General features: G+C 37.4%; 43 protein-coding genes, 1 other RNA gene and 2 pseudogenes. 24 read left to right on the forward strand and 22 right to left on the reverse strand.

Annotated features, from left to right (window positions below):
• Positions 1-210 precede the first annotated feature (210 nt).
• From rsmA to CCAL5182_RS08020, 4 genes are read left to right on the forward strand one after another with little or no spacing between them, the layout of a single operon-like run.
• On the forward strand, positions 211-1,068 hold the full coding sequence (rsmA, locus tag CCAL5182_RS08005) for a 16S rRNA (adenine(1518)-N(6)/adenine(1519)-N(6))-dimethyltransferase RsmA (protein ID WP_169972356.1): 858 nt from the start codon (positions 211-213) through the stop codon (positions 1,066-1,068).
• The gene (locus tag CCAL5182_RS08010) at positions 1,037-3,181 is read left to right on the forward strand and encodes a ribonuclease J (protein WP_442862145.1); all 2,145 of its coding nucleotides are present in this window, start codon (positions 1,037-1,039) and stop codon (positions 3,179-3,181) included. Before rsmA ends, CCAL5182_RS08010 begins: the two co-directional genes overlap by 32 nt.
• Before the next feature lie 10 nt (positions 3,182-3,191).
• On the forward strand, positions 3,192-4,151 hold the full coding sequence (locus tag CCAL5182_RS08015; RefSeq protein WP_170000544.1) for a KpsF/GutQ family sugar-phosphate isomerase: 960 nt from the start codon (positions 3,192-3,194) through the stop codon (positions 4,149-4,151).
• 8 nt (positions 4,152-4,159) lie between these two features.
• Positions 4,160-4,924 (forward strand): pseudouridine synthase, encoded by a 765-nt coding sequence (locus CCAL5182_RS08020; RefSeq protein WP_336610739.1) that lies wholly within the window; start codon positions 4,160-4,162, stop codon positions 4,922-4,924.
• A gap of 36 nt (positions 4,925-4,960) precedes the next feature.
• Here the strand turns inward: CCAL5182_RS08020 and CCAL5182_RS08025 are convergent, their stop codons facing one another.
• Together CCAL5182_RS08025 and CCAL5182_RS08030 are read right to left on the reverse strand one after the other, a co-directional pair.
• A complete protein-coding gene (locus CCAL5182_RS08025; RefSeq protein WP_336610713.1) occupies positions 4,961-6,244 on the reverse strand; it encodes a YbaK/EbsC family protein in 1,284 nt (427 codons plus the stop codon).
• A 55-nt stretch (positions 6,245-6,299) separates the two neighbouring features.
• Positions 6,300-6,740, reverse strand: coding sequence for a MarR family winged helix-turn-helix transcriptional regulator (locus CCAL5182_RS08030; protein ID WP_336610714.1), 441 nt, complete (start codon positions 6,738-6,740; stop codon positions 6,300-6,302).
• A gap of 123 nt (positions 6,741-6,863) precedes the next feature.
• Here CCAL5182_RS08030 and CCAL5182_RS08035 point away from each other — a divergent pair, with 123 nt between their 5' ends.
• From CCAL5182_RS08035 to rarD, 5 genes are all read left to right on the forward strand, one after another.
• Positions 6,864-7,283 carry a biotin/lipoyl-binding protein gene (locus CCAL5182_RS08035; RefSeq protein WP_169972352.1) on the forward strand — a complete coding sequence of 140 codons (420 nt, stop codon included), beginning with the start codon at positions 6,864-6,866 and terminating at the stop codon, positions 7,281-7,283.
• Positions 7,284-7,336: 53 nt separating this feature from the next.
• On the forward strand, positions 7,337-7,645 hold the full coding sequence (locus tag CCAL5182_RS09090; protein ID WP_442862146.1) for an efflux RND transporter periplasmic adaptor subunit: 309 nt from the start codon (positions 7,337-7,339) through the stop codon (positions 7,643-7,645).
• Between the two features lie 23 nt (positions 7,646-7,668).
• Entirely contained in the window at positions 7,669-7,995 is a 327-nt protein-coding gene (locus CCAL5182_RS08045) for a hypothetical protein (protein ID WP_336610716.1), read from the forward strand.
• Positions 7,992-8,405: an efflux RND transporter permease subunit gene (locus CCAL5182_RS08050; protein WP_336610717.1), complete on the forward strand. Its 414-nt coding sequence runs from the start codon at positions 7,992-7,994 to the stop codon at positions 8,403-8,405. Before CCAL5182_RS08045 ends, CCAL5182_RS08050 begins: the two co-directional genes overlap by 4 nt.
• An 89-nt stretch (positions 8,406-8,494) precedes the next feature.
• On the forward strand, positions 8,495-9,370 hold the full coding sequence (gene rarD, locus CCAL5182_RS08055; protein WP_336610718.1) for an EamA family transporter RarD: 876 nt from the start codon (positions 8,495-8,497) through the stop codon (positions 9,368-9,370).
• Positions 9,371-9,645: 275 nt separating this feature from the next.
• Here rarD and CCAL5182_RS08060 read toward each other — a convergent pair whose 3' ends face one another.
• The 9 genes from CCAL5182_RS08060 to CCAL5182_RS08100 all read right to left on the reverse strand — a co-directional run bounded on the left by CCAL5182_RS08060 (position 9,646) and on the right by CCAL5182_RS08100 (position 15,488).
• Entirely contained in the window at positions 9,646-10,647 is a 1,002-nt protein-coding gene (locus CCAL5182_RS08060) for an aldo/keto reductase (protein WP_336610719.1), read from the reverse strand.
• Between the two features lie 23 nt (positions 10,648-10,670).
• Positions 10,671-10,838: a hypothetical protein gene (locus CCAL5182_RS08065; RefSeq protein ID WP_336610720.1), complete on the reverse strand. Its 168-nt coding sequence runs from the start codon at positions 10,836-10,838 to the stop codon at positions 10,671-10,673.
• Positions 10,835-11,701, reverse strand: coding sequence for an aldo/keto reductase (locus tag CCAL5182_RS08070; RefSeq protein ID WP_336610721.1), 867 nt, complete (start codon positions 11,699-11,701; stop codon positions 10,835-10,837). The genes CCAL5182_RS08065 and CCAL5182_RS08070 overlap by 4 nt, the downstream gene beginning before the upstream one ends.
• 11 nt (positions 11,702-11,712) lie before the next feature.
• A complete protein-coding gene (locus CCAL5182_RS08075) occupies positions 11,713-12,549 on the reverse strand; it encodes a DUF3737 family protein (protein WP_336610722.1) in 837 nt (278 codons plus the stop codon).
• A gap of 77 nt (positions 12,550-12,626) precedes the next feature.
• The gene (locus CCAL5182_RS08080) at positions 12,627-13,640 is read right to left on the reverse strand and encodes an MBL fold metallo-hydrolase (RefSeq protein WP_336610723.1); all 1,014 of its coding nucleotides are present in this window, start codon (positions 13,638-13,640) and stop codon (positions 12,627-12,629) included.
• 239 nt (positions 13,641-13,879) lie between these two features.
• Entirely contained in the window at positions 13,880-14,161 is a 282-nt protein-coding gene (locus tag CCAL5182_RS08085; protein ID WP_336610724.1) for a hypothetical protein, read from the reverse strand.
• A gap of 10 nt (positions 14,162-14,171) precedes the next feature.
• Positions 14,172-14,300, reverse strand: coding sequence for a hypothetical protein (locus tag CCAL5182_RS08090; RefSeq protein ID WP_336610725.1), 129 nt, complete (start codon positions 14,298-14,300; stop codon positions 14,172-14,174).
• A gap of 28 nt (positions 14,301-14,328) precedes the next feature.
• Positions 14,329-14,568 carry a DUF2798 domain-containing protein gene (locus CCAL5182_RS08095; RefSeq protein WP_169938094.1) on the reverse strand — a complete coding sequence of 80 codons (240 nt, stop codon included), beginning with the start codon at positions 14,566-14,568 and terminating at the stop codon, positions 14,329-14,331.
• Between the two features lie 275 nt (positions 14,569-14,843).
• Complete coding sequence (locus CCAL5182_RS08100) at positions 14,844-15,488, reverse strand: ferritin family protein (protein WP_169938100.1); 645 nt, start codon at positions 15,486-15,488, stop codon at positions 14,844-14,846.
• A 438-nt stretch (positions 15,489-15,926) separates the two neighbouring features.
• Between CCAL5182_RS08100 and ung the strand changes: the two genes are divergently transcribed.
• From ung to CCAL5182_RS08140, 8 genes are all read left to right on the forward strand, one after another.
• Entirely contained in the window at positions 15,927-16,616 is a 690-nt protein-coding gene (ung, locus tag CCAL5182_RS08105; protein ID WP_169938102.1) for a uracil-DNA glycosylase, read from the forward strand.
• 8 nt (positions 16,617-16,624) lie between these two features.
• Positions 16,625-16,957, forward strand: coding sequence for a YnfA family protein (locus tag CCAL5182_RS08110; protein ID WP_169938104.1), 333 nt, complete (start codon positions 16,625-16,627; stop codon positions 16,955-16,957).
• Positions 16,958-16,964: 7 nt separating this feature from the next.
• A complete protein-coding gene (locus tag CCAL5182_RS08115; RefSeq protein WP_336610726.1) occupies positions 16,965-17,474 on the forward strand; it encodes a pyridoxamine 5'-phosphate oxidase family protein in 510 nt (169 codons plus the stop codon).
• A 2-nt stretch (positions 17,475-17,476) separates the two neighbouring features.
• Positions 17,477-17,950, forward strand: a complete 474-nt coding sequence (locus tag CCAL5182_RS08120) for a GNAT family N-acetyltransferase (RefSeq protein ID WP_336610727.1) — start codon at positions 17,477-17,479, stop codon at positions 17,948-17,950.
• A gap of 323 nt (positions 17,951-18,273) precedes the next feature.
• Positions 18,274-20,370 carry a ribonucleoside triphosphate reductase gene (locus CCAL5182_RS08125; RefSeq protein WP_336610728.1) on the forward strand — a complete coding sequence of 699 codons (2,097 nt, stop codon included), beginning with the start codon at positions 18,274-18,276 and terminating at the stop codon, positions 20,368-20,370.
• Positions 20,371-20,380: 10 nt separating this feature from the next.
• Positions 20,381-20,548: an anaerobic ribonucleoside-triphosphate reductase gene (nrdD, locus tag CCAL5182_RS08130; RefSeq protein ID WP_169938112.1), complete on the forward strand. Its 168-nt coding sequence runs from the start codon at positions 20,381-20,383 to the stop codon at positions 20,546-20,548.
• A 5-nt stretch (positions 20,549-20,553) separates the two neighbouring features.
• The gene (locus CCAL5182_RS08135; protein ID WP_169938114.1) at positions 20,554-21,243 is read left to right on the forward strand and encodes an anaerobic ribonucleoside-triphosphate reductase activating protein; all 690 of its coding nucleotides are present in this window, start codon (positions 20,554-20,556) and stop codon (positions 21,241-21,243) included.
• Positions 21,244-21,366: 123 nt separating this feature from the next.
• Complete coding sequence (locus CCAL5182_RS08140; RefSeq protein WP_336610729.1) at positions 21,367-22,512, forward strand: iron-containing alcohol dehydrogenase; 1,146 nt, start codon at positions 21,367-21,369, stop codon at positions 22,510-22,512.
• Between the two features lie 41 nt (positions 22,513-22,553).
• Here CCAL5182_RS08140 and CCAL5182_RS08145 read toward each other — a convergent pair whose 3' ends face one another.
• Positions 22,554-24,068 carry a SulP family inorganic anion transporter gene (locus tag CCAL5182_RS08145; RefSeq protein WP_336610730.1) on the reverse strand — a complete coding sequence of 505 codons (1,515 nt, stop codon included), beginning with the start codon at positions 24,066-24,068 and terminating at the stop codon, positions 22,554-22,556.
• Between the two features lie 189 nt (positions 24,069-24,257).
• On the opposite strand from CCAL5182_RS08145, the gene ffs reads away from it, so the two are divergent.
• An RNA gene (gene ffs, locus CCAL5182_RS08150) (signal recognition particle sRNA small type) lies at positions 24,258-24,355 on the forward strand.
• 3 nt (positions 24,356-24,358) lie between these two features.
• Here ffs and CCAL5182_RS08155 read toward each other — a convergent pair.
• The 5 genes and pseudogenes from CCAL5182_RS08155 to dnaA all read right to left on the reverse strand — a co-directional run.
• Positions 24,359-25,576 (reverse strand): annotated as a pseudogene (locus tag CCAL5182_RS08155) (HD domain-containing protein); the annotation flags it as partial.
• Positions 25,577-26,236 carry a preQ(1) synthase gene (gene queF, locus CCAL5182_RS08160; RefSeq protein ID WP_228026632.1) on the reverse strand — a complete coding sequence of 220 codons (660 nt, stop codon included), beginning with the start codon at positions 26,234-26,236 and terminating at the stop codon, positions 25,577-25,579.
• A gap of 107 nt (positions 26,237-26,343) precedes the next feature.
• The gene (gyrB, locus tag CCAL5182_RS08165) at positions 26,344-28,656 is read right to left on the reverse strand and encodes a DNA topoisomerase (ATP-hydrolyzing) subunit B (protein ID WP_170000514.1); all 2,313 of its coding nucleotides are present in this window, start codon (positions 28,654-28,656) and stop codon (positions 26,344-26,346) included.
• A gap of 13 nt (positions 28,657-28,669) precedes the next feature.
• Complete coding sequence (gene dnaN, locus CCAL5182_RS08170) at positions 28,670-29,737, reverse strand: DNA polymerase III subunit beta (protein ID WP_336610731.1); 1,068 nt, start codon at positions 29,735-29,737, stop codon at positions 28,670-28,672.
• 153 nt (positions 29,738-29,890) lie between these two features.
• The gene (gene dnaA, locus CCAL5182_RS08175) at positions 29,891-31,204 is read right to left on the reverse strand and encodes a chromosomal replication initiator protein DnaA (RefSeq protein WP_169938123.1); all 1,314 of its coding nucleotides are present in this window, start codon (positions 31,202-31,204) and stop codon (positions 29,891-29,893) included.
• A 124-nt stretch (positions 31,205-31,328) separates the two neighbouring features.
• Between dnaA and ruvC the strand changes: the two genes are divergently transcribed.
• The 3 genes from ruvC (at position 31,329) to CCAL5182_RS08190 (ending at position 33,072) form a co-directional block, all read left to right on the forward strand.
• Positions 31,329-31,799, forward strand: coding sequence for a crossover junction endodeoxyribonuclease RuvC (gene ruvC, locus CCAL5182_RS08180; protein ID WP_169972337.1), 471 nt, complete (start codon positions 31,329-31,331; stop codon positions 31,797-31,799).
• 45 nt (positions 31,800-31,844) lie between these two features.
• On the forward strand, positions 31,845-32,531 hold the full coding sequence (locus CCAL5182_RS08185) for an MOSC domain-containing protein (protein WP_170000517.1): 687 nt from the start codon (positions 31,845-31,847) through the stop codon (positions 32,529-32,531).
• A gap of 205 nt (positions 32,532-32,736) precedes the next feature.
• On the forward strand, positions 32,737-33,072 hold the full coding sequence (locus CCAL5182_RS08190; protein ID WP_336610732.1) for an NAD-binding protein: 336 nt from the start codon (positions 32,737-32,739) through the stop codon (positions 33,070-33,072).
• A gap of 65 nt (positions 33,073-33,137) precedes the next feature.
• Here CCAL5182_RS08190 and thyX read toward each other — a convergent pair whose 3' ends face one another.
• The 5 genes from thyX to CCAL5182_RS08215 form a co-directional block, all read right to left on the reverse strand.
• Positions 33,138-33,758: an FAD-dependent thymidylate synthase gene (gene thyX / locus CCAL5182_RS08195; protein ID WP_336610733.1), complete on the reverse strand. Its 621-nt coding sequence runs from the start codon at positions 33,756-33,758 to the stop codon at positions 33,138-33,140.
• A gap of 89 nt (positions 33,759-33,847) precedes the next feature.
• Complete coding sequence (gene aroC / locus CCAL5182_RS08200; protein ID WP_169938142.1) at positions 33,848-34,915, reverse strand: chorismate synthase; 1,068 nt, start codon at positions 34,913-34,915, stop codon at positions 33,848-33,850.
• 8 nt (positions 34,916-34,923) lie between these two features.
• The gene (rnc, locus tag CCAL5182_RS08205) at positions 34,924-35,595 is read right to left on the reverse strand and encodes a ribonuclease III (RefSeq protein WP_336610734.1); all 672 of its coding nucleotides are present in this window, start codon (positions 35,593-35,595) and stop codon (positions 34,924-34,926) included.
• 3 nt (positions 35,596-35,598) lie between these two features.
• The gene (gene rnhA, locus CCAL5182_RS08210; protein ID WP_169938146.1) at positions 35,599-36,027 is read right to left on the reverse strand and encodes a ribonuclease HI; all 429 of its coding nucleotides are present in this window, start codon (positions 36,025-36,027) and stop codon (positions 35,599-35,601) included.
• Positions 36,005-37,027 carry a hypothetical protein gene (locus tag CCAL5182_RS08215; RefSeq protein WP_169938147.1) on the reverse strand — a complete coding sequence of 341 codons (1,023 nt, stop codon included), beginning with the start codon at positions 37,025-37,027 and terminating at the stop codon, positions 36,005-36,007. The genes rnhA and CCAL5182_RS08215 overlap by 23 nt, the downstream gene beginning before the upstream one ends.
• A 59-nt stretch (positions 37,028-37,086) precedes the next feature.
• Between CCAL5182_RS08215 and dnaG the strand changes: the two genes are divergently transcribed.
• From dnaG to CCAL5182_RS08230, 3 genes and pseudogenes are all read left to right on the forward strand, one after another.
• Positions 37,087-38,742, forward strand: coding sequence for a DNA primase (dnaG, locus tag CCAL5182_RS08220; RefSeq protein ID WP_336610735.1), 1,656 nt, complete (start codon positions 37,087-37,089; stop codon positions 38,740-38,742).
• Complete coding sequence (locus CCAL5182_RS08225; RefSeq protein WP_336610736.1) at positions 38,739-39,731, forward strand: argininosuccinate synthase domain-containing protein; 993 nt, start codon at positions 38,739-38,741, stop codon at positions 39,729-39,731. The genes dnaG and CCAL5182_RS08225 overlap by 4 nt, the downstream gene beginning before the upstream one ends.
• A gap of 91 nt (positions 39,732-39,822) precedes the next feature.
• Positions 39,823-41,415: pseudogene (locus tag CCAL5182_RS08230) on the forward strand (hypothetical protein); the annotation flags it as partial.

Below are 41,415 nucleotides of genomic sequence, written 5' to 3' on the forward strand. Positions count from 1 at the left end.
ATATTACCTGTTTTTACGCTAAAATTTAAATTTTGATAGATTAATTTCTCGCCGTAAAAATGGGTTAAATTTTTAACTTCTATCGCATACATTTTGAAATCCTTTATTAAAATTATACTACCTAAATATTAAAACTAAGCCATTAAATACAACAAGTAATGTTGCTATAAGTATTTTTTGGTTATAATCGCCCGTTATTTAGGAAAAGTGATGATAAAAGCAAAAAAGAAATTTGGACAGAACTTTTTACAAGATCAAGGCGTTTTAAGCAAGATCATCAAAGCGATTCCCAACGAAACTACACCTAATTTTAATAAAAACGTAGTTGAGATTGGGCCTGGCTTGGGTGATTTGACCTTTTGGCTTTTAAATAGCGGCTTTTTGCTCACAAGCTATGAGATAGATGATGAGCTAGTGCCGATCTTGAATGAAAAATTTCAAAAAGAAGTCAAAGAGGGACGATTTAGACTGATAAACAAAGATGCGAATGAGGCGTGGCGAGAGCAACAAAGCCTAAGCGATAAACCATATATTTTAGTGGCAAATCTTCCATATTATGTTGCCACAAAGATGATATTGTCCGCCTTGCAAGACGAACTTTGCGTAGGCGTAATAGCCATGACACAAAAAGAAGTCGCACTTAAATTTGCCTGTAAGGGCGAAGATAGCGACTTTAGCGCTCTTGGAGTTTTAGCAAATTTAAACGGCTCTTGTGAGTTGTTGTTTGACGTAGCACCGGAGTGTTTTGAGCCAAAGCCAAAGGTTGTTTCATCAGTTTTGCAAATAACTAAAAGTCATGAACTTTTAGGAGAGTTTGGTTTATTTAAAAATTTAAGCGAGTATAAAAACTTTGGGGAATTTCTAAAGATTTGTTTTAGCGCCCCCAGAAAAACTCTACTTAAAAACCTAAGCTCAAGATTTGATAAAAATTTATTAAATCAACTCTTTTTAGAGATGAATTTAAATACAAATTTACGTCCTCACGAGTCAAATGTCGCCTTGTATTTAGAAATTTACAAACAAATAAAGGCAGATAATGAACGAAAACAACAACGAAGTAACGGGTAGCGGAAAAACAAATAAAAAACGACGCTTCCGTCCAAAAAACAAAAACAAACAAACTAACAGCGAAAGCACAGCATTAGTAGCTACTAACGGCTCACAAACTCAAAGCGTTATAGATAATTTCTTTGCAGCTCCGTTTGGTAACGAAGAGCAACATACCGAAAGTGCGCCATTGTCCAGTAAAAAACCACACAAACACACTAATAAAAAATCTCCAAAAGTTAGTAATGAAGCTAACAAAAATGTAAAAAAAGAGACTAACCAACCAGCCGCTAACACTAACAACGAGGTCGAAAAAACAGGTGAGAAAAAAGCTAGAAAGAAAAAGATCAAACGAAATTTACCTGCAAAACTAAGCGGTAACGAACCCTGGCAGCAAGACATAGCTTCTGCGATGCAAGCAAACGAAGCTGCACATGAATTAATACTTGAACCACTAAAATATCTAAACTCAAGCGACCACAAGATCCGCATAACCCCACTTGGCGGACTTGGCGAGATCGGCGGCAATATGACGATATTTGAAACCGAAACCTCGGCTATCATAGTAGATATCGGCATGAGTTTTCCAAATGAAGGTATGCACGGAGTTGATATCTTGATCCCGGACTTTGACTACGTAAGAAAGATAAAAGACAAGATCGCAGGCATTATCATCACTCACGCGCACGAAGATCATATCGGTGCTGTTCCTTATTTTTTTAAAGAGTTTAAATTTCCTATCTATGCCACTCCGCTTCCGCTTGGTATGATAAACAATAAATTTGAGGAACATGGTCTAAAAAGCGAACGCTCGCTATTTCGCTCTGTTGAAAAGCGAAAACCTTACATGATAGGTGAATTTGAGGTAGAATGGATACATATCACGCACTCTATCATTGACGCAAGCGCACTTGCCATAACAACAAAGGCAGGAACAATAATCCACACCGGCGACTTTAAGATAGATCACACTCCGATAGACGGCTATCCTAGCGACCTTGGACGCCTGGCTCACTACGGCGAAAGAGGTGTTTTATGTTTGATGAGCGACAGCACAAATAGCTATAGAGAAGGCTTTACAAAGAGCGAAAGCAGCGTCGGAAAGACATTTGACGCGATATTTGCCAAGTCAAAAGGACGTGTGATAATGAGCACATTTAGCTCTAACATCCACCGTGTTTATCAGGCTATAGAGTGGGGACTAAAATACAACCGTAAAGTTTGTGTCATCGGACGAAGCATGGAGCGAAATTTATTTACGGCGATGGAACTAGGTTATATCAAACTTGATCGCAAAATTTTTATCGACGCAAACGAAGTCGGTAAATATAAAGACGACGAGGTGCTTATCGTAACCACCGGAAGTCAAGGCGAAACTATGAGCGCACTTTACAGAATGGCAACCGACGAACACAAATACATAAAGATCAAACCGACAGATCAGATAATAATCAGCTCAAAGGCTATACCGGGCAATGAAGGTAGCGTATCGACAGTGCTAAATTTCTTAATCAAAAGCGGTGCAAAAGTTGCCTATCAAGACTTTAGTGAAATTCACGTCTCTGGACACGCCGCCCAAGAAGAGCAAAAGCTTATGGTTAGGCTAATAAAGCCTAAATTTTTCCTACCGGTACACGGCGAATACAACCACATAGCAAAGCACAAAGAGACTGCGATAAGCTGTGGGGTCGATGAGAAAAACATCTATCTAATGAGTGACGGCGATCAAATAGAAGTTTGTCAAAAATACATGAAACGTATCAAAACGGTAAAAATCGGCAAGGTATTTATAGACAATCAGATCAATAAACAAATCGCAGACGATGTTGTCATCGACAGACAAAACCTAGCAGAGTCGGGCGTAGTAATGATAATCGCACAAATTTCAAGCCATAACCAAAAGCTAATCGGCAAACCACGCGTTATTAGCTACGGACTTGTCGCAAACAAACAAGACGGAGAGTTTAGTCGCGAGATGCAAGAGGTTTTGGTGCAGTTTTTAACCAACGTAAAAGAAGAACTCTTAAAAGACAACAGAATGCTTGAAGGTCAAATTCGTCAAGTCTTAAGAAAGCACATCTTTAGAAAAGTTAAAAAATATCCAACAATCGTTCCGATAATTTATCTAATGTAAGGCATGAAATATGAACTTAATCGAAGTCGCAAAAGAAGTTTTACGAATAGAAGGCAATGAGCTTTTAAGACAGGCTGATAAGCTAGGTGCAGAGATAGAAAATGCCGTAAATTTGATCCATTCGATCAAGGGCAAGGTTATAATCACGGGTGTTGGCAAAAGCGGTCATATCGGCGCTAAGATCGCTGCGACCCTAGCAAGCACAGGCACGTCAAGCTTCTTTTTACATCCTACGGAGGCTATGCACGGCGATCTTGGCATGATAGGCAAGGATGATTTGGTTCTTGCGATTAGCTTTAGCGGAGAGAGTGACGAGCTAATTAAAATTTTACCCCATGTGAAAAGATTTGGCGTAAAGATCATAGGCATGACTAAAAATTTAGATAGTTCGCTTGGTAAATTTAGCGATGTTGTTTTAGCTCTTGATATCGTTAGCGAGGCATGTCCTTTAAATGCGGCTCCAACAACCTCAACGACGCTAACTCTGGCATTAGGAGACGCTTTAGCCGTTTGCTTAATGCAAAAAAGAAATTTTAAAGCAGAGGATTTTGCAAATTTCCACCCTGGTGGCTCTCTTGGCAAAAGACTTTTTGTTAAAGTTAAAGACGTCATGAAAACACAAAACCTACCTATCGTTAGCGAAGATGTTAGTATTAAAAACGCCATAGATACGATGACACACGGTAAGCTAGGCAACGTCTTGCTAACTAACAAAGACGGAGTGTTAGTTGCCATACTTAGTGATGGTGACCTTAGACGTGCGTTAATGGATGAAAATTTCAATATCAACGAACAAGCTATAAAATACGCCACTAAAAATCCAAAGGTGCTGGATAACGAAAATATCCTGGCTATCGATGCACTTAGCATCATCGAAGAGTATAAAATTCAACTTCTAGTCGTGTTAAACGGCGGCAAGATAGCCGGTGTTTTACATATACACGACCTAACCGGCTTAGGACTAAAATAATGGAAAAAATGCGTATAAACAAATTCATCTCACACAACACAAACTACTCTCGCCGTGAAGCCGATGAGCTTATCAAACAAGGCAAGGTAACGTTAAACAACCGCGTTGTTAGTGATATGAGTGTTAGCGTGGGCGAGGATGATAAGGTCAAAATAAACGGACGTTTTGTAAAACTCAAAAAAGACTTTACAATGATCGTTTACCACAAACAAAAAGGTGAGTTAGTAACTAAAAAAGACGACCGTGGACGAAAAACTATATATGATAATCTACCTCACGGGTTTTCAAAATTTGTTAGTATCGGACGCCTTGACTATGCTAGCGAGGGTTTGCTTTTACTAACAGACGCCCCGGCTATCGCAACTGCTTTGATGAATAGCGACATCGAGCGTGAATACTATCTAAAAGTAAAAGGCGAGATCACAGAAGAGGTTAAAACTGCGATGAGAGAGGGATTTTTCGCGGCTGACGCAAGCAAAGGAGCTCATACAAAAAGCAAGATAATCTCAATGCAATTTGCCCCATTTGTAGCCTTTGATATATTTGGAAGTAGTGGCGGATATACAAAGCTTCGCGTTATGATAAACGAGGGTAAAAACCGAGAGCTTCGACGTTTCTTTGGATATTTTGACCTTGAAGTTATGGACTTAAAACGCGTTAGTTTCGGACGTGTAGAGCTTGGAACTTTAAAAGAAGGTGAGTGGCGTTACTTTGCAAATAACGAATACGAAGACCTACGCGACTTCCTAAAGACAAACAAAATTTACTACTAACAAACGGCTAACATTAAAACCTTATTAGTTTTAATGTTAGCTTCTAAAAGCCTCGTTCAAAGATAAAATTTCATCAAATTTAAGCCCTATTTTAAGCGCATTAAAGCCGTCTTTTATAACATTTAAATCATTCAACATAGGCAAAGTATCAGTCGATCTGCTTGTTAGCCATGAGAGTATTATCATCTCTTTTGTTGTATCTTTTTGTGCGGCATAAAATTTGGCTAAATTTATAAATTTTAAATTCTGCGAGTTTATGAAATTTTGATCTATCTTACATAAAGACGATATCTTAAGCTCTTTAAGGGTATTTGGCTCAAGCAAAGCTTTTATCGCGCTAACCTGGGTTATCTCACAAACCTCTTTGAGCTTATCAAAACCAGTCTCATAAACTCCCCAGTTTGCCACCAAGCCATCTTTAACAAGCTCCTCCATAAGCGTCGCTTTCTCTATGGTATCGCTATTTATGTCTAAAAAGCAAAGCTTGACACAAGAAACTCCTAAGATGTCTAATACCTCTTTTATCTTAAATTTTATCTCGTTTGTATTTAAATTTATTGGCAAATTTAAAGCAAATTTTACACTTCCGTTACTATCTTCAAGCGCCTTTTTTGCAAGACTTTCACCTCCGCTTGGTATATCAAACAGGTCATACCCTGTCTCACAAGCTTTACATATAAAATTTATCGCCTCATTTTGATCCATTCTCAAAATTTGCGTACAATCAACCCCTATAGGCATCACGCTTAATTTACCTACGCGTCTTACGTTATCGGCAAATTTTATCACCCTAGGCTTGGCTATACGCTCGTAATCCTTAACATCAAGCACGATAGAGCGCTCAAGAAGCCCCGCGTTAAACGCTATCTCATCATATCTTTTAAATAAATTTTCATCAACCACAAGCATAAGTTGCTCATGAAAGCTAAAAGGAGGCACGGCACCAAAGACGCAGTCAGCCAAGATCTCAACCTCGGCCGGAGATGCAAGAGATGCCTTATTTGCGCCAAGTGCGTTTGCTAGCTTGCTTAAATTTGCGCTGTGATCTGCTGGAAATACGGCTAAAACGTGAAATCTACCGGATTTTACATTTAAATGTTTATCAAGCAAAAGAGAAGTCGGCATGTTGGAGCCGACAAATTCATCTAAATTTGACGTCTTTATCGTGCAAAGCAAGGCCTTTGCTCCTTGAGCTAAGGCACTTTTTCTGACATTTGCTACAAGCTCGCTCGTCCCTGCTTTTTCATGCTCTATCACACGAAATTTCGCACCGTTTGCGCTTAAAATTTCTCTTATATTATTAAAAATTCTCTCCGACATGACATGTTTTCCTTTGATATAAAGCATAATTTTAACAAAAAATTAAGTGTGAAAACTATTGAGGACTCATATTGTCAACTTGCTTTTTATATATATCACTAAATTCATCAAGTAAAGCAAATAGTCTAGCGCTCTTTTTTTCGCCAAATTTGCTAAATGCACTCTCATTTATTTTTATAAATTTAACCATCGCGGGCTCAACCTGCGTCTTGCCAAGCGACGTTAAGCACACTATCCGTTCCCTTTTATCCTTGCTACTTTGAGTTAGCTCTATCCATCCCTTTTCGCGGTACTCTTTGCAGATATTAAAAACCGTTTGCTTTGGCAAAAACCACTCATCGCTTACCTGTTTTTGCGTGCATTTGCCATCATCGCTAAAATATAAAGTATAAAAAAGCGCAAACTCGTTGTAACTAAAGCCTACGTTTTTTATACAAGTTTCGATTGAATCTTCTATTTGCGTATTATAATTACCTAAAATGTCGAATTTATTCATCTTTTAGCCCTATATTTTGCTTTACAAGAATTGTAGCAATTTATAAAACCAAATGCAAGAAATTGACAATAGTCTTAAATTTGACTATAATGAGCCCTATTTTAGTAAATTTTAGGACTATATATGAGAAATTCAATTATATTTCTGGCTATCTTTTTAACTCTATTTTTCGCCGGTTGTTCTAGCGATGAGGCAAAAAATATGGATCAACCGCTTGCTAAAATAAACGTAGTGAAAGCAAAAAGCGTGGAATTTACCAAAAGCTTGCGACTTTACGGCACGTTTAAAGCGCGTGATGATGTGGCGGTGGCAAGCTCCTTGCAAGGTATGCAAATTTTATCGGTTGAAGTAGAAGCTGGCGAAAATGTCAAATCGGGGCAAATTTTAACCTATTTAGAAAATGTGGGCGCAAGGTCCGAGCTAGAACAAAACAAGGCAAATTTAAAGCGCCTGGAAGCGGAACTAACGGCACAAGAAGCTACTTTAAAAGAAGCACTTTCGACATTTGAGAGATATAAAATCTTGCAAAAAATAGCGCCCTAAGCAAGCAAGACTACGAAGCGCAAGAGGCAAAAGTAGCCACCACAAGGGCAAACATAAAGTCCGCAAAGGCGCAAATAGATCAAACAAAAGCGGCGATAGAAAACAGCGCTCACCAGCTAAACAAAACCGAGCTAAAAGCACCCGTTAGCGGGCTAATCACCAAAAAATCAGCCGTTGCCGGAGCGCTTGTAAATTCAGACGCACTCTTTAACATCGCAAAAGATAGCATTTTAGAGCTTGAAGTAGAAGCAGACACAAACGAAATAACGCTTCTAAAACCAAACCAAAAAGCGCTAATAAACCTTACAAACTCGCAGCTAACGTTTGATGGCGAAATTCGCCTCATCTATCTCCAGAGCTAGACCCAGCCACGAGGCTTGGAAAGGTGCATGTAAAACTCACAAGCGAGCAAAACGCAACTCTTGGCTCTTATGCAAGTGCGGTTATAGATTTGCCAGCACAAGCCATAAATTTCGCACTTCCACTATCGGCTGTCTCGTTTGAAGCAAACGGCACAAAAAGCGTAAACGCCCTAGATAAAAACAACAAAATCTACAAAAAAGAGGCAAAAACAGTCGAGGAGCAGCGAGGTCTAGTCGAGATAACAAATGGCATAAACGCGGACGACGTCGTAGTCTTTCGCGCCTCTGCTTTTATCGACGAGGGCGACACCGTGGAGCCAAATTTTATAGAGTTTAAAGAGACAAAATGAATATCTCAGCCCTAGCTATCCGCCGCCCTATCCCTGTTATCGTGCTATTTTTCGTGCTTACCGTGCTTGGAATTCTTTCATTTAACCGCCTACCGATAAACGCCGATCCAAACGTAAATTTCCCCATAGTAACCGTAACCGTCACGCAGTCTGGCGCATCGCCTGACGAGTTAGAAAACGGCGTAACACGCCGCATAGAGGACGCTGTCGCAGGCATAGCAAGCGTAAGACACATCACCTCGACTATCAGCGAGGGACAGTCGGTTACATCGGTAGAATTTGCCCTAGAAACGGACAGCGACAGAGCCGTAAATGACGTGCGTAATGCCGTTTCGCACACGTTTGCCATCGCCATAACTCCTAACGCTGAAATTTTCATAAATTCACGTCTTTGCATGCCCTACTCCTAATTTTACTTGTAATTTATTTTACAAAAAACGCCTTATCAAAAATTGAATAAATTCTGCTAAAATTTATAAAAACAGTAAAAAGGTAAAATATGAACGAAAGCGAACAGAAAAAAGGTCTAGCTTTTGGGCTTTTGGCATTTTTTCTATGGGGCTGTTTTCCGTTATTTTTTAGGCTTTATAGCCCGAAAATCCCGGCTCTTGAGATACTTATACATCGTATAATTTGGTCTATTGCGGTTTTGGCACTTGTGCTTTTATTAACTCGTAAATTTCATCAGGTGATGCAGCTTTTAAAAGACAAAAGGACTAGAAATGCCCTACTTTTGAGCGGAACCTTGATAGGACTAAATTGGTGGGCGTTTGTTTTTGCCGTAAGTAGCGGGCAAATTTTAGAAGCGGGTCTTGGTCAGTTTATCACACCCCTTGTAAGCATAATGCTTGGTGCGGTCTTACTTAAAGAGCGTATTAGTATCATGGCAAAAGTTGCCATTTTTATGGTGTTTGCGGCGGTTGTTTTGCAAGTTTATCTCATAGGTCATCTACCTATAGTTTCGATTGTACTTGGCGTCTCTTTTGCATTTTACGGAGTTGTGAGAAAAGGGCTTAAAGTGCCTAGTTTTGCCGCACTTTTTGTTGAGACATTTTTACTAGCTCCGTTTTGTTTAGCATACTTTTTCTACCTTGAGATGACTGGCATCAGCCACTTTGGAGTGAAATTTGACGGCTTTTTGATGATAATGTCAGGTTTGGTTACGATAGTGCCACTTATGATATACGGTCTTGCCACAACTAGGGTTAATCTTAACGTCCTAGGCTTTATGCAATACCTCATACCTACGATGTCGGTCGGACTTGGCATATACTTTGGCGAAGAGCTATCAAGTGGCAAGCTAGCCTCATTTGTTCTGATCTGGATAGCGTTAGCGCTTGTTAGTGTAGACGGAGTGAAGCGAAAGAAGGGGTAAATTTCACCCCTTCATGACCAGCATTTCATCTAGTGGCACACGTGAAGTGCGGAATTTATTGATCTGTCATCGCTTGCATAACCAAGCGCCACACCCATAGCCACCGCCTAATCTTCACCTATACCAAACTCCTCTCTAATGAAATATGGTTATTACTAATTAAAAAACACATAATAACAAATCAAACACTTTTGCATTAGCAAGAATCTCTATAAATTTAAGACTTCACAGCCATCTTAGTAACATATAGACGGATAGTCCACCTAAATCCGACCTTATCTACCCGGCTTTTTCATCGCTTCGTTTGCCATTACGCCCACTATGCTGTGTGGTACGTAAGGCTCTTCTAAATACGCTATCTCCTCCGTCGTTAGTGTCAAATTTACGGCATTTACAGCGCCATCAGCGTTGCTTGGCTTTGTCATACCGATGATAGGCGAAGTGGTCTTTGAGATGAGCCAAGATATTGAAATTTCACTCATGCTAACGCCTCGTTTTTTGGCTAGTTCGGCGACACGAGCGATGATTAGAGCGTCTTGTGCGGCGGTTGCGTCATATTTGCTGTTAGCGACCTTATCGCTTTCTAAGCGCAAAGTTTTTTCATCACCCAGCCTAGCCAAACGTCCCGCGGCAAGCGCACTATACGGTGTCAGAGCGATATTGTCCTCACGGCAAAGCGGCACCATCTCACGCTCCTCTTCTCTAAATATCAAGTTATAATGCCCCTGAACGCTTGCAAATTTCGTTAGATTGTTCGCCTCTGCGTATGCATTTGCCTTGGCTAGTTGCCATGCATAGCAGTTTGAGATGCCGATAGCTCGCACCTTGCCGGCTTTTACCACCTCATGTAAGCCTTGCATAATATCCTCCATAGGCGTATGATAATCCCACCAATGATAAACATAAAGATCAATATAGTCCATACCCATGCGTTTTAGGCTGTCATCTACGCATTTAGTGATAAATTTTTGCCCTGATACGCCTTGGTCGATCGCGGCTTGGGTGCGTGGTGTAAATTTAGTCGCTACTACTACCTCATCGCGCTTGGCGTATTCGTTTAGTGCTCTTCCGACATACTCTTCGCTCGTGCCGGCACTATAAACCATCGCTGTATCAAAGAAATTTATACCCTTTTCTAGGGTGTATTTGATGATCTTTGCACTCTCATTATAAGGCAAGCTCCACGCCATACCCTTATCCTTATCGCCAAATCCCATACAGCCCACGCATACACGTGAGACGCTAATGTCTGTGTTACCTAGTTTTGTGTATTTCATTGTTTTTCCTTTTTATTAAATTTTTACTTCACTAATTCTATTGTTACTTCGCCGTCTATTGCTACTTTATCTATGTCACCCAAAACCGCTCTAAATTCTCCGTTTTTGTTTTTTAGTATGATTTGCATTTGCTCTCCCGCCACTAAATTGAACGCCATAAAAAGCGTTAAAAAGACTAAAATTTTTCTCATTTAAATTTATCTTTCCAAACGTTGATTATCCACTTTGCTCTTTCGCTGTCAGTGTGGTCAAAAAATAGCGTTTTACCCGTATCAAGCGTAGAGATAAGCTTCATATCATCATCGCTTAAAGTAAAGTCAAATACGTCAAAATTCTCCCTCATACGCTCAACATTCACGCTCTTTGGTATGACTAAGATATCACGCTGGATAAGCCATCTAAGCACCACTTGCGCCACGCTTTTGCCGTATTTGTCACCTATGCTTTGTAAAATTTGGTTTTTAAAGATATCATTTTTACCCTCGGCAAAGCTCGCCCAAGACCAAAACGCCACGCCGTAGCTATCAAGCACCTTTTTTAGCGCTTCTCGTTGATAAAACGGATGGCATTCTAGCTGATTGATAGCTGGCACCACGCCCGTATTTTCGCACAAGTCAGCCACTCTGTCGGCGTAAAAGTTACTAACGCCGATCGATTTTAACACGCCCTCATCTTTTAGTCGCTTCATCACACGCCAAGTGCCGTAGATGTCGTTATATGGCTGATGTATGAGAAGCATATCAAGATAGTCAAGTCCTAGCTTTTTAAGCGAAGTTTCTATACTTTTTAGCGCCTTTGTCTCGCTATCCATGTTATTTATCCAAATTTTTGTCGTAACAAATAGCTCCTCACGCTTCACGCCGCCCTCTATCGCCGTTCTTAGCGCCGCGCCCGTTTGCTCCTCGTTAAAATACGCCTGAGCCGTGTCGATACTACGATACCCTACTGATATAGCGTCCTCAACGCACTTTTGTGTCAAATTTGGCTCTATTTGAAACACGCCAAAGCCAAGCATCGGCATCTTGTTGCCGTCATTTAAAATTTTATACTGCATAGTATCTCCTTTTAGTTGGTAATTATCTCTATTTTACTAGGATCTACGAGATCTTCATCCATTATCACTTCTGTGATCTCTTTTGCTTTTATGCGTCCACATAGTGGATTTTTCACGCTATGAATTTTGCCTAAAATTTCCACGTCAACAGTAGAATACTCAAACGCCAAAGTCGTATCCGCGCACATACACTCACGCATAACTAAATTTTGGATATAGCACATACCTTGCAAGCTCTCAACCGTGCAATTAATCAGCGTGATATTTTTGGAATTCCAACCTAAATACTCGCCAATTATCACGCAGTTTTCGACCACAACGTTTTCGCAGTTCCAAAAGGCATCTTTTGAGAGCAATTTCGAGTCTTTGACATGCACATTTTTACATCCGTCAAAGCTGTAATTACCCACCAAATTTAGCCCAATAAACTCCACGTTTTCACAGTTCATGGCAAAATAATCACCCTTTGCCGATATGTTTTTAGCTCTTATATCCGTGCAATTCCAAAGCGTCTCGGCAGCATCTGTAAAGGTGATATTTTCAAGTGAAATTTGAGATGATTTACGAAATGCCTTAGGAGCCTCAAAGAGCACGTCGGTAAAACGCAAATTAGTACTATACCATATGCTCGCCCTTGCCATTTGACTAAATGCACACTCTTTGACATCTATGTTTTTACTATACCAAAATGGGTATTTGTAAGCAAAGTGCGAATTTGTCACGCGTATCTGCTCACTATGTTTTAGCGGCGACTCGCCGTCTTTAAAAATACAGTTTTGTAAAATCAAACTTTGCGCACTAAACAGTGCTCGCTCGCCTGTGAATTTTTGCTCTTTTATCTCTTTCACTTTCTTCTCGCTTTATTGATTTTGCACTTGAAATTTGGTCCTTTAAGAAGAGAAGTTTCAAGTGTAATTTTATAAATTTACTCTTCCCACCACACTTGCGTTTGATAGTTTAGATCGTATCTCTCGCCCTGCTTTGGCACATCAAGTCTAACACCAAGTTGCTTCGCCTCATTTGCGGCTTTTATGATGTTTTCGTTCCAAGCATTTGCACCTAGGTTAAAAACACCCCAATGTATCGGCACTATACGCTTGGCTTTTAGATCCATGCTAGCTCTAACCGCTTCGTTGCCAAACATATGCGTATTTGGCCAACCTGGATTTGACGCATCAAGCTCTAAAAATGCTACGTCAAACTCGCCAAATTCATCTCCTATACGCCCAAAATGCTTACCGTATCCGCTATCTCCGCTCCAAAATAGCCTTAGTCCGGCACCCTCTATCACATATGAAACCCACAGTGTCTTATCCCTATCGTTTGTCCATCTCATGCTATAATGCACAGCCTCGCGTGCTTTAAATTTCACTCCAAAAAGTTCAGCGTCTTCACCCCAGCCAAGCGCCGTTATCTTATCCTTTGGCACACCCCATGAGATGATACGACTATCCACACCAAGAGGAACGATAAAATGCCTTGCTTTATCCGCCAAATATCGTATCGTGTCAGCCTCCAAATGATCATAATGATCATGCGTGATAAGCACTATATCAATATCCGGAAGCTCTTTTTTACTGATAACGGATGGCTCAAACCTGGGTACTAAAAAGAGAGGTCCACCGTTTTTTAAAACAGGGTCGATCAGTATCCTAGCACCATTAAGCTCCAAAATCCCGCTAGAATGTCCCAGCCAGTAGTAAGCGAAATTTTCAGGCTCGCCAAAACTATTTTTGCCAAGCTCTACCCTTGGCATAGGTGACCTTGGTCCGTTAATAGATGGTCCAAAATGACCAAAATACCCCACCTTGCCCGTGCAACGCTCCGGATAGTAAAGTATAGGTTCGGGCGAGATAAACTGCCCATCCTTATAATAACGCAAATTTGCAAATCTACTAGGCTCAGGTAAAGCACCAATATCTCTATAAACGTAAGCCACAAGTACTCCGAACAAAACAGCGACAATAACCGCAAAATAGGTTATAAATTTTAAAATTTTCTTTATCGTAGTCTCCTTGTAAATTTATTAAATATTGTAAGCTAGATAGTGTGATATTTAATAAATCTAATTTAAGAGATTATAACAATTTAAGAGGTTAAAGCGTTAGTAAGATTCTCCATTTTTCTTGCCTAATTCTACAAATTTTATAAAAAGGTGAAAAGTAAAGCGAGGCGAGGCTATAAAATTTGATCTATCAATCTCTCTCCACGCTCAAAATACCACTGCATTTTTGAAATTTCAAACTCACTAACATTGAAGATGAAATTTGCGCTATTTTCAAAAATTTCTTCAAGCAAGATCACCATCTTATCGGCACTCATGTTACCCATGGCATACCTTTGTATCACATGCAAGAGCTCCTCTTTAGCTCGTCCATGCTTGCTCTCATCGATAAAGATCCTTGCTTTAAGGGCTACTATCTGGTCTTTTAGCTCATCTAGTCGCTGTTTGCTTAACACGATCTCGTCATTAAGCTCTGGTGCGCTTCTTTGCTCCTCGATACGGCGTATTTGACGATCTTATAAAGAGCGTGCTGTAAAGAAGCAGCCAAAACTCGCCTTTGTTTAGACTAAAAATTTTATAGATATATTTTTGCATATTACTTCATTTTGCTAGTTGATTATCCCTACTTAACCTTGCTTTTATCTATGCAGATCATCTTAGCTAGCTTTGTAACAAAAGGCGTTAATACAAGTAGAGTCGGATAAGCTATCACAAATGCTTTAGCATAGCCTTTTAGCCAAATTTTTACAAAACCATCTACAAGCCCAAGGTTGATATATGTAAGCACACCAGAGATCACAAATGACATACAAAGAGCCATAATAAACGAAAAAATAAACCTAAAATACCTTATATCTATCAAAATTTATCCTTTTATTACGCGTTATTCACCTAAATTTCATATAAAAGATAAGTGCCATATAATATAAATTACTTAATAAAATCTATGGGTATTGTAGCTGAAATTTAATGCCGACCGTTAGAATGATCCTCTAAATTCTTTGCCTAATCCTACAAAACAATTAAATACAGTTTGATATCACTAAAAATTTATACGGCTTGTGGCAAAGTTTGGGTCGAAATTTATGTAGCTATACTTAAGAAGAGTTTGGCTCAAAACGAGCCAAACTCTAGCTTTTAGCCTAGGAATTCGCGTTTAAAATACTCTTTTGAAGCTTTGCATAAAGGACAGGCTCCAGGGGCTTTTTTGCCGCGGTGAACGTGTCCGCACACTTCGCAAACCCAGATATCCTCATCCTCGCTCTCGAAAAAGCCCTCTTTTTCAAGCATATCTTTAAGAGCCAAATACTCTCTTTCATGCTCTACTTCAACCTTGCCGATAGCTCTAAAAAGTCTTGCGATATCGTTAAATTTCTCCTCTTTAGCAATACTTTCAAAGTCAGGATACATGGTTGTGTGTTCGTAGTTTTCGCCTGCTGCAGCATCTAGTAGGTTTTTATCCATCTTATCGATCGGATCGTTCATAAGCTCGTGATATGCTTTAAATTCTGCTCTTGCATGCCACTTTTCATTCTCGGCTGCCTCGTAAAAATGTCTTGCGATAGCGTGATAACCGGCTTCACGAGCAAGATCGCCGTAAAGTTCGTATTTGTTTCTTGCTTGTGATTCGCCTGCAAAGGCTTTCATTAAATTTATCGCGGTTAAATTTTCGGTTATACACTTCATTTCTTCGCCACAACAGCTTAGTTTTCCACCACCGACTTGTTGAACCTCAACTTCGTTACCACATTTTTCACATTTATATGTTTCGTATTGTCTCATCTTATCTCCTTAAAAAATATTTTTAATTGTATCTAAATAATTAAATTAAGTAAATAATAAAATTTATTGATAATGTTTATTGTTATTTTATTTTAATAATCAAAAATAGCCCAAATTTGATAAAACACCGACTATTTTTATCATAAATTTCAAAAATAATAAACTATATCAGCGATAAATTTTACTAAAACGACATTCGAAATTTTAAAAACTTAGTATCTTATCGCACTCCATAACCAATTCGAAAGTATGTCCATACTGCCCTTTACATCGGCGCCGTTATAAGACTGAATGTTTAGTATAAAAAGATACTTCATTTTAGCTATTTTGGTTTAAATTTTATAAATTCTGCCACTGTCAAATAAATGGATTTATTTTTAAAAATGGGTAATTTTAGACGATTTTGGGTATGATTGAGAGGTAAATTTTGGAGGAAATATGCAAATTGATATAAATAAAGTACAGATCGAGCAAAGCTGGAAAGAGGCTTTAAAGGATGAGTTTTTGGCACCTTATTTTGGTGAGATAAAGGCAAATTTACTAAAAGCAAAAGCTAGTTTTACTGTTTATCCACCTTCAAATTTGATATTTAACGCATTTAATCTAACGCCGTTTAATGATGTCAAAGTCGTGATATTAGGACAAGACCCTTATCATGGAGCAGGGCAGGCAATGGGCTTAAGTTTTAGCGTGCCAGATGGCATCCGCGTGCCTCCTAGTCTTGCTAACATTTATAAAGAAATTTATGATGACCTTGGTATCCGACAGCCAAATTCAGGCGACTTAACTTACTGGGCAAAACAGGGTGTTTTACTGCTAAACACTAGCCTAAGTGTCAATGCAGGACAGGCAAATTCCCACTCAAATTTTGGCTGGCAGATATTTACAGACGCAGTTATAAAAACACTCAGTAAAGAGAGAGAAAATATAGTCTTTCTACTCTGGGGTAATCCCGCAAAAGCTAAAATTCCACTCATTAATACTAACAAACACTTAGTACTAACAGCAGCTCATCCAAGCCCGTTAGCGCGTGGAGCGTTTTTTGGATGCAAACACTTTTCTCAAACTAACAAATACCTGTTAGCTAACTCGTTAGCTCCAATAGACTGGGATTTAAATAACGGATAAGGCATATGATGGCTATTTTAACGGAAATTCTCATATACATCATAGCGGCATTTTTTGAAATTTTAGGCTGCTTTGCGTTTTGGCAGTTTTTTAAAAATTCTAAAAATTTCATTTGGCTTGGAGTGGGAGTTGTAGCACTCATTATCTTTGCATATACACTAACAAAAGTTCAAAGCGAATTTGCAGGACGCGCTTATGCAGCTTACGGCGGCATCTATATCATCTGCTCACTTTTATGGTTAAATTTTATAGAAAAACAAAATTTCAGTAAATTCGACCTCATAGGTGCACTAATAGCACTGATCGGGGCTTGCGTTATAATCTACCCAAATTTAAGATAGGATAAAAATGAGAAGAAAAGATAGAGAGCTAAGCCAAAACGAGGCTTACGATATAATTGATAATTGTCAGTATGGTATCATCTCGTGTATAAATGATGATGAAATTTTTTCCGTGCCCATATCTATCGTAAGAAAAGAGGATAAAATTTACATTCACGGGGCAAAAGGCGGAAACAAAGCTAAACTATTTAAAGACGGCAAGGATGTAGAGTTAGTTTGTGTAATTGATGTAAAAGTGCCGGAATTTAGCAATGAGTGCGTGAAACAAATGATACAAAATAATAAGGCTGCAAATGTATTTACAACACAATACAAAAGCGCTATCGCAAAAACTAAAGCCTATCTTATAAATGATGATGAAACAAAGATAAAAGCATTAAGACTACTTAGTGAAAAATACACTCCAAAATACATGGACGCATTTGACGCAGCTATAACACAATCTCTAAAAATAACTAACGTATATGAGTTAAAGATTATTAGCGTTAGCGCAAAAGCTAAAATTTTAAAAGGATAAAAATGATCGTAAGAAAAGCTAAAAAAGAAGATGCAAACGCGATAATATCGCTTATAAATGAGCTTGCCAAGTATGAAAATATGTCAGATCAAGTAGACATAGACGAGGCTGTTTTTACTTCACATTTGTTTGAAAAACAGTTAGCTAACGCGTTAGTAACAGTTAGTGACGACGATAAAATAGTAGGCTACGCGATATACTTTTACTCATTTTCCACATTTTTAGGACGAGCCGGGATATATTTGGAAGATTTATATATAAAACCTGAATTTAGAGGCAAAAAAGCAGGGCTAGCGATAATAAAAGAGCTTGCAGAAATTTGCGAACAAGAGGGTTACGGGCGTCTTGAGTGGGAGTGCTTGGATTGGAATGAACCAAGCATTAAATTTTATGAAAATTTAGGTGCTAAAAAGCAAAGCGGCTGGATAAAATTTAGAATGACAAAAGAAGATATGATAAAATTAACTGTTAAATAACTCTAAAGGCTATATCTATGATATTTATAAAGCTTAGAAATTGAGAACAGAGGATTTTGCTTAAATTTTTGTAATTAATATAACAAATATTAAGGTTATAACTTTAAGAAATAATATTAAATTTATAGCTTAAAATATAAACTTGTATTTGTTATTAAAAGTGTGATTTTAACGATAATATATAAATTTATAAACTTATATTTAAAATGAAATTTTTTTGTCTTTTATGATAAAAAATATCAAATAAGAGCAATTATCTCAATTTGATTTTAAGCTATCTTCGCCTATACTTCGAGTATCAAATTCCCCCATTCAGGTCAGCTATGAAAGAAATTTTAAAACGAGACGGAACTAGACAAGAGTTTGTTGCATATAAGATTGTCGATGCGATAAAAAAGGCTTTTAAGAGCGAAAACAGAGAGTATGACGAAAAAATTTTTACAAGCGTAGTTCAAGATATCTTTCAAAAATCAGAAGTGATAACAGTTGAAGATGTCCAAGATGCGATAGAAAAAGAGCTTTTTGAAGCCGGATACTTTGATGTGCTTAAAAGCTTTATGCTCTATCGTCACACACATAAACTCCAACGCGAACAAATCTTAGGACTAAATGAAGATACAACATACATAAACTCTACCCAGACCATAAATGAGTATATAAACGGTACCGACTGGAGAATTTCTGCAAATTCAAACACTAGTTACTCTAACGCAGGTCTTATCAATAACACCGCCGGTAAAGTCATCGCAAACTACTGGCTTGATGCTGTTTATAGCAAAGAAGAGGGCATAGCCCATAGAAACGGTGACTATCATATCCACGATCTTGATTGTCTTACCGGATATTGCGCCGGTTGGTCGCTTAGAGCCTTGTTAAACGAAGGCTTTAATGGAGTTAGAGGACGCGTAGAAAGTAGAGCGCCAAAACACTTCCGCGAAGCTCTAAGTCAAATGGCTAATTTTCTAGGCATACTTCAAAGCGAATGGGCAGGAGCGCAGGCATTTTCTAGCTTTGACACCTACCTTGCTCCTTATGTATTTAAAGATAACTTAAGTGACACAGAGATAAAAAAAGCAATTACCAGCTTTATATTTAACCTAAACGTTCCGGCACGCTGGGGTCAAAGTCCATTTACAAACGTTACCATAGATATCACATGTCCTGAGGATCTAAGAGCTCAAATTCCTACCGCAAACGATGAGCATTTGTTTAAAAATTTCAATGACGAAGATGCGTTAAGACGTGCAAAAGAACGTGGTAGAAACACGCTTGTAGATATGACATACGGCGACTTTATGCCTGAAATGGCACGTATAGATAAGGCATTTTATGAAGTCTTAACCGAGGGTGATAAAAACTCACAACCATTCACATTTCCGATACCTACCGTAAACATAACGGAAGAATTTGACTGGGATAGCGAAGTAGCACAAATACTTTTTGAAAATACTGCCAAAATGGGCTCAAGCTACTTTCAAAATTTTGTCGGCTCTCAATACACTACCGATGAAAACGGCAACCGCGTGCCAAACGACGCCGCTTATAAACCGGGACACGTTCGCTCAATGTGCTGTCGTCTACAACTTGACCTACGTGAACTCTTAAAACGTGGCGGAGGATTGTTTGGAAGTGCCGAGATGACAGGAAGTATCGGCGTAGTTACGATAAATTTGGCACGCTTAGGATATAATCATAAAGGTAATAAAGAAGCTTTATATAAAAGACTTGAATATCTTTTAAACCTTGCTAAATCAACACTAGAGAAAAAGCGTAAATTTATCCAAGAGATGTATGATCGCGGGCTTTATCCATATACAGCTCGTTATCTAATCCATTTTAACAACCACTTTAGCACCATAGGTATAAACGGTATGAACGAACTACTAAGAAATTTCACAAACGATAGCGAAAATATAGCCACCTCATACGGTCGTGAGTTTTCACTTGAGATGATAAATTATCTAAGAGACAAAATTCGCTCATTCCAAGAGGAAACAGGCAACCTTTACAATCTCGAAGCCACACCTGCAGAGGGAACGACTTATAGATTTGCAAAAGAGGATAAAAAGCGCTATCCTGATATAATCCAAGCCGGAATGGACGAAAATATCTACTATACAAACTCGACTCAACTTCCTGCAAATTTTACCGATGATGCATTTGAAGCGCTTGACTTACAAGACGAGTTACAAAGTGCATATACCGGCGGAACAGTCTTTCACTTATATATGAAAGAGCGCATTAGCTCGGCTACAGCTTGTAAAAATTTAGTAAAAAATATCGTGACAAACTACAAACTTCCTTATATCACTATAACGCCTGTATTTAGCGTGTGTGATAAACACGGATATATAGCCGGCGAACATGAGTTCTGCCCGATATGCGACGCAGAGATAATTAAAAAAGAAAAATCAAAATAAAGGATATAAAATGAATAACGCTGAAATTTTAGCAAAAAATGAAGATAAAAGAACAAGATGTGTGGTATATACGCGAGTAATGGGCTATCATCGCCCTGTAGAAAGCTTTAACCTTGGTAAAAAGGGTGAGCATAAAGAGAGAGTTAAATTTCTTGAAAGACTAAGTCGCTGCAAATAAATTTAATGATATCATCGTCTAACCCGGCACTCTTTGGCATCACACCGTTTACAACACTTGACTACCCCGACAAAATCGCTGCTATCGCGTGGTTTGCCGGGTGTAACCTACGTTGCGCTTACTGCTACAACGCACCCATTGTATTAGACAAAGGCAAGATAGATGAAGAAGAATTTTGCGCTTTTTTAGATAAACGCATCAATAAACTTGACGGCATAGTCTTTAGTGGTGGAGAGTGCACTATAAGTCGTTCGTTTTTAAATTTAGCACGCGAAGTTAAAAAACGCGGCTTTAGTCTAAAGGTAGATACAAACGGCACGAATTTAGGAATTTTAAATACTGCTATAGATGAAAATTTAATCGACTACATCGCACTTGATTTTAAAGCTCACGCACAAAAATATCGTAAAGTTACAGGTTCAAATTTATATTTTGAGTTTACTAGAACGCTTGAATACCTAATTAGTATAAATTTTAATTTTGAAGTTAGAACAACGGTTCATTCTGATTTGTTAAACGAAGATGATATCTCAAACATGGCTGAAATTTTATATGAAAAAGGCTATAGAGGGGATTATTTCTTGCAAAATTTTTTAAATACCGGTGATAATTTAGGAAATTTAAAAGAGCCAAAAAATAACTTTGATATCTCAAAAGTAACTTCTAAACTTAACATAAAACTACGAAATTTTTAAAAATTTATATAAATCCTTTTACCTTGTAAATTTTGGAGAATTAGGCAAGGAATTTGGAGGATCATGCTAACACTTATTTTTACTAAAACGCTATAATGACTTAAAATTATTAAAGGAGAAAATATGCAAAATTTTAGTTTTCACAACCCAGTCAAAATAGAATTCGGTAAAGATAAAGAGCAAAATATCGGCGAATACATGGCTGACTTCGGTGCTAAAAAGGCACTTATATTATACGGTTCAGAACGTGTTAAAAACAACGGTCTTTATGATGTAGTTATAAAAAGTTTAAGCCAAAAGGGTATTGAATTTACGGCTGTAGGCGGTATTAAGTCAAATCCTGTTTTAAGTAAAGTAAACGAAGCTATCAAAGTGGCAAAAGAATTTGGCGCAGACAGCGTACTAGCAGTCGGCGGCGGCTCTGTGTTAGATAGTGCTAAAGCAGTTGCTGCAGGTGCCTGTTATGACGGCGATGTTTGGGATTTTTTCACTGGTAAACAACCCACAAAAGCACTTAAAATCTTTGATATCATAACACTCGCCGCAACTGGCAGTGAGATGAACAAAGGCGGTGTCGTAACAAACGAAAACACTAAACAAAAATACGCGATAGATGCGCCTTGTCTATATCCTAAGGTATCTATCATCAACCCTAAGCTTCAAGCTACTGTTACACCAGAATACCTAGTTTATAGCGCTTCAGATGTTATAGCACACTCTATTGAAGCTTATTTTACCGCAACTTCTCATTGTGATCTTGTTAAAATGCAAGTTGAGGCAAATATCAAATCAATCATAAAAACGACTGAAATTTTACTTGCTAATCCAAATGATTATGATGCGCGTGCGGAGTTTGCCTGGGCTGCTACAATGGCACTAAATGGACTAACACACGTTGGAGTAGGTGGTTTTAATTTTCCAAATCACATGATAGAACACGCAATGAGTGCTGTTGTAGACTGTGCTCACGGTGCCGGACTTAGTGTTTTAATGCCTGCATGGATGAAGTGGTATAAGAATAGAAATTTAGAGCAATTTGAGCGCTTTGCACGTGAAATTTTCGGTCTAAAAACAGCTGATGAAGGCATAGAAGCACTTAAGGCTTGGTTTGAAAAGATAAATACTCCTACAAATTTAAAGCAAGTTAATATAGAAGGTGAAGTTTTAGAAGAGACTATTAAAGTTGCAGTTCAAAATGCTAAAGATTGGGGCATGAGCGAACTTTATACAAAAGAAGCTATCACAGAAATATTTAATCTAGCAAAATAATCAAAAAATGTGTTTGTCGTAAAGGCAAACACATTTAAATTTTACTCATCGTCGTTTTCGGCAAAAGTTGGATTGATGTTATCTCTTAATATATATTTTAATTCATTTAGCGATCTACCTGAAAATGACCTCTCATCGATAATAATACTTACCTTTGTGGCATTTTCATCAACGCTATCTATAAAATCCTCAAGTGCATAAACTGAGGAAATATCCATAAAAGTAACTTTCCTACAGTCGATCTTAATGTGTTTTGTATTTAAATTTCTATTTAAATTTCTCATTATTTTAGAGCTTGTACCAAAATACATCGGACCTGTTATCTTAACGCTTTTAAATTCCTCTTCTTCACAAACTGTGATATTAAATTTTTTATTGCGTTTAGGGATGTTTGTAGAGTAAAACAACCAGGCTAAAACTACGCCGATAACAACCGCAAATATCAAATCCACAAAAACAGTGAGTAAAAATACGATAGCCATAGTAGTAGCGTCTTTACGCGGTATAAATGCTATACGTTTTAACAAACGATAATCAAGTATATCAATACCTACTTTTATCAAAATTCCCGCTAAAACACAAAGCGGAACATAAGCTACAACAGGAGCAAAAACCAAAGCTACAAATAGTAAAAACAGAGCATGAACAACGCCTGAAATTCTACCCTCGCCACCGGCTTTTATATTTGCAACCGTTCTCATCGTAGCTCCGGCACCCGGAATTCCTCCTACAAATCCTACAAAAGCATTGCCTATACCTTGACCGATAAGCTCTTTATTTGGACTATGCTTGCTCTTTGTTATAGAGTCTGCTACAAGAGATGTTAAAAGCGAATCAATAGATCCAAGAACAGCAAGCATAAGGGCATAAAGTAAGATAGAGCTCATAAGAGCCATATCTGCGTTAGGAACGATAAATTTAGGCAGTCCTAGCGGTATCTTGCCGATAGTTGCTACATCGGCTTTAAGTATCATACAAAGCGGTGTAAGTACGATGATAGCTAAAAGCGGAGTAGGGAGTATACGCGAAATTTTCTTAGGTGTCAGATATAGTATCAAAAGTGTAGCTACGGCGAAATAAAATGCTGTAAAATTTATATCCGCGATCGCTTGCGGAATAGACTCTATCGCACTTAGTGTATTACCGACACTACTTGAACCTAACATCGGATTTATCTGAAGTAAAATGATGATAAAACCAACACCACTCATAAATCCCGAAATAACAGAATATGGTATGTATTTAACAAATTTACCAAGCTTTAAAACACCAAAAATTATCTGAAAAATACCCGTTAAAACAAAGACAGCCATGACAGAACCCATGTCGCCTTTAAAGTTAAAAACTATCGCAGCTGCGACAACAGACATAGGACCTGTAGGACCTGAAATTTGCATCTTTGTTCCACCAAAAATAGCCGCGAAAAATCCAAGTACCAATGCACCCCAAAGACCTGCACTAGCCCCAAGACCGCTTGCTATACCAAAAGCAAGAGCCAGAGGGAGCGCAATAATGCCAGCAGTCAAACCACCGGTTACGTCACCTTTTATATTCAAAATTTACCTCCGGAAAATAAAGCGTATATTATACATCTTATTCAAATTAAAGTCGTTAAAATTTACTAAATGGACTATAAAACAAATTTTACTAAAACTAAGAGTAACAAATTTAAGCTTATTGGAAGTATTTAATAAAATTTATTTTACTAGAATTTAAGTATTTTTTAGTATAATGTGAGCCGCTCCTTCTTAGACCTGTGCAATGCTATTTTCAAGCACCGCTTCAGGGTGGGAACACAGCAGAGCACTTGGCTTTAGTGTGTGCCGCAGTTATCTGAGAGGGGGTTTAGATCAAAATATCCGTTAAAATCCACACAAATTTTTAGAAAATCAACTCCGTCTATCCTAGGTCTTTCACTAAAATTATTATACATTTTTCTAAAACCATCTATTAGTTCTTTTGATTTTACTCCATAACTTATAGACATACCAGCTTCTATATAAGCTGCTAATTTATCGCAGTATTTTAAAGCTTTACCATCTATGGCATTAAATTTATCTTCATTTACATTTTCCATAGTGCCTTCATGCGGTATGATCTTGTTCTCAAATGTGCGATTTTCAAACTCATCTTTAATAAATTTACCATTTTCTTCACGTATGCCAACTATATAACTAAATTCGTCTTTAAAATTATCCGGTATAAAAGGTAAAATTTGTTCATCTATAAGTCTTATTTCGTATTCGCTAATTATCTCATTTAAGCCTTTTACGCCGTATTTTACGGGACTTATTATATCTCTAGTAAGACTTTCTGGTAGATCGTGAAAAAGTGCACAAAAGAAGTTATTTTCAAGTCTTTTTTTACAAGCTCCGACTTTTAACGAGTAAAAATAACTCAAAATCGCAACTACAAGCATATGCCCTAAAACCGCGGTTTCTGGTATGCGAGGAGTTTGTGCCCAGCGCTTTTGAAAACGAAGTCTACCACTAAGATCTACTATACGCGCTAGTTTTTGGTTCATTGCGATCTTACGAACTCCTATAAGCTCGTAATAATCCTCCATCTCCTCTTCAACCTTGCGTTTTAACTCATCTATATCACTTAAAAACTGACTTGTCTGATAAACGATACTAAATTCCCATCTTGTAGCGAGATAACTGGCTGCTTTTAGGATAAGTCGCTCTTTTTCATGCCCATTATCTTCGCCATTTAGAAAATTTCTAAGCCTTGTTAGAAATTCTCCACCTTCGATATCATTTACTAATTTTTCAAGATTACTCAAAACCCAAGCGTTTACCTGCTCTTTTTTAGTTCGTTGTATGTGATGAAACACATCCGGACGGATATCCGTCACTACAACACGAGATAAAAATTCAAATATCCCGGCTTCGATTAGGTAGTTCATATCTACATCTTTTTCAAGTTTCGCGATGAAATAAGCGATGATAAATTTATGTGCTTGTTTATCAAGCTCAACTAAATTCGTCATCTTCGGATAGTCATTCCACCGGGATATTGAGGCTGACTTAAAGATATGTTCTATGAGTTTTGAACTTATCACTTACTTGTCCTTTTTAACAATCCTAGGCTTTTTATCACCCTCAAAGCTTATCTTTCTAAAGCCGTCTTTTGGAGCACGTTTTGGTTTATCGTCACTTTTAAAACCTCTTGATGGTCTATCAGAAGAAAAGCTTCTTGAATTACCCCTTTTATCATCTCTTGATCTATCTCTTTCGCGCTCGCTTATACGTCTAGCACCGGCTCTTTTGTTATCACCTCTATCTTTAAATTCATAAGCTTGCTCCTCTTTACGAGGTTTTTCGACTGACTTTAAAAAGCTTTGTGAACTTACTTCGATAACAGTATGAACATTACCGCGAGGGTTAAAGTCCCCTGTTATTTTCATGTATTTTGGTTCTAATTTCTTCTCTAAAACAGTATAAATTTCGTTTATACTATCTTCATGGCTGATATTTCTATTCATAAAGCTATTTATGTATAATTTTATAGCTTTTAGCTCGACGACTAATTTATTTGGTATGTATTCTAAATAAATCGTCGCAAAATCAGGATATCCAGAACGCGGACAAAGACAGCAAAACTCCGGTAATATTATCTTTATCATATATTCTCGTTCTTGTTTATTTTCCCATACTTCAAGATCGCGCTCTACATCAAATTCCTTTAAAATTTGCTCGCCGTATCTCATCTCTTCACTCATTTTTTCCCTTTTTAGAAAATTTTATATCTTTAAAATCTCAAGCTTAAAATCGGTAAAATTTATTAAATTCTACCGACTACCTTAATACACTCAAGAAAAACTAAATTTTAAATATCAAGATGTTTTACGTCTTTAGCGTGATCTTGTATATAGTTTCTTCTAGGCTCAACCTCATCGCCCATAAATAAGTTAAACGTATCGCTTGCACTTTGTGCATCATTTATATTTATCTGTAATAAACGGCGATTTTCAGGGTTCATTGTTGTTTCCCAAAGTTGTTCAGGATTCATCTCACCAAGACCTTTATAACGCTGGATATACGCGCCTTTTTTGGCATTTTTTTCTATCTCATCAAGAATTTCAAGAACATCTTTACCAAAATTCATCTCGCGTTCTTGAATTTTTTTATTGATATGAAGAGCCTCTTCAAATAGTGGATTTGCAAATAAATTATCATTTATATGCAGCTCTTCAAGACCGCTCTCGGTTTGAACATAAATTCTAATTTCCTCATCATTTACATAAGAGTTTAGTATGTTATATCCCTGTTTTACTAGATAATCTCTTAAAATTTCAAACATTTGTTGATAATTTTTGCCGATGATATCAGGATTTTCTATCGTGTATCTTATAGCAGAAAGTAAACTAAAGCGCTTCTCTAGTTCTTTTAAAACACTTCTATAAGCTGCTACGATTTTTAGAAAATCAATCAAATCATTACTTCCTATACCTTCAAAATCAACACCTTCAATACCTGTTTGTATCAAAAAGTCATTTAAAGCTTTGTCATCTTTTAGATAAATTTCTTTTTTACCTTTTTTGTAGCGATAAAGAGGTGGCTGAGCTAAATAAATGCAGCCTTTTTCTACTACTTGATTTAAAAATCTAAAGAAAAATGTAAGAAGAAGTGTTTGGATATGGCTACCGTCAACGTCGGCATCGGTCATTATTATGATCTTATGATATCTTAGTTTTTCTGCGTCAAATTCCTCGCCGATACCACATCCAAGCGCAGTTATCATGTTTTTTATCTCGTCTGACTTTAAAATTTTATCAAGACGTGACTTTTCAACGTTTAGAATTTTACCTCTTAACGGCAAAATAGCTTGAAATACTCTATCGCGTCCTTGTTTTGCAGAGCCGCCGGCACTATCGCCCTCCACCAGATAAAGCTCACTTATAGTAGCGTCTTTAGTTTGACAATCAGCTAATTTTCCAGGCAAAGTTCCTACACTTAAGCCCTCTTTTTTACGAGTTAGATCGCGTGCTTTTTTAGCAGCTTCGCGTCCGCGCGCCGCCATTAAAGCCTTATTCATTATAGCGCGTGCCTCGATAGGATTTTCTTCAAAATACTTTGAAAGAACTTCAAAAACCATTTTCTGAACGATAGGTTTTACATAACTTGAACCTAGCTTGCCCTTTGTTTGTCCTTCAAATTGCGGTTCTGGCACTTTAACACTAACAACGGCGATAAGACCTTCTCTAATATCATCACCTGTTATTTTAGTGTCCTTTTCGCGAGCTGCGGCATTTGCTGAGATATAGTTTGTAATAACTCTTGTTAAACCGGCACGAAAACCTGCTTCATGTGTTCCGCCATCCGGAGTTTTTATGTTATTAACAAAGCTTAGTAAATTTTCAGAGTAAGTTTCATTATACATTAGAGCAAAATCAACTACAACATCTTCATCCGCACCACTAAAACTAACGGATTTACTTACAGGATTTGACTTATTCATATCAGTTACGAAACTTTCAAGTCCACCCTCAAAATGATAACTTTCACTAAATCCATCTCTTTGATCTTTAAAATTTATAGTGATTTTTGGATTTAGATAGGCTAGCTCTTTAAAACGTTTTGCTAAAATTCCTCTATCAAATTCAGTAACTTCAAATATCTCATCATCTACCCAAAATTCTACCGAAGTTCCTGTGCGATTTGTAGTTTTTACTATACCTAGATCAGTTGTAGGAACTCCTCTACTAAACTCTTGTCTATGGACATTTCCATCTCTTTTTATGGTAACTACTAATTTTTTTGAAAGTGCATTTACGACAGAAACACCAACGCCGTGAAGACCACCTGAAACTTTATATGTATCTTTATCAAATTTACCACCAGCGTGTAAAACCGTAAGGACAACCGTTGCTGCTGGTAAATTCTCGGTAGGGTGCATATCAACAGGGATACCTCGACCGTTATCTGAAACTATACAGCTTCCTTCGCGTGTAAGTTCTATATCGATAGTATCACAGTAACCCGCCATCGCTTCGTCTATAGAGTTATCAACTACTTCATATATCATATGATGAAGACCGCCGATATTTGTATCTCCTATATACATTCCCGGGCGTTTTCTAACAGCTTCAAGCCCTTTTAAAACTTTAATATTACCGGCGTCGTATTGTTTATCTGGCATAAAAATTCCTTAATTATAAATTTATCGGCATTATAACCGTTTTTAGTTCGTTTGAACTCACTACGAAAGCTAGGTTGCTATCGTTAAATCCAAGTTCAAATTCATCATCTTCTATATTTGTTAAAAAATCTATGAAAAATCTATTTCTTATACCGATAGAGAAATTTTCATCAAGTCCGGTTTGATACTCTATCGTTGTTTTTGCCTCAGAGTTGTCCTCGATGATGCTTTCAAATGTGATGTTATCACTTGAAAAAGTCATTTTCATCTGATCGCTTAGCATAGAGATGGTTCTTATACCGTTTATCATCTTATCTCTGTTTAGTTTAAGGCGTTTTTTTATCTCTTTTGGTATTACTCTTTCATAGTCTGGGTATTTTCCGTTTATGAGCTTTGTAAAAAATTCGAAATTTGCACTTTGAGCTATTAATATATTTTCATCATAATAAATTTCAATCTTGTCAAAAAATAGTTTTTGTATCTCATTTATAGCTTTTTTTGGAATGATTATAGAAAATTCATTTTCTGTCTGGGTTTCAAATTTAAATACACTTAAGCGTTTTGTATCGGTTCCTACTATGTTTATGTAGTTTTGTTTAATATCTAAAAGTGCTCCGTTTAGCTCAAATTTTGGGTTATTATTATCTATACTAGGAAGTATCTTTTTAAGGCTTCGTCCAAGCATTACAGCATCTATATTAAATTTAGACTTACCTTCTATACTTGGAAATTCTGGAAAATCCTCAAATTTATACATAGGAAGTTTGTATTTTGAATTTTTTTGTTTAATATAAAGATAGTTATTAACAGTTTCTAACGTAACTTCATCATCTCTTAGACTTTTAATTATATCAAGTAGTTTTTTACCGTTTGCGGTTGCAAATCCCTCGTCTGTTATCTTTACGTTTGATAGTTTATATGCAAGTCCTATTTCATGGTCTGTTGCACGGATGTTTAATACTCCGTTTTTTGCTGATATATAGATATGTGATGTTATAGCGCTTAAGTCGCGTTTTTCTAAATACGGACTTGTGTTTGTTACGATTGATTCAAGAACGTTTTTGTTTATGAGGACTTTCATATGAGACTTCCTTTTATTTTTAAATTTATTTTAGTAGCATTAGTAGGTAGCGTTAAAAGGTGAAAACCTTTCAAGGTTGCCTTTATTTGGTATTTTAATGTGTGAAAATTTATAAAAAGTTTTTCACAGTTTTTCACAAATTTCACTTTGTTTTTATCCTTTTGTTAGAATTTTATTTTTAAGTTCGATCACTCGAAGATTAAAAATTTCGTTATTTTCTATTAGCTCGTTTATCTTTTTGATGTTATGGCTTACTGCACTATGATCTTTCATACCAAAGTAGCTTGCGATCTGTGGCATAGAATTTGGTGTTAAATTTTTTACTAGATAAATTGCGATCCTTCTTGCTTCTACGATATTTGCCGATCTTGATTTACTTTTTATATCGCTTGGTTTTATATTTAGCTCTTTACTAACGATCTCTATGATGTTTTCTAGGCTTATATTTTCGCGTTTTTCTTTTATCTGATCTCGCATTACATTTTTAGCAAATTCAAGTGTTATTTCTTGTCTCATAAGAGTTGCATAGGCGTTTAAATTTATAATCGCACTTTCGATTTCTCGGATATTATCACCCATGTTTGTAGCGATATAGTTTATGACATCTTTATTTAGATAAATTTTATCAAATTCACATTTTTTCTGGATGATAGCGACTTTTGTATCAAGTTCAGGTGGTGTTATATCGGCTATTAGCCCCCATTCAAAGCGTGATTTAAGTCTCTCTTCAAAGCCTTTTAGCATTTTTGGAGGTTTATCTGAAGTCATAACTATCTGACCGTTTTTACTGTGGAGTTCGTTAAAAGTGTGAAAAAATTCCTCTTGAATTTTATCCGTTTTTCCAAGAAATTGAACATCGTCGATGAGTAAAACATCGCATTTTCTATACTTCTCGCGAAATCTCTCCATTGAATGGTTATTAATATGATAAGTAAAATCCGTAATAAACTGCTCACTTGTTACACAGATGACGACCTTACCGTTGTTTATGCAAAAATTTCCTACAGACTGGAGTAGGTGAGTTTTGCCAAGTCCTGTTGGGCCGTAGATAAAAAGTGGGTTATATACCGAGCCTAAGCGTTCTGAAACCGCTTTACAACTTAGATATGCAAACTGGTTTGAGTCGCCCACAACGAAATTTTCAAATTTATATGAAGGATTTAGTAGTGTGCTTTGTGTTTTTATCTGTTTAACATCAACTTGTTGATTTTGCTTTGTTGATTTTGCTTTGTTTTGCAGTGTTATGTTTATTTTTGGTTTTATGCCGGTTTTTACTTCAAAAAGATGAGCTATCTTATCAGAATACCTTGTTGAAATAAATCTAGCGATGAGTTCATTTGGTGCGTTAAATACGATATTTTCGCTGTTTGAGGCTTTTTCGTTAAATTTTAGTTGCTTTATATAGCACTCGTATTCATTGGGAGATATTTCTGTGCTAAGTAGCTTTAAAACTTCATCTGCAAGCAAATTTTTCCTTTTATCCGTAATCCAAATATTTTATCTTAAAATTAATAAATTGTTTGTTAAACTATTAAGAAATGAAGTTATTCACACCGTGAATAAGTAGTGAAAAAATATTGAAAAGGCAGTGATGAAAATTTTAGGTATAGACCCGGGAAGCCGAAATTGTGGTTATGCCATAATAGAAAAAACAGTGAAAAAAACATCTTTAATAGAAGCGGGACTAATCAAAATAAAACCAAGTACTCTTCAATATCAAATCACCGAACTTTGCGAAGGACTTGATGTTATATTTAAAAATCACAGCTTTGATGCTGTGGCGATAGAGGATATATTTTTCGCTTATAATCCAAAAACTGTTTTAAAATTAGCACAGTTTCGCGGTGCTCTAAGTCTTAAGATACTTCAAATTCATGGAGAATTTGCCGAATACACACCACTTCAAGTAAAAAAAGCCGTAACCGGTAAGGCAAAAGCGCAAAAAGAGCAGGTGGCATTTATGGTAAAAAAGATACTTGGTATAACTAAAGAGATAAAGCCGCTTGACATAACTGACGCTATAGCGGTTGCATTAACTCACGCAAATAACCTACGTATCTAAATTTAATATCTCGTTTTGGTTTTAAAATTTATTTAAAGGGTAAAAATGGCGATTTTAAAGGCATTGTTGATAGGTGGTGTAAAAGACTACGGCTTTGAGCTTGCAAAAGATACTTTAAATAAACCTTGGAAAACAGCGATGTTTAAGGTCGCACAAGCGGGAGAGGTAGAGGCTAGCGAGCTTGGCTTCGTGGGTGACAGCGTAGCTGACAGAAAGCATCATGGTGGGGTGAAAAAGGCGATATTTGCCAACTCTTATGAAAACTACGCAGAGTGGGAGAAATTTTTAGAGTTTAAAAATTTACCATTTGGCGCCATGGGAGAGAATCTAACCATAAGCGGACTTGATGAGAACAGTGTATGTGTTGGTGATATACACCAGATAGGCACACTGGTTTTAAGGGTAACTCAGCCACGAAAGCCATGCTTCAAGCTCTCAAAACGCTGGCTAAATGAAGACATGGCAAGCGAAATTTTTAAAACTGGTCGCACTGGCTGGTACTATGAGGTCTTAAAGGCTGGTAGTTGCAAGGCTGGAGATGAGATAAGGGTAGTAAAAGCCCAAAATTCTCTTTCTATCATGCAAATAAATCGGCTATTTTACGCGCCAAATGAAAATTTAGAACTGATGGAGCGGTTTTTAGCGCTTGAGGTCTTGCCAAGCACATGGCATGACGATATCAAAAGACGCATGGACGGCGTCTATGATACATCTTATATGAGAAATTTATAGGGGACTAGCCCTATAAATTTACTTTGCCAAAAATGGCTTTACCACCGCCCAAACAGCGTCAAAATTTTCTAAAAAGCAAGGGTGTTATGTGTCAGGGATGATAGCTAGGCTAGTGTTTGGCAAGCTCTGATAGGCATTTACCGCCGTTTGCAAGTGTGAGTTCATATCGTTTTGTCCGTTTATGACAAGCACGTGAGCTGAAATTTTGCTAAAAATTTCTTTACTGGAGTCGATAACCTTTGCTGCAAAACTAGGGCTCGAAAAAGAAAAAGTGCTTGATATGATAGGGATGTCTGCTATGAATACCCCTCTTTTTGGCTTTAAAAGAGAGCTATTTGCGACAGAAAATTTTCCAAGTGCCTTTGCGCTAGAGCTTATGTCAAAAGACCTTGGACTACTAAAACAGATGATGGACGAACAAGGCTTAAATTTACCACTAAGTGAAATTTCAAACAAGGCGTATCTACAAGCTAAAAATGAGGGACTTGGTAAAGAGGATATGTCAGCGATACTAAAAACGGTAAAAGGGGATAATAGGTAAGCGGTCGGAGCGAAAAATAAAGTGCAAGAAAAGCTGCTAAGCTGATTTTAGCAGCTTTTTAAACACTACTCTTTATTTATACAATTCTCATAAATAAATTTATGCTCTTGCGGTAGGGCGTTGTAAATCGCATTTGCTAAATCTCTTATCTCCCAAAGGGCGGATTTAGAGCTTCGTAGTGAGAGGAAATTTTGCAAGCTTCTGGCGTTCACGCTCCAAGTTAGCTCGGTTTTATAGCATTCCGGCAAGCAGTATTTCACGATATCGATACTTGTTGTAGTCGTAGCTAGAATTTCACGTAAATTTTCAAGCGCCTTTATGCTTGCGTTGTCGATTAACTCATTACCTGTTAGCACGATATATCGGCTTGCATTTTCAAAGTCACCGGTCTTAAATTCATTCTCTTTTTTAAGCTCTTTTAGTGTGTAACGGGTTGATTTGACGCTTAGACTTGCGATACGATGGCGTGCAAGCTCTTGAAGAAGTGCGCGTGAAATGCCTTGTATATAGAAGTTATAATACAAATGTTCCAGTGTGCTTGCGTGTTTAAATTTATTTCCCACGCGGTCGATCAGCTCGATATCTTTTTCACCACCGTTATCGCTCTTTTCAAAGCTTTGCCAACACGTGCGTATTGCATGTGAGCAGATGTTTAGCGGAGTGAAATTTAGAAGTGTTACTTGCATTTTGTGCCTTTAAATTTTTTGAGATATTGTAGCTTTTAAGCACTTTGTGTTTGATAAAAAGAACATTTTAAATTTATAGATAGACAAAACTACCTATAAATTTGCTTTATATTTTGTATGTTTGAGCTTAAATTTAAAAGCATAAAATCAGCTATCACAAGTCTTATCATAGCGGTTGCGACGACACTTCCTCGCACTCCTATGCAAGGGTCATGACGACCTCGTAGCTCAAATTCGGTCTCTTTGGCGTTTAAATTTAAGGTTTTTTGGGCTTTAAATATAGACGGTGTCGGTTTAAAATAGCTTTTAACGATGATATCTTCGCCGTTACTCATCCCGCCCAAGATCCCGCCTGAGTGGTTTGTATAAAAGCCGTTTATGCCCATTTGGTCGTTGTTTTGAGAGCCTTTTAGATAAGCAGCATTTATCCCCTCGCCGATCTCGATAGCTTTTACGCCGTTTACACCCATCATCGCTGCTGCTAGCCTTGCGTCAAGCTTATCATATAAACCCTCTCCAAGTCCTGTGGGAGCACCGCTAACTACACTTAGCACGCAAGCTCCTATACTATCGTGTTCTTCTCGAACTTTCATTATAAGCTCTTTCATCGCATCTTCATTGCCAAGTGAAAAAATCTCCGAATTTTTTGCTAACTCCCAGTTAAATTCATTTGTTTTAACATCGCCCACGCTTAAAAGTCCGCTTTTTACAGTTATATTAAACTCATCAAGCATCATTTGTGCAAATGCCCCACCTACAACACGCACCGCAGTTTCTCTGGCACTTGAGCGCCCGCCACCTCTGTGGTCGCGAACGGCGTATTTTTTAAAGTAAGTATAATCCGCATGTCCGGGACGAAAAATTTCACGCAAATTTTCATAGTCGTTTGATTTTTGATTTTGATTAAATATAGCAAAACCTATCGGAGTTCCCGTGCTAACTCCCTCAAAAACTCCGCTAAAAATTTCAACTTTATCGGCTTCGTTTCTAGCGGTTGCAAATTTATTACGTCCGGGGCGACGTTTATCAAGCTCGTTTTGTAAGAAATCAGTATCTATCTTTACTCCAGATGGAAAACCGTCTAATACACCGCCGATCGCCACTCCGTGACTTTCACCAAAGGTTGTAAGCGTTAGTTTTTGTCCGAATGTATTCAAAATTTATCCTATTTTTTTAGTTTTTCAAGTGCGATCTTGGCTGCGGTTTGTTGGGCTTCTTTTTTTGAGCCGCCTGTTGCACGTGAAATTTCTTTACCGTTTAACAAAAGTGCGATCTCAAATTCTTTTTTATGATCAGGACCGGAACTTCCTGTTAGTTCGTAAACGGGAGTTACTCCAAAATCTGCCTGAGTGATCTCTTGAAGAGCGGTTTTATAGTCTTTGACTAAATTTGTAAGGTCGATTTTAGGGTAGCAAATTTCAAGTAGATTAATGGCTATCTCGCGAACTTTTTCAAGTCCTGCTTCAAGATATACCGCTCCCATTATTGCCTCGTATGCGTCGCTTAAAAGACTGATTTTCTCGCGCCCGCCATTGTTTTCTTCGGCCAAAGAGAGGTTGATGTATTCGCCTATTTTAAGCTCTTTTGCTATCATTGCAAAGCTTTTTTCATTAACGAGAGCCGCTCTGAGTTTACTCATATCACCCTCTGCGATCTTGCTAAATTTTTTAAACAAATACTCACCGACTATCAGATCCATCACCGCATCACCTAAGAATTCAAGGCGTTCGTTATTATAAGGCATTTTTGTGCTTTTGTGAGTTAAAGCTTCATTTAGAATTTTGATATTTTTAAACTCGTATCCGAGTTGTTTTTGCAAATTTTCAAGTTTTTTCATTAATTAACTCTTGTTTTGAATTTTTATGGCTTCATCCCTTGCCATTGTATCGCATTCTTCGTTTTGCGGATGTCCGTTGTGTGCTTTTACCCACACGGCTTTAACCACATGCGGTTTTGAAACAAGGATGTATTCTTGCCAAAGAGGAACGTTTTTGACATTTTTAAAATTTTTCTTTACCCAGCCTTTAAGCCAGTTGTTTATGGAATTTGCGACATATGAGCTGTCGGTGTAGAGATTGACATTGCAAGGTTCTTTGAGTGCTTTTAGACCTTCTATAACGGCTCTTAGCTCCATTTGGTTATTTGTCGTATCGGCTTGCGCTCCACTTGATTTTTTAACTGCGCTTCCATACTCAAGTATATACGCCCAGCCGCCGGCTCCCGGGTTATTTAAACACGAGCCGTCGCTAAAAAGGCATACTGTTTTCATCAGGCTTTTCCGTGATATGAGGTAAAATTTTAACACTTCCTAACTCATGGCACATCGGGCAACGATAAAAGTGCATAGGAAATGAGTTCTTGCAGCTTTTGCAAACGTAGTTAAAGTTAAGTGTGGCTTTATTAAATTCAGCGTCATTTAGGTGTTTTATAACATTTAGTTCAAAGCCTTTTATATCGCTTGGCTCGTTTATAACACCCTTAGCATAAAATAGTCCTTGATACTCTTCGTCGTTTAAATTTACGGCTAAATTTTGGTTATACATGATATCTATAACATCGTCAAGTTTAGCAAATTCAGGGAAATTTTCTAAGCTTTTGCCGTTTTTTAGCCAAAGCTGCATACACATACGTTTTAATAACTCAAAATCCCTACTCAAAGCTAAAATTTTATCACTTTTTTCTTCTATACTTAGTTCTTTGTCGTTTAAAACAACAGTAGCTTGGATATATGCCTTTTGTGCTCTTATCTCAACTCCAAGCTCCTCAAGTGAATTTAGAGCATAAAGAGCCTCTTTGTAATTTTTAAGCTTTTCATCTATCATGGTTAGATATCTTAGTGCGTTTGGATTTCTCGGGCTTAGCTCTAAAGACTGCAAAAACACGTCGGCTGAGCGTTTTAAGAACCCGGCTTTAAAATATACTTCGCCAAGCTCATTTAAGATAAATTCTTTCTCTGCTTTGTTTTTTGTCTTTGCAAGTGCGATAAGAAAGACGCTTATAGCTTTTTCAAAGTCTCCGCTTTTAGAAAATGTTCCACCCAAAATGCTAAGACTTCTGGCGTCGATCTCGGGATTTAAAAGCATTTGTTTGTGTTCTTCGCTTAGACTGCGGTTTTCAAATTTTCTTATAAATTTTTCTATACGCTTCTTTTCATCTTTGCTTGAAAAAACTCCCCAAAAATAACTTAAAGAAGCTATCATAAAAATGATGATAAAAAGGACGATAAGGCTAAATATCGGGTCGCGATGCTCAATAAAAAAAATATCCACGCTCTTGCTTTTAGTTAAATTTAAGTGCATTATAGCAAAGCTATCGTATAATCTCGCTTATGATAGAGCAAAGTAGCATACAAAAATTACTGGATGTAACCGATATCGTCGATGTCGTAAGTCACTATGTGCCTGTTAAAAAAATGGGTGCGAATTTTAAATGCGTATGTCCGTTTCATGATGATAAAAATCCAAGCATGAGCATAAGTCCATCTAAGCAAATTTATCATTGTTTTGCTTGTAAAGCCGGTGGAAACGCTATAAAATTTGTTATGGAATACGAAAAGCTAACATATCCGGAAGCTATAGAGAAATTAGCAAGTATGGCAAATTTTACTCTTACTTATACTCAAGATACGCCCAAGCTAAAAGATGAAAAGCACATTTTAGAGAGTATAAACGCTATGTATAGAGCGGATTTATATAAAAATGAAGATGCGATTAGATATCTTTACTCACGCGGGATAAATGACGCGATGATAGAGAAATTTGAGCTTGGTTGGGCAGGAGAGAGCTTAAAGACTATAAGACTGCTTCAAAACGAACAAATAGAGCCAAAAGAAGCTCTAAATATCGGCATAGTCAAACAAAACGAAAGGGGAATTTACGCTAGTTTTTCACAGCGCATCACCTTTCCTATATATACTCATACCTCAAAACTTGTCGGCTTTGGTGGACGAACCATATCAAACCATCCGGCTAAGTATATAAACAGTCCTCAGTCTGAAGTTTTTGATAAATCCCGTCTTTTTTACGGCTATCATCTAGCACGTGCAAATATCGCTAAAAAACATCAGATCATCATAACGGAAGGTTATTTAGATGTTATAATGCTTCATTATGCGGGTTTTGATAACTCGGTAGCGGTGCTTGGCACGGCACTAACAGAAAAACATCTGCCACTTTTAAAGCGAGATGACGAGCTTAATGTTTTGCTTTGCTTTGACGGGGATGACGCAGGTATAAATGCCGCTGTTAGATCAGCCCATCTTTTAAGTCTTAACGAGATAGACGGAAGTATAGTTATCATTGCAGGCGGAGCCGATCCTGCCGATATGGTTGCAGCAGGAAAGATAGAGTATCTTAAAGAGCTTTTTAACTCCGGTGTGGAACTTGGCGAATTTTACATAAGATACATCGTAAAAGGCTATGATCTAAGTCGTCCCGTGCAAAAACAAAAGTGCCTAGACGAGATCTTATCCTTTACTAAAAATTTAAAAGCTATCATCGCTCAAAGCTATGCACCTCTTGTTGCAAGTTTGCTAAATATCGATGTTACGGCATTAAATTTAGGAGGCATACGCACAATGCCTATCTTGCCGCAAAATAAGCAAATTTCGCGTCAAAATGTAGCACAAACGCAAAGAAAACATAAGGATATTTTAGAAATTTCTATATTAAAAAGCATGCTTGAAAATGCAAATTTCGAGCAGATAGTGCTTGACGCGATAGATGCTAAATTTTTCATGCATCACAAAGAGGCGTTTGAAGCGGTACTTAAAAGAGATGATGAGGTCTTAATCCGCGAGATAGAGCTTGACGAAAGTGCCATGCCTATAACAAATCAGATCGGACTAATAGATGCGATCAATAAACTAAAGATCAAATTTTATGAAAATTTACAGCGCGAGATAAAAAATTCCGCAGATGAAAACAAATTTGAAAATTTACAAAAAATAGCTTTAATAATACAAAATTTAAAAAGGAAAATATGAAGGCATTAGCATTATTTAGCGGCGGACTTGACAGCATGCTTGCTATAAAACTTATAACAGATCAAGGCGTAAAAGTAACGGCGCTTCATTTTGATACGGGCTTTGGACCAGACTCTGATAAATTTAGCGTCTTAGATCGTAGAGCAAGACTTGTTGGGGCGGATTTTAAGGTGGTTGATATTAGAAACGAATACCTACGTGATGTGCTTTTTAGTCCAAAATACGGCTACGGAAAGCAATTTAACCCCTGTATAGACTGTCATGGATATATGTTTTACGTAGCCTTAAATATGCTTAAAAGCGAAAATGCGGATTTTATCATCTCGGGTGAGGTTTTAGGACAGCGTCCTATGAGTCAAAGAAGAGAGGCTTTATCGCAGGTTAGAAAACTTGCAAATGATGCCGACGATCTGGTTGTGCGTCCAATGTGTGCAAAGCTTTTAGCGCCAACAAAACCGGAGCGCGAAGGCTGGATAGACCGTGAGAAACTGCTTGACATAAGTGGACGAGATAGAAAACCGCAGCTTGCTCTTGCCAGGCAATGGGGCATAGAAGACTACGCTACGCCGGGAGGCGGATGTTTACTTACGATAGATAGTTTTGCCGTGAAGATAAGAGACTATCTAAAATTTGATAAAGATATGCGTAAGATAGATGTTACTTGGCTAAAATTAGGACGACATCTACGTCTTAAAAACGGAGCAAAACTTATAATCGGGCGAGATGAGGCAGATAATAACGCTCTTGAAGAAAACCCGAACGATAAATTTAACGCTATAGAATTTAACGAGAAAGATGACATCGTAGGAGCAAGGAGCTTTTTAAGCATAAATGCCGATAACGACGATAAAGAATTTGCCGCTAGACTGGCTCTTGCATATACAAAAGCGCCTAAAGATAAGCTGTATGAAGTAAAAATAGGCGATGAAATTTTAAATGTTATGCCGTTTGAAGATAAGAGCTTGGCGCAAGTGTTTTTTGTGAAATAATTTTAACAAAAAACAAATATTTCTTAACTATAAATTAATAACAATAATAGTAGAATACTAAAATTTTAATTTTATTTTTTAAGGTTATAACATGCGTTTTAAACTAGTAAGCAGTGTTGTGGTGTTACTTTCGGTTTGTTTGGCTATATGTTTAAGTGCCTTTTCCTTTACGAATTTTAGCGTCGTCAAGAGGGAGGCCTATACGCTTATATCGGCTTCACAGTATGCTACGCTTCAAAGCGCCGTAAAATTCATGAAAAACTATGTGGAGGCTAAATACAAAGCGCCAAATGAGATAAAAAGATACATTGAGCAAGAGTCTCCAAGTGAGGAGAGCATAATAGACGCACTAAAAACGAGTGCAAAAGTTGCCGACTTATCTTTGCTTTACGTTGGCTATGACAACGGCAGGATGATACGTTCAAACGGTGTTCATCAATGGCCAAGCGACGGTTTTGATCCAAGAAAACGTAACTGGTATGAAGACACTCTAAAAGAAGGCAAGGGTGTTATAACCGATGCCAGGATAGCTGCTACGGGCGGAACGATGGTATCATCTCTAACTTCACCTGTAGTTATAGGCGGTAAGATAGTTGGAGTTGTGTCTGGAAACATCAGCCTAAATGATCTTAGTGCCGATATCTTGGGTATGAAAAAACATGAAGGCGAGTATATACTAGGTATCGATAAGCATTCACAGTCTGTTATCACTCCAAACCAAGAAGAGCTAATGAAAAAATCAGAGCTTAACAAAGCTTTTCAAGACTTTTTCAACGAGAGCAACGAGGCTTTACTTAGTGGGTTAAAGACATATAAATTTAGTGAAAATGGCGAAGATAAAGTCGCTGTTTGTCTAAAAGAGGATATGCTTGACTGGCATGTTTGCTCGGTAGTTCCATCTTCTGTTTATAGTGATAATGCAAACAAGCTTTTGATCGAGCAAATCGTTTTATCTCTTATCTTTATGATAATTGTTGGTGGTGTTATGTCATACATCTTAAAACTAAAACTTAGACCGCTTGAAGCGATAAAAGATGGATTGAGTGGATTTTTCGACTATCTTAACAACAAAAGCTTTTCAAATAAAAGTATCGATATAAACGCTAAAAACGAGCTTGGCGAAATGGCTGACATGATAAATGAAAACATGAAGCTTATCAAAGAAGCTAAGGTGGCGGAAAATGAATTTATCCAAGATGCTGAAAAATTTGTTCATCGTATAAAAGAGGGTGATTTTAAAGCAAGTCTTGAGGCAAATACTCTAAATCCTGCGCTAAATCAGCTAAAAAATACATTTAAAGAGCTTCAAGAAACTCTAAAAGAAAATATCGCGGCAAATAGCACGGATATCATCAAACTTCTCGAAAATTTCAAAGCACAAAATTTCACTACAAGAATAGACGATAACGGCAAAATGGCGATTGGCATAAACGCTCTTGGCGAAGAAATTTCAAATATGCTAAAAAATAGCTTTGCTCAGGCTCAACTTTTAGAAGAAAAAGCTAAAAATTTAGCCACATACATGGAGCAACTAACTAGCGGTGCTAACGAGCAGTCAAACTCACTTCAAGAAAGTGCTGCAGCTATCGAGGAGATGAGTTCGTCTATGAATGCTATCTCACAAAAGTCAAGAGATGTAATGAGACAAAGCGAAGAGATCAAAAATATCATAGTTATAATCCGT

The organism is Campylobacter sp. 7477a (genome assembly GCF_014892335.1).
Classification (GTDB): Bacteria; Campylobacterota; Campylobacteria; order Campylobacterales; family Campylobacteraceae; genus Campylobacter_A; species Campylobacter_A californiensis.

Excerpts from the sequence above, each read along its gene's own strand:
- rnc (WP_336610734.1), bottom strand. The coding sequence starts at position 35,595 with ATGAAAAAACTTGAAAATTTGCAAAAACAACTCGGATACGAGTTTAAA.
- queF (WP_228026632.1), bottom strand. The coding sequence starts at position 26,236 with ATGAGTGAAGAGATGAGATACGGCGAGCAAATTTTAAAGGAATTTGAT.
- CCAL5182_RS08135 (WP_169938114.1), top strand. The coding sequence starts at position 20,554 with ATGATATCATCGTCTAACCCGGCACTCTTTGGCATCACACCGTTTACA.
- CCAL5182_RS08225 (WP_336610736.1), top strand. The coding sequence starts at position 38,739 with ATGAAGGCATTAGCATTATTTAGCGGCGGACTTGACAGCATGCTTGCT.
- CCAL5182_RS08065 (WP_336610720.1), bottom strand. The coding sequence starts at position 10,838 with ATGAGAAAAATTTTAGTCTTTTTAACGCTTTTTATGGCGTTCAATTTA.
- ung (WP_169938102.1), top strand. The coding sequence starts at position 15,927 with ATGCAAATTGATATAAATAAAGTACAGATCGAGCAAAGCTGGAAAGAG.
- dnaN (WP_336610731.1), bottom strand. The coding sequence starts at position 29,737 with ATGAAAGTCCTCATAAACAAAAACGTTCTTGAATCAATCGTAACAAAC.
- CCAL5182_RS08140 (WP_336610729.1), top strand. The coding sequence starts at position 21,367 with ATGCAAAATTTTAGTTTTCACAACCCAGTCAAAATAGAATTCGGTAAA.
- dnaG (WP_336610735.1), top strand. The coding sequence starts at position 37,087 with ATGATAGAGCAAAGTAGCATACAAAAATTACTGGATGTAACCGATATC.
- CCAL5182_RS08070 (WP_336610721.1), bottom strand. The coding sequence starts at position 11,701 with ATGCAGTATAAAATTTTAAATGACGGCAACAAGATGCCGATGCTTGGC.
- gyrB (WP_170000514.1), bottom strand. The coding sequence starts at position 28,656 with ATGCCAGATAAACAATACGACGCCGGTAATATTAAAGTTTTAAAAGGG.
- CCAL5182_RS08185 (WP_170000517.1), top strand. The coding sequence starts at position 31,845 with ATGGCGATTTTAAAGGCATTGTTGATAGGTGGTGTAAAAGACTACGGC.
- CCAL5182_RS08010 (WP_442862145.1), top strand. The coding sequence starts at position 1,037 with ATGAACGAAAACAACAACGAAGTAACGGGTAGCGGAAAAACAAATAAA.
- CCAL5182_RS08115 (WP_336610726.1), top strand. The coding sequence starts at position 16,965 with ATGAGAAGAAAAGATAGAGAGCTAAGCCAAAACGAGGCTTACGATATA.
- rnhA (WP_169938146.1), bottom strand. The coding sequence starts at position 36,027 with ATGAAAACAGTATGCCTTTTTAGCGACGGCTCGTGTTTAAATAACCCG.
- CCAL5182_RS08125 (WP_336610728.1), top strand. The coding sequence starts at position 18,274 with ATGAAAGAAATTTTAAAACGAGACGGAACTAGACAAGAGTTTGTTGCA.
- CCAL5182_RS08015 (WP_170000544.1), top strand. The coding sequence starts at position 3,192 with ATGAACTTAATCGAAGTCGCAAAAGAAGTTTTACGAATAGAAGGCAAT.
- CCAL5182_RS08050 (WP_336610717.1), top strand. The coding sequence starts at position 7,992 with ATGAATATCTCAGCCCTAGCTATCCGCCGCCCTATCCCTGTTATCGTG.
- CCAL5182_RS08020 (WP_336610739.1), top strand. The coding sequence starts at position 4,160 with ATGCGTATAAACAAATTCATCTCACACAACACAAACTACTCTCGCCGT.
- CCAL5182_RS08100 (WP_169938100.1), bottom strand. The coding sequence starts at position 15,488 with ATGAGACAATACGAAACATATAAATGTGAAAAATGTGGTAACGAAGTT.
- rsmA (WP_169972356.1), top strand. The coding sequence starts at position 211 with ATGATAAAAGCAAAAAAGAAATTTGGACAGAACTTTTTACAAGATCAA.
- CCAL5182_RS08035 (WP_169972352.1), top strand. The coding sequence starts at position 6,864 with ATGAGAAATTCAATTATATTTCTGGCTATCTTTTTAACTCTATTTTTC.
- ruvC (WP_169972337.1), top strand. The coding sequence starts at position 31,329 with ATGAAAATTTTAGGTATAGACCCGGGAAGCCGAAATTGTGGTTATGCC.
- nrdD (WP_169938112.1), top strand. The coding sequence starts at position 20,381 with ATGAATAACGCTGAAATTTTAGCAAAAAATGAAGATAAAAGAACAAGA.
- CCAL5182_RS08110 (WP_169938104.1), top strand. The coding sequence starts at position 16,625 with ATGGCTATTTTAACGGAAATTCTCATATACATCATAGCGGCATTTTTT.
- CCAL5182_RS08025 (WP_336610713.1), bottom strand. The coding sequence starts at position 6,244 with ATGTCGGAGAGAATTTTTAATAATATAAGAGAAATTTTAAGCGCAAAC.
- CCAL5182_RS08120 (WP_336610727.1), top strand. The coding sequence starts at position 17,477 with ATGATCGTAAGAAAAGCTAAAAAAGAAGATGCAAACGCGATAATATCG.
- CCAL5182_RS08090 (WP_336610725.1), bottom strand. The coding sequence starts at position 14,300 with ATGCAAAAATATATCTATAAAATTTTTAGTCTAAACAAAGGCGAGTTT.
- CCAL5182_RS08030 (WP_336610714.1), bottom strand. The coding sequence starts at position 6,740 with ATGAATAAATTCGACATTTTAGGTAATTATAATACGCAAATAGAAGAT.
- rarD (WP_336610718.1), top strand. The coding sequence starts at position 8,495 with ATGAACGAAAGCGAACAGAAAAAAGGTCTAGCTTTTGGGCTTTTGGCA.
- CCAL5182_RS08060 (WP_336610719.1), bottom strand. The coding sequence starts at position 10,647 with ATGAAATACACAAAACTAGGTAACACAGACATTAGCGTCTCACGTGTA.
- thyX (WP_336610733.1), bottom strand. The coding sequence starts at position 33,758 with ATGCAAGTAACACTTCTAAATTTCACTCCGCTAAACATCTGCTCACAT.